Below are 57,671 nucleotides of genomic sequence, written 5' to 3' on the forward strand. Positions count from 1 at the left end.
ATCTCCTGAGTTAAGGTCAGGTGATATTTTCAATGACTAAAAACCGTTCTGCTAGGTGAGGTTGGCCGGACGTTTACTGTTAAAGAGTGTATTTTGCTATTTTTATTAAATCGTTTTTAGTTTTTCCTGATAATTTGAATTTAGGCATTAGTGGTTATCTTTGTCCAACTCTAAGATCAAAGAATCATAGGAATAATCGGAAACACCACTGTTTTCACCTTCAATAAGCATATTACCTAAATTAAGTATTTTTACTTCCTGATCTTCCAATGCTCTTAAACCAGCACGAATGACTTCACTTGCAGTGCCAGAACGATCTGAGTTAAGTTGCTGATGTATAAATTTATCAACATGCTCGCCTAATGTTACGCTCGTATTCTTAGCCATAATGTAAACCTCAAGTACCAATATATATTGGGTAATAGTTTGAAAAATATATCAAGGTAATCAAACGGACAAAAACAGTTGGCTTTTTGCCGTGCCGCTACGCGTCTATTAAATATCATCAATGAATAAGGAAGGGCAGTTCTAGCTCTCCATTTTGTGTTCCCTCCTTGAACTGTAGTGTCTTCGAGTAGGATAGTTTGCCGTAACTATAGAAATAAAGATTCCATTAAAGATTTCTTAATCAATTAAAAACATGCAGGTATGCCTTAAATCAAATTTAGTCACTTTTATGAATCTTTACGAATGACGAGGGATCTGAGCTGAAAGTTATAGCCTATAAAATAAACTTGCTCTGCCTTACTGTATTTTATTATTCATTAATATATACTCGTTAATTGTCAACAATAAACAATAGATGCGAATCCATGAAAAAATTATTAACTCTTTGGTTTGTTATGCTCACCATTTTGCTTTCGTTTAGTAGTTATTCAGAAGATAAACGACCTAACATTATCGTTATTCTTTCAGATGACTCTGGTTATACCGATTTGGGAAGTTTTGGTGGTGAAATTGAAACCCCTAATATTGATCAACTAGCTAATGATGGGGTCCGTTTTAGTAACTTTTATAGTAATGCCAGATGCAGTCCAACACGTGCAACTTTATTAACTGGGGTAGATGCTGCACACGTTGGTTTTGGTGGCGGCGTTGTTGGTGATTGGGTGCGTGAATTACCTTTTGAAGCTCACCGTGGACGATTGTCTTATGAGCAACCGTTAATTTCCGAATTACTTGGAAGTAATGGTTATCAAACAATGATGGTTGGTAAATGGCATTTAGGTGGAAGCTATATTAAAGAGAACCCGAAAGAAATGTCACCAGAATGGATAGCGTCGCATTCAGGTATGGAACTGACCCAATATGAAATGGACCAAGATTACCTTAGTTTGCCCCCTCAGCGAGGTTTTCAGAAAAGCTTAGTTTTCATTGGAGCACAAGGAAATCTTTTTGCGACTCCGGAAGATGAACATCAATATTATGATGGGAATGATAGGGCAACGTTAAAATACGATTATAATTATAATATGCACTGCTATGCTGACACACCTTTTCTCAAAAAGCATTATGGTGCTTGTCATGGAAAATCGGGGAAAGCCTTTTACTCAACCGACGGCATTACAGACCGAGCCGTTGATTTGATAGAAGAAGCTACAGATCAAACAGATCCATTTTTTATGTATGTTGCTTACCGAGCGCCACATAAACCACTGCAGGCTCCAGAAGAACTCGTTCAAAAATATCTAAAACGATATACAGATCTACAAAAAGTAGCTGATGATCGCCATAAGGGATTGGTTTCTGCAGGCTTGTTTCCGCAAAATGGTGATATCGCTAATAATAACTTTTTATGGACAAAGCAAGATAAAGAAAAAATTGACAAATTCCGTCTACAAGCTGCTGTACACGCCGCTATGGTAGAAAAGTTAGATGAAAATGTAGGTAAGCTGATACAAAGCCTAAAAGATAATGGCGAGTATGAAAATACGCTTATTTTGTACTTTTCAGATAATGGTGCGGCATCTCATATTGGTGATCTAATGAATTCACCTTATAAAGGGGTTAAAGCCTTGCTTTGGGAAGGTGGTGCACGAACGCATGCTATTGCGAGCTGGCCTGACGTAATAAAGCCGGGAACGATTTCAGATGATTTAGTGTGGGTTGGGGACATAACTCCTACCTTACTAGAGATCACTAACACCGAATTTCCTGAAAAGTTTCATGGATCAGTACCAAGAAAACCAGACGGGCGGAGTGTTTTAGCGAGTCTTAAAGGCAATAAAATGTTACCGCCTGAAGCTATTTTTTTCAACGATAAAGGCCAGCAAAGCGTCATTTATCAAGGTCGATGGAAGCTTTTAATTGAGGCTGGTTGGTATCTACAAACACTTGCGAAACCAGGGATCACATACGAACTTTATGATTTAAATAACGATCCGGGTGAAACTAATAACTTGGCAAAATTAAAACCAGACCTGGTAAAAAAACTAACAGCTATGTGTGACAAATGGAAAAAAGAGAACAAAATAGTTGATTATGAAAAGATAATTAAAATAAAACCGCAAGACCCTTATTAACTATTGCACGACTATATCGACGGCCTCGGACAGGGCGACTGCTTAGGGATAGAGCTTAGGGGCAAATCTTTAGCAGTGGTTTCTTTGTGCACCTAGCAGAGCTACTTAAGGGCAATGGGTTAATAGACCTGTTGCCTTTGCCGGCTTACTGGTTCGGGGCGTACGGGCTTATGCTCTGGTTGTATTTATTATTGGTATCTTGCCTTTGTATGGGCAAGAACCGGGCTTGGAAAATAGCTCAATAACAACACGCTTGTACACTTCTAGTATCTTGTTTGTTTTAAGGTTTCACGCTACGCTGGTTGAAAATAAACAACGAGGCTAACGTATTTTTGCGCGACGATAGTTAGCTGCTTTAAGGTTTTTATGTTTAGAAATATATTAATAACTAGTATGTGTCTTTTGTTTGTTGGGTGTAAATCAACATCGGTATATGTACCTAAATCTCTTGTAAATGCAGCCGACACTGATCTTGTCACGCTAAAGGCCGATTCAGAGCATGACCATGGTATTTTTGTCGCATTCGATGAAAGACTCTACATTTCCTCAATAAACGGTGAAAGTACATACGACTTTATGTCTATGGACGGTTATCCAGAAACAGCAAAAATCCCTATCGGTAATAATAAGATTGAGTTGAAATATATTCAGGGTCAAGTATCGGGAGATAGTTGCGTTGTCTTTAAAGCAGAAAAAGGCAAAGTTTACTTGGCAACTAAAAAACGAGACGGCATGCGCGTTTTATACTGGATTATTGAAGAAGGCACAAACAATAAAGTGAGCAAACCTTGTATCGAATAATATCTCCGAGTAGCCAGTAAACCTTAGGCTGATAAAGGTTCTAGTATCTCCTATATCACGAAATTTAGCCGTAACGTTCGTCCTTTATTGGAGAGCCTAGATGAGTTAGATTCATTTTGAGGTAATCGATCAAGGCCGATTGTTGAGCCACAAATTAACATACAATTGTGTGGCTCAAGTTCAAAAATGTTAGTCAATTAAGGCCAAACGCTTAATGTAGTTGTCATCTAAAGCTTGGCTAAATATCATTATTTCCGCAATGCTGCCATTTAAGTTTCTTAATGGCTTTTGAAGCCGTTTTGGGTCCCAGTTACCTATGGAAGCCGGGCCAATCAACCAATAATCTGAAGGTTTCATTAATTTAGTTTGTTTGACTTTTTCGCCATTGACAAATAATGAGACGGTTTTAAGTTCACTGTCAACTCGCGTTGCCAGATGATACCAAGTGCCAGAATCTGAAACAGAAAAAAATGGTTCATAAGTATAGTTTTTGGGGCCAAGTTCGCGTGAAAATAAACCTAAAACTATAGTGCCAATCCCTGCATTTATACCTTGGGCACGATAGTTAGAAATCTGCCAATGTATATCACCGGGTTTATATCCATCGGTTAATAACAGAGAATTGTATCTTCTATCTAAACTGTCTATTTTAACCCATGTTGCCATGGTAAAACTGGTTAACTTCTCCTCAATATCAACACGAACGCGGTCACTTGCTCGTTTAAATTTTAACGCGTGTTTGCCTTGCCATGGACCTTGGCTCCAACGAGCACCAACGATAGCGCCGTGATGTTTATCGCCATGGCTGGATAAATTAGTGAGAATTCTAGGCTTTTTAGCACTTGGTTCAAAGTCGTAATACGTCACCAAATTGGAGTCAGCGAGAACCTCAGCTTTAACTGAAAGCCATTTTTGATGCTGTTGGCTTATTGCTGTGCCAGTGAGATCGTCGATAGTATTAAACTCGGCAAATTTGGCTTTTGAGGCGATATCATCGCGCCATTCAGAACGGGTCTCCCCAGAAAAATTTATTGCTTGTCCTTTTTCAATTAATTGTTGATAGCCTAAGTCATTTCTAACTTCAACTAAGCCTTCAAAAACATGGACTTGAGATAAGCCATCCTTTGTTACTTCAACCCCGATTTCGGTCCCTAAGTCTATGATTTCGCTATTAGGTGTATCGATAGTAAAACCGATGGCCACTTTGGGAACATCGGTCATTACTTTGCCACTTATTAATTCTACTCGTTCTTCATTAATAATATTGATGGCGGCCGGGCCGGAAATTTTTAGCTGTGCGCCGCGGTAAAATTCGAGCTCAAGAAAGCCCTCTGATAAATGTAATTGACCGGGTTTTACAGAGTCGCCAATTTTAAATATGGCGTTTTCGTGCAAGCCAATGGCATTGGCGATAACCGCAACGCCCAGATCTTGATATTCGTATTGAGGTTTGGCTTTATGCTCTGTTGGCTCTGATAATTGTGTGGTTAACTGAGTGGCCTCAGCGTGGTTGGATTTGTCGTGATTAGGCTCGGCCGTTAAAAAATGAAATGACAACAACGCACATGCCGCTGTGCTTAAGGCGGTTAGTAACCAAGGAAAATAGCCTCGAACAATATTGTCATCGGCTGGCCTTTTATCAAATTGATTGTTGGTAATCGCTGAAATAATGTCTGACTCAAAACGTTTATTGGTCTTATTTTCAAAAGCAGTAGTAACCGTTTGGTTCACAAAATTATCGAGTTGGTCGGTCGCTTCAAATCGTTGTCGAATTAAATTATCAATAGTGAGTTGTTCACTGAGTTGATTTTTTAATTCGGGATTATGTTCGGCCAATGCGATAAGCGCGTCAAACTCGTGATCAGCTAGCTTGTTATCTAAAAGTAGTGCAAGCAATGCTTCAAACTGTTTTTTATGCTCCATGTTATTGTTCATAACTCAACCTAAAATCTAGACATTGTTTCAATTTAGTTCGGATCCTCATCAGCGATAATCGAATGGCGGTTGGGGTCATTGCCATTTGCTCGGCAATGACCTGAGTGTCGTCTTCCATATGATATTTACGACCAATAAGTTCTTTACTTTTTAATGGTAGCGCATTGATACATTCTTTTAATGCATTAACCTCTTGATGCTCACCAAAAGTAACTTCATAACTTTGTTCAAACGAGTCAATTAGTAACAGGGTTAGTTTGTCGTTCATTATTCGGTTATGCCGAGCATGTTTACGAGTTTCATTCCTAACCAAATTTCGAGCAATACCTTTTAACCAATGACCAAAATCTAAACTTTGATCAAACTTTTCCAACTCTTTGTATGCAACGATAAAGGTTTCTTGGGCAATATCATCTACAGCGTGTGAAAATACTCCAAGTCCACGAATATAGCTCCTGAGAGTCGCTTGATATTGCCGAATAAACGATGTAAATAATTGATGTTCTTTAGTCATGTCCACATCAGCTATTGACGTTGTTGATGCCAGTCGGATTAGTCATTAACAAAACCTTCGGCTTGCTCTTGTTTACGGGCAAATAAACTAAAGACTAAAACGACCGCAAAACAGAATAACGGTAGCAAATAGCTAAGATTTACATTGGCGGTTTGATCAATGATACGACCTTGAATAGGTACAATTATCGCGCCACCTAAAATGGCCATAATAATAAATGAGCCACCAAGTTTTCGGTCCTCGCCAACGCCAGTTAACCCTAAACCGTAAATAGTTGGGAACATTAATGACATACAAGAAAAACAAGCTAACAAGGCATAAGTACCAATATTACCGCCGACAAAAACGGCAATAGAAATTAACACGATCGCTAAACTTGCCATTATTGTTAGAAGACGAGCTGGGTGAATATAACTCATTAAAAAAGTACAGATAAAACGAAAACAAGTATAAACACACAGGCCATAAAAGACATAGTCTCCTGCTTCAGCTTCGTTTGTGATGCCCGATAGGTTGTCCATGATATACCGTATGGCATACGTCCATATTCCAACTTGGCAACCCACATAGAAAAACTGCGCAATAACCGCAAACTTCCACTTACTATTTTTCTTTAATCTGCCAAACGAAGCTTTTAAATTTCCAAATTTGTCGTCTGACTTACCAGACGGAAAGCGAGTGAAAAAGATAAATGCGGCCAATGTTAATGCGACAAGAGCGACGATTACGTAAGCCGAGACAACATTACCTAATTCTTGAGCTTGCATAGTATTGAGTTGCTCTGGCGACAAGGCTGCTCGTTCAGTTTCATTTGCACTATTTAAGCCTTTTAATATTACTTCCTTACCTAAAAATACGCCCATTAACACACCAATTGGATTGAACGATTGCGCAAGGTTAATCCGTTGAGTTGCGGTTTTTTCTGGCCCCATAGACATAATGTATGGCGCAGCAACTGTTTCTAAGATGGCGCAACCAGAGGCAAATACATAAAAGGCAAATAGGAAAAATTCAAAACTCATGGCCTGGCTCGCTGGATAACATAAAAAAGCACCAATGGCGTAAATTGTTAATCCAGTTAATACACCATTTTTGTAGCTGTACTTTTGGATCAAATAAGCCGCGGGTAATGCCATACAAAAATAAGCACCATAAAAGGCAGATTGGATAAATGAAGATTGAAACAAGGTCATACTAAGTACTTTCTGAAATGCTGGTACGAGCAAGTCGGTCATGTTGTTTGCCGCGCCCCATAGGGCAAAACAGGCAGTAATCAGTATAAAGGGCAATAATAAGCCTTTTGAAATAATCTTATTAGCATCTTTTGACGCGTCTGTATGGGCTGTTGGCCTGATTGGTGCCGCCTCGATTGTTTGATTAACTTCCATTATGTTCTCATCTTTTCGTTATTATAATTAATATGAGTAGTTTGAATTACCCTGTAAATAGCGGACTAAACCCCGCCAAATGTTCATTACTATCTCCAAATTGACTTGTAGGTACACCACCGGCTTGAAGCATTTTTAGAAATAAATTAGACATTGGGATGTCTTCGGAGAACTTGTGATAGCGACCATGTTTAAGTCCCATGTTTTTACCGCCAGCTAAAATAAGTGGGCAATTTCGAGCGTTATGGGTGTTACTGCATGCACTGCCATAAAGTATTTGCGTGTTGTCTAATAGCGATCCGAATTGGTCGGTCGTATTTTTCATTCGGTCAATAAAATAACTAAAATGGCTTGCAAGCCATTGGTCATATTTACCCCAATCTTGCCAATGTCCGGTTGTTTTATCATGGGTAATTGCATGGTGGCCTTTTTTGAGGCCTAGTTGAATTTTAGGGTATGCATCTCCAAGTCCCATGCCGTCTTCCCGGGCAATCATGTATGAAGCCACTTCCGTTAGGTCGAGTTGAAATGCCAAGACAATAAGGTCGTACATAGTGCGGATATAGGCTTGTGGGTCTATTTTAGCATCTACTGCAAGGTCAATATGATCCGCATTAAAGGCCCCTAACGGGATGTCTAACCATGCTTCATTGCGCTTAATCTGTTCTTCTAGATCATTTAACGACGCTAAGTGCTCAGAAATTTTATTTCTATCTGCAACGCCCAAACGTTTTTGCAATCGTTTAGCGTCTTCGAGTAACAAGTCGACTACCTTTTTGTCTCGATGCAAACTTTTCTTGCGTTCGACAGATGTGTTTTGGCCGTCTGGGGCAAAATAACGCTCAAAAATTTGTCTATGGCTATGCTCAGATGGCAAGGCTTTTCCCTGATGATTAAACGATAAGGTTGAAGCTCGTGACTTAAACCCAACACCGCCGTCGGCGGAAAGGATCAATGACGGGTATCGGGTATTGTGTTTTTTAATTGCAGCAGCGTATTGGTCTACAGAAATACTATTTTTGTAATCGCCACGGAGATCCCCAGCTGTTAAGAAACTATCACCGGCGATATGTCCAAGTAATTCTCTCGATTTTGGGTGGCTTAAACCACCTATAATTGAAAGGTCTTGTCTGTGCGGGTTGAGTGAAGACAATACGTTGGTGAATTCATAATTGTCGCCTTCGCCAGAAGGAAACCAGTTCCATTGTTTATATTCGGAGTCCAAGCCAGGCAAACTAACACCATTAGGAACATACAGATAACACATGCGTTTAGGGGCGGTGAGTCGACTACCAAGTTGTTTAGTTTCCGCCATACATTCTAAGTATGGCAAGCTTGCCGCCACGCCAATACCTTTGATGAAACTGCGGCGATCTAATTTAAACCCTTTAATGTAATTCATATCTTCTCCTTTAACTTGGGCGCTGGTTTATCTGTTTGTGCAGAAGGTGCTCTAACAAATGCCGGGCTTCTTATTATTGATGTAATTATGCTTTGCATTTGGTACTGGTTGTTTTTAACTTCGGTTAATATGGCATTTAACGCGTCTTCATCATGAAAACTGACTTCTTTGGCAAGGGCATAGGCGTATAGATGTTTGATGAGCGATAAGACCACTTTGTCTTTCTGCTCGGTCACAAGGTACTGCTTAATTTCTGCTGTACCTTTGATTTTTGTGCCGTCTGGTAAAACGACAGAATCATCAATTTCGCCACCTTTATAAGATGCACGAAGGCGACCAACCGCATCGTATTTTTCAAATACAACACCAAAGGGATCGATTTTAGCGTGGCAGTCTCGGCAGGAGTCTTTGTCTCTATGCAACTCTAATTGTTGTTTTAATGTTAAGTTTTCGAAACCAGGGGTGTCGGGATCAAGCTCTGGAACATTAGGAGGTGGCGGAGGAGGAGAATCCCCTAAGATCTTTTCTTTTAACCATACCGCTCGTTTAACAGGGTGGCTATGTACGCCGTCGGCATGGCCTGTTAGGAAAGTCCCTTGGGATAATAAACCGCCTCGAGCATTATCTTCACCTAAAAGTACTTTGACAAACTCACTGCCTCTGACTTCTTCAATGCCATAAAACTCCGCTAAATTTTGATTTAACATCGTAAAATCGGCTTTAACCAAATTTAATGCTGGTAGGTTTTCCTGCAGTAAAATTCGTATGAAGTGTTGGGTTTCTAGCGCCATATCTTGTTTAATAAAACGGGTGTAGTCGGGGTAGGTTGCAATATCAACAGATTGATTTTTTTGTCTGTCTAATCTTAGCCATTGACTCGTAAATACATCGATAAAACGCATAACTTTGTCGTCGTTTATCATTCGTTTCATCTGTGTCTCTAGTTGACTTTCCAACTGGCCATTTTTGGCAAGCATCAACAATTCATTATCAGGTGGTGAATTCCAAAGGAAATAGGATAAACGGCTTGCTAATGCGTATTGGTGCATTTGTCGCGTTGTCTCATCACTTACTTTGCTCGTCGTTATAACTGGTGCTGCTTGTGTTACAGAGTCAGTGAGCTCAGCCTTCATTTGTTCATCATCAGCTTGATAAATAAATAAGAAGTTTGTTGAACATAGAACCGCAACTAAGGTCTCTTTTATGCTTTCTTCAAACGACGAGTAATCATCTTTTATGTTTTGCCAATAATTAAAATAAAACATCACTTCTTCTGCGGTAGCGGGTCGCCGATATGCATTTGATACAAACTGTGTGATGACTTCATTGGCGTAGACTTCAGGATTGTTTTTGTTCGCCGATTCTATGAAGATCTTTTGATGTGCCTGCGTAGGCCACTGTTTAAAATAGGGGGCTTCAAATTCGATGTAATCTATATGCAAAGGACTGCCAAATTCATCTGAACTTTTTACTAAATTATTATTCCAAAGTCCGACTTTTAAGCTGCTACTGGTAATGTGATCTCCCTGTGTACCATGGAAAGGGATTGGCAGGTTTTCTAGGCGGCCATAAAAACTAAAGACTTTTTGGTTGTCTTCAATATTTTCTACGCGGACACTTTTAGTAAATGTTTTATAATCCATACCATCGTCGGTCCGGGTTCCGATATAAGGCATGATCTCTGGTACAGCGTCTTCAAACTGACTGTTGTCGAGATATTTCGCAGGTAGGTTTTTAACATGTTTATGGTTAGCCTTTAACTTTGTAAATACAAGGTGGCTGAAACCGGGAAAGTGTTGGTCACTGCTAAATGCCACTTTTAATTTGTCACCTCGAACTAAGTAAGCAACCCCTATGCTGGAAACAACCAAATTGTTTGCCGTTGATTTATCAGTGGAGACAAGAGGTGTGTTAAAACCAATATCTTTAGTAAATTGCAAATTAATATGACTGTTAACGCCTTTTGGCAATGCTGGGTGTACTAAATCTATTTGAAAATAGTCACCGCCACGCGCTGGTGCCTGAACCACAATTTCGCCAGACACGTTTTTACTATTTGGACTAGGTAATAATATTTGTGTCTCTTTAGTTGGTTTTTCAAAACCAATTGTCTTTTTTGCATTTTTAGCTAAAACAACAAATCGATTTACACCTTTAGCTGGCTTTTTAAGCGAGGTATTGTTTTTATCTAGTTCAGCTAAAGGTTTGGCTTTGGTTAATGACTTCGCATTTAGCGCTAGTACGTCAAAAGCATATCCTTTGCTCGCCTTCACCCGTATTGCAAAATCGCCATTGCGTGGGTATTGATCTTTAATTTGCATCGATAAGTTAGGTGAAGGACCGTTCCAGGCGCCATATCTGCCAGCTTGAGTTGTTTCCTTGTGCGGCAACGCGGAATAAAGAGTGATGCCATCTTCCATCATTTTGAATCGTCTAGGATTTGAACCTCGTAAACTCGCACTGAAATAAGGTTTTATTTGTTCTACTTGTTGGCCGTTTTTCGCCTGTCCATTTTCATCCAAAACTTCTACATAAAAATCATTTTTAGCAACGGCAACTTCCATATAACCTTTTGTCAAAGTATTAGGTTCGCCCTTACCGATACCTTTGCCAAAATGCATTCGGTAATGACTTACTGCTGGTTTGTCGCCCAAGTTAATTGCTTTATCTAATGCGCTTCTGGCAATTTTTTGGAAGGTTTCGAGATGCAAGTTTGATGTCGACAAAAGTTCGGCATTATTACTAAAACCAATTTCGGATAATGGGTCGTCAGGCAATTCACTCTCAAAATTTACCGATACACCTAATAAGTCTTGTAAGGTATTTGAGTATTGCTGTTTAGTTAAGCGTTGCATTACCTGTTTGCTTGAGCCTTTTTTCATCTCTTTGGCGGTAGCAATACCATTTGTAAGCCAATCTACTACGGCACGTCTTTCTTCTGTACTGAGTTGGTGTTCCTTCGGCGGTGGCATTTCTCCAGAGTTAATCATATCTAATATTGCATGCCACTGCGGGGCATCGTAACCGTTAACAAAGTCTGGATTTAGCGCTGAAATTTGTACTCCGCCTTTTTGTTTTTCATCACCATGGCAGCTGTAGCAATATTTATCAAACAAGGGTTGGATGGTTTGCACAAACACTTCGTCGTTACTTTCCGATAAATCAAATGCCGTAGCGTCTTCAGGTAACCATGATTTAATGGCGTCAGGTGCAAACCGCGTTAAGTAGGTTTCGCCATGTACCAAATTGCCGCCAGCATGGGCAGCAAAAAACAAAATAATGAGTAACGCGATAGATGAGGTTGTATAGATAGAGGTTAACAATATTTGGTTTTTGGGGTTTTCACCAGTTTCACTGGTTTTACTAATCAACGTGTGCTTTAACGCTGTACAAATAAAGGTTATTAGAGCAACGCATATACCTGCGGTTAAATGGGTTTGAATTTGCTCAAAACCAAACCCTTCATTGGAGGCTAGAGTCATACCTAACATAACAGTGACAAAAACCGAGAACGAAGCAAACCACCATATAAACAGAATAATTTCGCTAATTTGAGGTGGTGACTTCTTGCGTACAAAGAACTCTAGGATTGGAATTAGCACGATAAGTGTAATGGGGAAGTGTAATACCAATACATGAAAACGTCCGAAGAATCGGGCGATACCTTGACCATCTATTTCATTAAATGGAATTGTAAGCGCGGAGGCGATTATTATTAATGCTAAACCAATTAAAATTGGAATTGGTTTAATCAATCTACGTAAATACATCTTTTTCCCTAGTTGTCGCTGTTAATCCGAAAACAAACAGCATTGAACATTATTATTATTTTGGTTGTTTTATATAATTGTCATGACTAAGCAAAGTGTTTCATTATTTATAATAAAATACTTATAACAGGTTTGGGAGCCAAAAACCGTTTATTAACTTGGATAACAGATTCGATTTAGCAGAGTAAGAACGTAATCTTTTTTTGACACTTCTTATTTTTAGCGATGTGGGGAGCGATAAATGACAGGGTTACGCTATTTAAGCTTTTATTCTGCGGTTACTTTCTTTGTCCATTTTATTGCTCTGCACCGCTAATATATTTGATGTTTACATAGGCTAAAGCTAAAGGGGGGGAGGCCTTTCTGGACAACACTTTATCGAAGCCTGCTACAATAAAATTAATGATAGGTATTGCAAAATACGCAGAGTTGCTAGAGCGTTAATATTTGGTGTTAAGACTTGGCTTATTCATTTACTATTTGCGCTAGGTCTAATTTTTTATACTAAAATGAATAACGGAAAAGCGCGCCTCGAATATGAGGTGTTCCTCCCCCCATAAAAGGTCAATGTTATGTCTAAATTATTTATATTAATTGTGTTGTTAATGCTTAGCTTTACATCGTTTGCATCTAAAACCCCTCATAAGCAACCTGACGATGCGATATTACTGACTGTTTTTCTCAAACATGATCAAAGCCATAGTTTTGAGGAGTTTCAAAAAATCCTTGAAGAACAAGGTTTTTTTGACAACTTTCCACCAAAAGGGGTAACGGTTGTTAGCTGGTACGTGATGATGGGCATAGGGCAGGTGGTTACTTTGGAGGTGCCGGCCCATAAACTAAGAGAGGTTAATCTTGCTGTTGAAAAAAGTGCATGGAAGGCGTTTTCTACGGAATTTTACCCTACGTATAATCTGTACCCTGTATTCAAGGATAAACTTAAAAACAAAGCTAAAGTGGCATATTAGTTGTATTGCTATGTATAAATAAATTCGTGTTCGGCAATATGTTATTTGTAAGAATGCCATTTATTATGACGTGAAAAATAAGTTTAAACTCTGACAAAGCCCCTAAAAGTAAAAGGGGCTTTTTTTGTGTCTTTAGCTCTGGTAAATTATAGCTCTGGTAAATTATAGCGCTAATGTTGTTTTAATATCGGAAATGGCTTTAGTGGATTTACCCGAAATAAATGGAATTTAAAGGAATAGTTATTAAATGGATGTTGTAAAAAGTCGGTGGGCCGTCATTTTTTACCTAGCCGTATGTTTATTCTCAAACACGGCTAACGCGCTATCCCCTATAGAATGTAATAACAAAGATGCCTTTTTACAGGAAGTGTACTCTTCAATTGAATTACTCAATGTAACGGATCTCAAAAATAAAACTCGCATACTATCAGCACTTTGTTTTGATCAATCCCACTTCACATTTACTAAACTTGCCATCGCAGATGCAGAAGACGACGGACGAAGCATTGTTGAACTTAGAGATAAGATCGCTAATCAGCATTTGCTAAATAAAAATAATCCTTACTTTCATTGGCAGCTGTTTACGGTATTACAAAGTCACTATTGGGATGTCGATTATCAAGTAGCCATTGAAACCCTTTCGAAACTGAACGTTTACCTTAACCCGATTGCTAACACTGAGATTGAAGTAAGACTGTTTGTATTAATCGGAAATTTATACTGGAATGCAGAGACCGAGCTGCAATTGGAACACCAAGCTTACTACAAAGAGGCGTTGCGTTTTGCTCAGCAACAAGGAAATAAAGAGTTACTGGCTTATGTTTTGTATCATATTGGTGACTCCATTCCTTTAAGGAATGTTGATTCTGATCGCGAATTTTTGGCAAAAAAAAGGCAATGGCTACAGTTAATTAACAATATGCCAAGTAGTGTTACAAAAGCGGATGTGCAATTGTTGTTAGGCACAGCCAATGTTGGAAATACAGCACAATCAAATATTCGTTTTGTTGAAAACAGCATAGAATTATTCGATATGTTTGGTGTGCGACGTTCTTCGATCAGCGCTAGGGTCAGTTTGGCTGAGTTATTATTTGAATATGGTTTGTATGACAATACAGTAGCGGTTATCAACGACTTACTCACAGAAAAAATACTTACTGGTTTGGATAAATCCAGGTTATATAAATTCCTATTTTTAATCTCTAAGAATCAAAATAACTTTGAACAGGCAATTGTGTGGCAGGAATACTATTACGAATCAATTTTAGAACAGTCGTTACCTGAAGAAAGCTTAGACATGTTGTTAGCAAATTATAAAGTGGCCGAACAAAAAAATAAGGCAATGTTACTGGAACAAACACTTAAAGTATCTGAGCTTAAAATTGAAAATAACAAACAACATATGGTTAATTTATTTTTACTTGTTGGTCTACTCATCGTTGGGCTTTCGTTTGTATTATTTATGTATCAGAAAAATCATAAATCAAAACTAAAATATGAAAAATTAGCAACCACAGACACATTGACTGGTGAAAAAAATAGATATTCAATCTTACAATGTGGTGAAAGGGAAGTAGACGTTTCAAAACGTACTGGTATTCCGATGACCGTTGCGCTTGCAGATATTGATGACTTTAAAAAGATTAATGACCAGTATGGACATGACATAGGTGACGAGGCGTTAAAACTGTTTGCGGATGCTTCGAAGTCTGCAGTTAGAAGTATTGATTATTTTGGTCGGTATGGTGGTGAAGAGTGGTTATTTATTCTGCCAAATACCACAGAGGCAGAAGCGAACGCCTTGTTTAAGCGGATCTCAGTTAAACTCAGTAATAGCAGACAAGAACATGGTTTAAACCATATGACATTTAGTATGGGCGCTGTGGATTTGCATGGTGGTCACAACACCTTAGAGCAACTGATCAAAATAGCTGATGAACGTCTATATACTGCAAAAAACAACGGTAAGAACCAAGTTTGTGTCAACCCAACGGATCAAGTGCTTAATGTAACATTATCTAATGCATAAAAAACACCTGCGATAAGCTAGGGGATTTTAGCGCTTTAGTCCCATTTAATTAGACCGCTTCTGTTGATACTAGACGCTTATATATCTACATTTCATTTTAATAACCTCTGACATTGGATGTCATTTAACACTTAATTGCCACCGTCCTAAATCAATTTTAACTTCCATTTTTATATGATGCTAAATTTTGGCTAATATGACCACATATTGGTTTTGGAGTTTATTTTGTTTTTGATTTTTTGTATCGAATTTTATTTAAGCTATTGTTAATTATATAAATTAAATGTTGGCACCCTCGTTGCAAAATAGAAAATAACTAAACATGAGGATTAAAATTATGAACAAATTAACTAAAACACTTTCAACAATCGTATTAACTCTTTCAACAATTGGTATGGCAAATGCAGCAAATTCAGTTGTCGCTGCTGATGATTATGTCACCACTAACCTATGTGTTGTTGCAGCACAAGGAGATCGAATTAAACTGCACAAAGCAATTAAAGACTCCCGTTTAAGTAAAAACTTCATTGCAGAAAAAGTTACGTGTAATGACCAGAACATCTTAGCTTTTGTGGAAGCGCACGCTGAAAATCCAGCCAAAATTAATAATCTATTGATGAATGGTCAGTATGATACTCAAGTTAAAATTACTGACTTAGCCGCTGTACAATACTAGGCAACGTCGTTTGGACTGATGTAAGCGGTCAGACTCAAAATCTGAATGTAAACATACAGGGTTCGATAATGATTTAACTCAAAAGTGAGCTTATTGCTCACTTTTTTGTGGGTGGTGAAAACCTGTGATTTTTCTATTAATTTTCCTATATAGTGGCGCTACACTATTCAGTATTTTTACTTAAAAAGGAATTTACGGCCTCAATGCATAACTTTCTAAAAAAAGGTTTATCTGCGGTTCGCTCTGTGGCTGATAAGGCTTCAGAAGAGTTAACGTCGGGTTATACCCTTGTTAAAGAAAAGGTAAACGGGCTGCCGATATTTATGTCGGCAGAACAATCGGGTAACTACGACGATACCGAATACGATGAGAAACACTACTTTGTTATCCCCTACGAGCTATCTGACTATAAATTTGCGTTACATACAATGCGGTGTTTACCAAACGGCGTACCAGAAATTAATAATCTTCCGAAAAAACGTATTTTCCATTTCCCGAACGAACATTCGGAAGAAATGCTTAAAGGTTTTATGCGTCAATCTGCTGAGACGTTGGTTAGGACTCGAAACGATGGAAAACTAAATAGTCTTGAATCGTTAGCCAACCAAATTGATTTACTTGATAAAAAGCTCACCTATGGCATGTTGTTAGTGGGTGGTCTGGCGGCGATTGTAAATCCTCTATTAGGGGCTGGAATAGCAGCTAAAGCACTCATACCGAGCGTTGGTGGCTTACTTAATAGATACGGACTGCGTCCCACGGGTGAAAAGCTTTCTCAGTATCAATTAGATAAATCGATAAAAGAAGCAGAAGCACATATTGCTAAGGAATTTGAAGGCGCGGATACCTTGCAAGTTATTAATCCGATCTTACAAGAATTAGAGTTTGCGCTAAGGACGACTCAATCACAACATGACCCGCTAACTGACCCAAGCCTTGCTGATGGCAGCATTAAAGAGTTGGACGATGATAGGTGGCGTGAGCTAACTGAAAAAGCGATTTGTCATGTTTATAAGGAGGTTTATGAAGACAGTAGGCTGCATAAACAAGCCTCACTTGGACCGGAAGATCTAAGATGGTTACAAACACTCTTTTATGTTCACGATAGAAACAACTAGTATCGAGCCTCTGGAACATATAATAAAACTATTAATTTCTTAGTAAATACCTAAAATGGCGGCCATTAAATTATTCTAAGTACCTGTTCTTAGTTCTTGAAATTAAATCCTAAAGTTTATACATGAAATTATTGAAGTCAGCTGTTCACCCTGAAATACGAGATCTTTCTGCCCCAACGTTTACCCGTAAAGCGGCACGCGCCATCGTGCTTAAGGGTGAAGATATATTGCTTCTTTACACCCAAAGATACCATGACTACACATTACCAGGGGGTGGCATAGATGACGGTGAAACCCATGTAGAAGGATTAATAAGAGAATTGCGAGAAGAAACCGGTGCTCATTCAGTAACTAATATTAAAGAGTTTGGTTTATATGAAGAATTTCGGCCATGGCACAAAAGTGACTTTGATATTGTCCACATGGAATCTTATTGCTTTGTGTGTGATATCGATAGTGAATTGTTGACCACAAAATTAGAACCGCACGAAATTCAAAATGGCATGACACCGGTTTGGATCAATATTTTTGATGCCATAAAGCATAATGAAGAAACCTTAGCGAGCAACCCTAAAAAAGGATTGTCTATTGTCAGAGAAACCTTTTTATTAAAACTTATTGTTAAGCAATTATTGGGATTACAAAACTAGTAAGGAAAACCACTGATTTACATCTTGCTTGAAATATAGTTAGTTGATTTCAATTGACTCTCCACGTTGGTCAACTTGATGCGACAGATTTGTGGTAGAAGGTGAAACGCCACTTTGGAGATAACTTGGGATATTTTCCACCTCTAACGGGCGAGAATGAAAATAACCCTGAAGATATTGCACTCCAAGTTTTTTAAGGGCATTGGTTTGTTTTTCTGTTTCGACACCTTCCGCGATGACCAAAAAGTTAAAAGAGTCTGCAATATTGATAACGGCAGTCACAATGGCTGCACCATTTGAATCCATTTTAGCGACAAATGAACGATCTATTTTGACCATATTTACCGCTAAATCTTGCAATACAGATAGCGATGAATACCCTGTTCCAAAGTCATCGATAGAGACTTTAATTCCCATTCTTTGAAGTTGTTTTATCAGGTTAGATGTCGAGTCGAAATCGGTAGCAAAAACTGACTCGGTTATTTCAAGATGTAATAATTCTGCCGGCAGCCCACTGTTTAAAAGAGCATTTTTAACAACATTGATAAAATTTTCATTTTGAAATTGGATTACTGAAACATTCACACAAACAGCTACGTTACTTCCTATGCCCCATTGGCTCGCGTGCTGACAAGCATGATTGAGTACCCAGGCGCCGATTTCGTGAATGAGGCCATATTGTTCAGCAATGGGAATAAACTCATCAGGTGGTATGTTTTCATCTTCATTTCGCCATCGAAGTAGGGCTTCAAATGCCGCTATTGTGTTATCTTCTGAGCGGATTATAGGTTGGTACACTATCCTGAGTTGGTGTTGTTCGATTGCTTTGGTCAAACCGTTTTTTAAACGTAACTCTTTGGAATAAAGTTTTTCCATCTGTTCTGAAAACACTCCAACGGTAGAGCGCATTTGCTTCTTTTGAAAATACATTGCCATGTCGGCTAATTGAATTAGGCGATCTTCAGTCGTCGCATGTTCTGGGTACAAAGCGATACCAATAGTTGCACCTACCGATAAAACACTGTTTTCAATTTTGTGGTGTTCAGACAGCTTTTCTATTAATTGTTTTGATTTTTCTATGGCACTTGATTGGCGGGTATTGGTAAACACGATAATAAATTCGTCACCGCCCCAACGACATAACAATTGTGACTCTAACGTATAGGCTTTAAGGCGATTGGCTGTTTTCTTTAGAATTTGGTCTCCAGCCTTATGCCCAATTGAATCATTTATTTTTTTAAAACCATCGAGGTCAATAAACAGCAATGAGAAGGGCTCTATTGGTTTAGATACCATCATTTTTAGCGCGTCTAAAAATGCCGTGCGGTTGTATAGCCCGGTAAGGGGATCCAAATTGGATAATTCATAGATTTTTTGAGTACGTTGTTTTACTTTTTCTTCCATCCGGTGCACTAAAACCGCGTTTTCATTTTTTAAAAATAATGCATTTCGCGTGAAATCAGCCGATTTTTTTGATGTTGCCAACATAACAAAGCCAAATGCTAAACCGAGGACACCGAGGAGTTGTAATGCCTCTATATCGGAAAAAAGTAAACCAATGGCGCCGGGGACGAGCAAAATAACCGGATAAAACATCGAAGTGTATTTGTGAGCCGCAAGTATCGTTGCCGCACCACCAGCCATTGAAGCGACAGTAATAACGGTGGTGGTCAATTCTATACCGCTACTATGTGTTGTGGCATAAACTAGATAAGTGGTCCATACAATAGCGGTTGAATTAACCCCGATAATAAACCGTGTGATTGCTTTTTTTCCGTCAAAGTCGGTGTTTTTTTCTTTAAAATTCCACCACATAGCATCAATAAATCGAAGAGAAAGGACGGCTGCCATTATCGGCCACCATACTGTTTTGAAATCGGCGGTTTGCGGGTTGTCAAAAGCAAAAACTAAAAAGCTGGAGGTGAGTAAAGTGATTAAAATGCCAGAAATGGCGTTACCATATAACAGCACAGCCGCGTCTTGTTCGACGTGCTTATTTAATTCCAAATTATTTTTGTTCAAAAAAACAATCTTACTTCTATTTAGACTATGACCTTAACCATAGCCTAAATTTAATAAAAAGCGCGTTTTGCATAATTAAAATGGCGGTTTTGTAAAAATATGCTATTCCATTGTATTTAGCACTATCTAAGTAGCCAGCTAAGTTGCAACTTTTGCCAAATTCCTTGCGGTGCAATAAGGGCTTTAATTGCGGTTTTACATTTGCGATGAAAGCCATCACATACGGTCATCCCCGCGACCACTTTATACCTATTTCTAAGTTCGTTAAGTTTGGGCTTTATTGCTAAAATGCTGTTGTGTTTTTCGCTTTTCGCTAAGTCAGACATAAGATTTAGCGCATCAAATATGTATTGTTCGGTGGCGATAAGCTCTCTTTGGTCAATTAAATTGAGCTCTTCGGGGACAATTTGATTTGTTTGGATCCAGTTATCGGCATGACTCCAAACTAACAAGTTATGCAAAGTGTGATCGGCATCTACTTGCAGTCCTTGATGAATAATTGGGCTGGCATCTTGGCCTCTGTCGAGCATTAATAAACAAACTGCGTAATTGTAAAACCCTGCCATTGGTAATTTAGATAGGTCGTCAATTCCATCAAATAAATGGACCACATTATAATAGTGACCTGCTTGAATATAGACATCCATTAGCCTCATGACTAACTGGTCATCTTGATGCAAACGAGACTTGTTATCTGCAATCATTTTATCGTCTGGTATTTCACTTTTTTCATGTAGATAGTCGAGAATGCTTGAAAATGCGCCGGCCCAACTGGGTTGCGATTGAATGGCCTCGATTTGTACGAGTAACTTATTAACCGGTTTGCGTTTATTATGCAGAAGAAACTTATCTGCCCATAAACTCGATTGCATGCGGCCACAATTTTCAAGTTGCAGACTCAACAGTTCGATGAGTTTTTCAGATGGAACATGAATGTTTAAACTTTTATATGCATGGTGCAAGGTGCCGTATATATCGCAGTGGTTGCTTATTAGCAACGTAAAGGCGTCAAGAGCTTCATCAATTTTATGAAGTTGGGTCAATACATTTACTTTCCTTGCGAGGGCAAAGTTTACCAAGCTAACTTTTTCATATTCAACTAAGCATGTCAGGGCAGCGTCAAACTGTGCCAAGTCGACTAATCGGTCGACGTAAGTCAGCATGATATATTCATCGCTCGGTGAAAGTTCATAAGCTCGTTTTAGACAATCCGTAGCTTCTTGTTTATCGCCGTAGGCTAAAATTTGTTCTCCTGCAACGCACAAAACGTCTGGGTCGTGTGGGTTTAGTGTAATGTGCCGTTGTGCAGCTTCAACCGCTCGTAATTTAGATTTATCGTCGTGTTCAATCAGTCGATCGAAAATGCCATAGAGTTTTTGCCAAGCTTGAATTAACCCACTTTTATTAAACAATAATTGATAGAGTACTGTCGCGGCCTCATCTTCTCTACCTGTTTGAGATAATAGTTCAGCTTTCGCGGTGGCTAATTCCACGGGCAATTGTTCTCCCCAGGGAGTTGAATTGAGTAGGTCTATCGCAGCGGTAAATTCACCTTGTCGTGTATATAATTGCGACAGTTGGGCGTAGCTGGACTCATCCATTGGATCGCATTGAATCGCCTGTTCAATGCAGCGCTTTTTAGTTTGTCTGTCATCGGCTAAAAAGGCTTTGAAACGCCATGTTGGTGCTAAATGTGGCTGATGAGTCGTGAGTTCATTTGCTAACTCGAATGCTTGCTCAGGCACCCCTAATTCGGCCGTTATTTCTTGAAGTTGCTCCCAGCCCCACGGGTAATCAATATTAAAACGAATGGCTTGTTTCAGATGGGTTAAGGCTTCTTGTTTTTTATTTAATTTTAATGCGTAATCAGCGTAAAAGCCATGCAGTATACCGTCAAGACTATTATGACTTAAGCAATCCGCTATGGTTTGCAATGCTTGATTTAAGTTGCCTTGTTTTTCGTATAGCTCCGATTGTTTTTTGGCAACTGTGTCCCAAGATGGATTTATCTTTAGTGCCTTTTTAGTGCTCTCTATCGCTGCTGAAATATCCCCAATGGCGAGCTCTATATCGGCTTGTTCACTGTACATTCTTGGAATTAGCGGAAACTTTTCCTGGCCGGTGTTAAGGATCTCAATGGCTTTATCCATCTTATGAAACTGACTGTAAAACTGCGCTGCGATGCAGTATGTAAACCACTCGTTGTGATAGCGAACTAACAACATGTCGACAAAATCTTGCAATTCACTTTCCGGCAGTAAGTGTTGTCCTTCATGCCAGTAATGCCAAATTCCACTGTCTATTGAATGTTGCTTTAAGAGCAATTGTTTAACAAAGGCGAGGGAGTTTTGCTTTTCTTCGCGACTCGAAGTGGTTGCCGTGATCAGCCAAAGAGCGGTGCTATTATCAACATCGATGTTTAACGCTTGTTTTGCTAGCTGTGTTGCTTGTTCGAAGTCGTTACAATAGTAATAACACTTAGCTAAAAACGCCGTTTGGAATGGTCCACAATTATGTCGTTGGTATGCTTCTTGTGCTTGTTTTAACGCTTCTGGATATTGATTTAATTGCAAATATGCATTGATTAACGTTTGATGCAAAAACCAATTGTCTGGTCGCAACGCTAACCCAGTGACTAGGTTATCAACAAGAAATTGAGGATCGTTATGCCAGTTGGCCGCATAGACATAAACAGATGAAATTTTAGGGTGTTGTTTAATGAGTGACTGTAACTCTAGATTGAGTTTTTCAGTTGCCCCAAATTTACTTAAACTCTGGAAATATAGGTTGGCAATGTCAGTGATAAAAGGGGCGTCAGAATATAACTGGTAATAACAGTTACAGGCTTGTTCCATCAATCCCTGTAATTCATTTAACCGGGCAGTTAATTTTACCCTTAGACGTTCGGATAGGACGTCTTTTTTACTTTCAATTAGTGCTTGTAAGGCTTCAATTTCTCCTACGTCGGCTAAGGCAAAGGCGAGTGTTGAAACCAAGTCACTGTCTTTTGGATGCATGGTTAACGCATTTTGCAGTACTTCAATTCCCTTGGCTTTTTGATTGATAATGCAATAGGCGTGGTAAAGTGAAATTGCGGGTGAGGCCGAACGTTCTTGATACTTTTCTACGCGTCTTTGTAACCAAGAAAGGGCACTTTCACTTTCACCTAAAATGTTGGCCATTTTAAAGTAGTTTTCTACATAAACCGCGTTAGTTTCGCTCATGCAGTGACTAATAAAGTAATATTCTTTGGCCTTTAAAAACTCTTGAATTGCCCAATAATAATTGCCGATAGAGTAGTAAACCGAAGCGCTTCTGCATCCAATAGTTTTTAATCTTAATAAAAGTTTCTCTACTAATTTGGGGTTTTCTGAAGTGTCACATATTTCATTAAATAGGGTTTCTGTAAGGTCGAGATTGTGATTTTTGTCTAAATAATCACTAAGCCACTTTAACGCGCCTTTACGGTCACCTAAGTCACGGATACAGAAATATTGTGAATTAAGTAATACGGTTTCATTTGGGGCTATGGCAAGTAATTTGTCGTTGGCGGATTGGATCAGTTTGGTATCGTTGAAAAAACACGCCAAATCGCGTTCCATAATTTGGGTCAAACGATGATCAGGCGCAATAGTTTTCATTTGCTCAAACACACTTGTCATTTTGTCAGCGTCTTGTACTTGCCTTGCGAGTTGATATTGATCTTGAATTGGGAATATGTGACGACAAGTTGTATCGATAAAATCTAATGTGTGACTGTTTTCTTTTGGCACAAAAGCCATGCAACGAGCGCCAAGAAACGATTCTTTTTCTATGGTTTCGTCTATCAACATTTCCTGCATCGCAGGCGAACTCGGATCCATGATATACATGCTGCCGTGGGGCAAATTATAGCCGATTACGGCTTGCATATGAGAGCTAAAGCCCGATGTGGTGACTAAAGCAAAAGGAATGTTTTGATCAATTAAGTTAATCAAAAGTGGCTTTGTTAATTCAAACTCTGCAAATGAAAAATCATGGTCTCTGAGCCATTGTCGTTCTTTGGTGTCTGGCGTGCCATCAAAACAAATATCTTCAGCGATAAGCTCAGAGTCATATTGCTTGCCAAAAAAACTCGCAATCGCTGCCATTGTAGTGGGTGCGCAAGTCAGGTGTTTTTGTCGGTAAAAGGGCACATCGAGAATTTTTTTACCAGCACTGACGTGTTCATTGATGTTTTCGTTTTGGTCAGTGTTTTGGTTAGTTTTGGCTCCTAATGCCGTTTGTTTAAACGTGTCTATGTTGCGACAAACCGCTTGCCAGTAGTACTGTTTACTTTGCTTTAACACCTGTTGGCCTTGTTCAGTGTCACCTTTTGCGAGTAAACACTGGCCATGTAATATTAAATAGTTGCGTTTGCTTTGACGGTCTTCTGCTATTTTTAGCGCATCATATTTTTGTAATGCGAGTTCACATTGTGGCCAATTTAAAAGTTCGGCGTAACTTGTTGCACAGTCTAACCACATTGACGCTGATTGAAATTTTGGCAGTTCACGCCAATAAATGTCGATCGCAAATTCTAGGCCTTTAGCGTGCTGAGCTGAATTAAAATAGGCACGTAAAGTTGATACTTTAGGCTCGGATTCATATAGGGATTTAGCGACATTATAAGCTTGTTCAAATTGATCCTGAGCAATGAGGTTTGAAATATGCAATATTTCAAACCAAGCCTTGTTATCGGTGACTTGCCGGCCTTTTTCTATTAGTTGTTCAGACTGTTCGTAGTTATGAAAAAGTCGTTGTAAAATGGCTTCAAATCCAATGATGTCATCTTCATCTTTGGGCTCGGTTATTTGGGATTTTGTCCGGTCAAAAAACTCTTTGGCTAATATGCAACCGTCTTTATTAAGTAAGTAGTACCAATGATCTTTAAGTTGTTCCGCTTTATCTGGAAATTGTCTATAGAGTTTTAGCGAGATGGCCTCAGCGTTTCTGTCCCCCCCTAAATGCGCATAAATGGCACTGGCAATTTTACGTTGCGCAATGAGTTGCCAACTGTCTATTGGCCCCCAGAGGTTTGTGCTAAACGTTAAGGCATCAGTGTAAAGACCTTGTTTCAATAACGCCTTAGTTTTTGTTACAGCAGTTTTTAATTGCTCATCTTCTTTTTCTACTGCAACTGTCGTCATTTACATTCCCTTAATCTTGACTTTAAACGCATAAAATAATTTTTGTTTGAGTGTATAGGTATTGCGAATAAATTAAAACATCAACTGATAAGTTAACCAGAACAATGCTTTAGCACTATAAAATATATGTTTTTGTTTGTTATAACGTCGTTTATGTAGAGTGTTTTTAAGGTGGGAAATGCATCTAGATTGAGTCGATATCGCCCATAGTTGACTCGTTGTATACCGGTAGGTACAATTTAAGCTCTTTGAATAAATAAGTTTGGGAACATTGTGGCGAGCGGCAGAAAAAAAGCATTTGATGAAAACACCGCCTTAAATGCTGCGATGGATGTTTTTTGGCAAAAGGGTTATGTAGGTGCGTCGTTAACTGACTTAACTCAACGTATGGGCATTAACAAGCCAAGCATGTACAGCTCGTTTGGCAATAAAGAAGCTTTATTTGTAAAAGCCACTCAGTGTTATCTCGATACTAAAATGAAACCCCATTTAGACTTGTTGTTTGCAGAGGGAGTTGGCCTTAAACAACGTTTAAAAAATCATATGATGTCGGTTGTATCGATGCAATGCAGCGATGACGGAGCCAAAGGCTGTTATCTCGTTTTATGCCAATCTGAACTCGAAAGCGGCGAAATTCCTGCAGAAGCTGAAACTTTGTTAAAACAAGCGGATGCAATACCAAAGCAAATTTTCACTGAATTATTTAAAACGGATCCGGAGTCAATAGAGCTTGGCCTGAACACTAAGGCGGCAGAGAATGCCTTGTGTTTGTACACGACGCTAAAAGGTACCGCAGCTATGGCCCGTTCAGGTGTCGATAAAGCTCAACTTGAATATAGTGTCGACGCTGTGCTTGCGGGCATAAGCACTCAGCTCCACTAGAATATTCATCTATTCTGTTGTTCGTTAACCCTGTTTTTATTATTTATGACCGCACCTAAGATTCAGTTGTGTTGAAATAGCGCCTCTAAGCTATTGACTATACAATCTGCCTCAATGCCCCAGGGATCAAATACAGCATTATCACTTCGTTTTACCCAAGCCGCCTGTAAACCAAAGGACTTAGCGCCGATAACATCAAACGGATTGCTCGATATCAACCAAGTTGATCCCGCTTTAGAGTTTGTTCGAGTTAATAAATGTTGATAGATATCTGGGTTTGGTTTGAATGTACTGATCTCATCTGCCGATACGATGTCGTTAAATAATGAATCTATTTGGGCATAGTTTAGTAAGCTTTCGACCGAACTACGCTCGCCATTAGAAAATGCGATTAACGTAAAGCGTTCACTGAGTCTCAACAGTGATTTTTTAACATCATCAAAAGCAGGCAAGGTTTTGTAACTTTGCAGTAACGAGTCTTGCTGCGCTTGGGTTAAATGAAGGTTTAAATGTTCACATGTGAAGGCTAAGGCGTCTTTGGTACAAATCGAGAAATGAACATATTGCTTCATTAGGCCTCGGCGAAAAGAATACTCGAGTTGTTTAGCTCGCCAAGTCTCTGAAAACACCATTGCATGCTCACCCATATAAGTTTCTAAAAGCGCTACAACGCCATGGGTATTAATTAACGTACCGTATACGTCAAAAGCAAGTGTTGGTTTCATCTTCTACCTCTTTTTAAAAGCGATTTACGCATAGTAATAGATTTAAATAGCGCTTTGTACTAATTCATCATTGACTTTATCGTACCGGTCGGTACAATTCGGGAAAATTATAATGTACCGGTCGGTATGAAAATGTTTTTGACGCTTATTATTAGGTCGAAGCTTCAGTCCGAGCCGTTCTATTCAAATCGCTAAAAATTAGGAATTATAATGACATCATTAACGATACATACAATTGAATCTTCACCTGCTGAAAGCAAGCCTGTATTAGAGCAGTCCGTAAAAACCAATGGCATGTTGCCAAATCTACACGGTGTTTTGGCATCTGCACCAAGTACATTAAAAGCCTATCAATCATTACATCAGTTGTTTATGGATTCGTCGTTTAACGCTGAAGAACTTACAGTTGTATGGCAGGGCATTAATGTGGAACACGGCTGCACATACTGTGTCCCTGCGCATACGGCGATTGCACATTCAATGAAAGTTGATCCAGCGATAACTGAAGCATTACGTAACCAAACGGCATTACCTACGGCAAAGTTACAGGCACTATTAGACATGACATTAATAATTGTCCGTCATAGAGGTCATGTCACTCCTGAAGAACTTGCTGCGTTTTATGCGGCAGGATACGGTGAGCAACAAGTGCTAGAAATCATTCTAGGCTTGTCTCAAAAAGTGATCAGTAACTATACAAATCACATTGCAAACACGCCACTAGATGCACCTTTTCAACCATTTGGTTGGGAAAAATCGTAAGCAACTTCCTTAAATGCGCTTTAAGTTGGTTTTATAAGGAAAGTGTTAATGGTGGATAAAGTGAAAATAGACATCATATCTGATGTTGTATGTCCTTGGTGCATTATCGGTTACAAAAATTTGCAACAAGCAATTGCCGAGTTGGATGTTGCAGATAGGGTCGAGATACAGTGGCAGCCATTTGAACTCAATCCTGATATGCCACCTGAAGGGGAAGAGTTACGGGCCCACTCAGCAAGAAAATACGGCTCAACGCCACAAAGCAGTGCTCAGTTTAGAATTGATATGACAAACCGTGGCAAGGAAGTTGGTTTCAGTTTTGACTATTTCGATAATATGAAGATAGTTAATACTCGCGAAAATCACATTTTGTTAGAGTACGCCAAAGAGTATGGCTTACAAACCGAGCTGAAATTACGTTTGTTCTCTGCATTTTTTTCCGAGCACAAAGACGTGTCAGACCGTGATGTGCTTAGAAGAGAAGCTGCTGCCGTTGGTTTAAATGCTGACGAGGCGATGGCAACATTAGACAGTGACGACGCGATTCAAGCGGTTATAGAGCATGAAAAATTTTGGCAAGGTATTGGTGTGACGTCCGTACCTACGTTTGTCTTTAATCAATCGAGTGGCATTGCAGGTGCCCACCCTGTAGAAACATTCAAAAGTTTTCTCGCAAAAGAACTTAATATTAGCAATTAACATTGCTGTGTTAGTGACTTATGATAGCTGACATAAGTAAAAGGCCGCTTACAGAGCGGCCTTTTTAATGCTAGTTTTAGTTAACTCTACTTTTTAAACACGACGTCATTCGTGTTTAAAGCCTCAAAACCTCAAAACCTCAAAACCTCAAAACCTCAAAATGCCGCTTGAATTATACATACACGCCGAACAATAAGACATTGACACTCTGTATGAAAAACATACAATCGAAGTGGCAACCAGTAAGGAAACTAATATGAAAAACAGATGGAGTTTAGTCGTACACGAAGTCACAGAACAAACCGTAAATATTTGGTTGGGCACCTTGTTCCATGATTGCCGGAAACCTATCAAAGTAAACGTTAAGATCACCGATACAAACTCTCAACTCGTTGCTACCCAATCTGTTTTAAAAGCCGAATGGGAAAGACCATTTAGCGACATAAAATCCCAACGTTTCTGCAAGTTAGTCACCTTCGATGGGCTTTTACCTGGCCATGATTATGAAGTTGTCGTCAGTGAGGTGTTTGCTGATCCTAAAATACAAGCTGAAACCATGCTTTCAGCGGGCACCTTCACGACATTGCCTATGTCGATTGCAGATATGGTTAACGGATTTACTGTTGGGCTTGGCAGTTGTTTTTATGAAGAGTTTGATGGCGGACACGTTGGACTTGCCTACGAAACCTTAGTTAAATTTGATGAGTCTACGTACAGACCTCATATTAAATTTCTGACCGGCGACCAAGTTTATTTAGATATTGGTTGGGATTCCCTCAGTGTGATTCCAAAAGAAATACGAGATCGTATTGCAAACGATTATGCGCTGCATTGGCAGGCGTTAAGAGGCGCATTTAGGAATGGGGCAACGTGGTTCTTGTCGGACGATCATGAGTTTTGGAATAACTACCCGCTGGTGAAAGGGTTGTCACCGTTTATCCAGGCTTTGAAGATCCCATCGGTAAAAGACGCGTGGCGAAAAACCGCTAAAGATGGGGTTAAAAATGTGCAGCGAAGTCAACCTGTTCGAGTGTTTACCATCGCTAATGAATTGTCATTTTGTCTGGCTGATCTTCGAGCTTATCGTACGACAAGAAACATAATGCCGGAAACCTATTTTAAAGACATTCTAAATTGGGTGAAGGGGTTAACCTGTCCGGGCGTATTGGTTTTGTCTCAGCCACTTATGGTAAAACAGTCGGGAAATGACGATAGAAATTTTGTGTATTATGAAAAGCAATACAAAAAACTCATAAAAGCGTTACATGACGCAGAACATGACGTTGTGGTGCTTAGCGGGGATGTACATCATGGCCGAATTTCAACAGTGGAATTTTCTAATCGCGATAATAAATTAATCGAAGTTGTCTCTTCTCCTATGTCGAACTTGTCCGGTATGAGCAGTATTGCAACCAGCGACATTACACGAAGCTCCAGACTCAAAAACTTCCCCCCGATAACGGTGCAAGGTGTTGAAAACTGTAAAATTAGTTATGAAACTCCCTGGAAAGTCACATCTGAATATAATTTGTTTGATATACGTTATTTAAATCGTCGAACCAAAGAGCACTTTTGTACACTAAATTTTGTTAAAAGCAGCGCTGGTGAGTTAACGGTTACTGTGCGTGCGTGGTTAGTTCGCGAAAAAGATCGTAAAACAGGTTTACCAAAACAAGATTGGTTGAAAAAGCCGATGGTATTTACATTGACCTAACCTAAACCATAACTAATAAATTAGTGGCTACGCCTTTGTTTATAATAACAGGGGCTTCACAAAGTATGCTTTTAAGTAATCGATTAACAACCTTAGCTTTTTTGAGTCAGCGCCGCCGGGTGGAAATACGCCGTAGACATTAATATCGTTCATCGCATAATCGTCTAATACGGAAATAAGCGAGCCTTGTTGAATTTTGGGCTTAGCATCATATATTGGAATTCGAGCGATCCCGTGTCCACCTTCCACAAAGGCTGTTCTTGCAGCGGCATTATTTGTGTTTATTGAGCCTTTCATTTCAATGCTAAACGACCGTGTGCCCTTGGTTAACTCCAAAGTGCCAGAGGTCAGTTTATAGATAACCCATTGGTGTTTATCAAGATCTGTCGGGTGTGTAGGAATACCAAACTTTTCAAAATAGGACGGTGCACCACAAAGGCAAGTACGAAGCGTAGATAGTTTTGTGGCTTGTAACCCTGAGTCAGCAAGCGGAGCGCCACGAATTGCCAAGTCTATGCCTTCTTTCATGATGTTCACAACTTCATCAGTTAACATGACATCGAGTTCGATTTTAGGGTAAAGGGTTTTAAACTCATTTAATGCCGGCACTATGGTTTGAAGTCCAACATTAACTGGACAGGTTATTTTAAGAAGACCCACAGGTTCATGTTTTAAGTTTTCGATTTGTTGATTGGCAGCGGAGGCTTGTTCGGCAATAACCCGGCAATGTTTATAGTAGTCGCTGCCGGCCTCGGTTAACGAGATGGTACGTGTTGACCGATTGAGCAATTTTATGCCCAAATGTGCCTCTAACTTTTTGATATGATAACTCACCACGGCACGAGATAGGCCCAGCCTTTTTGCCGCACCGCTTAGGGTGCCTTGCTCGATAACTTGGGCAAATACCACCATACTTTTTAGTTGATCAAACGAAATATCCAATGGGTTAGCTCACTTCATATATGCCATAGACAATTGAATTTAGATTGTATCATTTATTGATACAAAGATGTTTGTTTTGTCTGCATTGTCAGCTTTGTTTGTGTTCTGTAAGCTCTACCCAAGTTAATAGAACTAACAAGAACAACGATACAAAATAGTTTGTTATTCGTTTTCAAAAAGTGAACACATAGAGGCTCAACATGACTGCAAAAAAAATATTAATGGTACTTACTTCGCATGCGGATTTAGGCAATACAGGCGAAAAAACAGGTTTTTGGGTTGAAGAATTTGCTGCACCATATTACGCATTTATTGATGCGGGTATTGAAGTGACATTAGCGTCGCCATTAGGCGGGCAACCACCGATTGATCCAAAAAGCGAATTAGATGACTTCCAAACCCCTGCAACAATCAAATATTATGCAGACAAGGCAACACAGGACGTTGTTGCGAGCACGCACGTATTAGCTGATGTTAATGCAGAAGATTACGACGCGGTGTTCTACCCTGGCGGTCACGGTCCATTATGGGATCTAACAGATAATAACGATTCCATTAAATTGATTGAAAACTTTCTTGCTGCAAATAAACCGGTTGCGGCGGTTTGCCACGCAACGGCAGCACTTTTAAACGTTAAAGATGCTACTGGTGCATATGCGATTAAAGGAAAAGCGGTGTCAGGCTTTACAAATACTGAAGAAGACGCTGTGCAACTTACCGATATTGTTCCATTTTTGTTAGAAGATGAATTAATTAAACGTGGTGGCGACTACCAAAAGGTGGCTGACTGGAATGCGTTTTCTGTTCAAGATGGTTTATTTATCACAGGTCAAAATCCAGCAAGTTCGGTACTAGTGGCACAGAAGCTGTTAAGTACAATTGTTTAATTACCGTTTGGACATAACCACGTTATTTCTAAAATAGTTAAATAAAAGTGATCATTTTTTCGCTTAGCTAACTACCTATGTTGTATATAGTTAAGCGCTTTATTTTTCCATGCAGCTGACTCAACTTAATTGCGTTGCATTACCCTAAAAGAAAAGGAATTAGCCTTGTTAAATTTTAGTTTCCAAAACCCAACAAAAATTCATTTTGGCGAAGGTCAAATCGCTAAGATCACTAAAGAAATTCCAGCAGATGCTAAGGTTTTATTAGTATACGGCGGTGGTTCGATAAAAAGTAATGGTGTTTACGACCAAGTTGTCACGGCATTAGCTAATCACACATGGTTTGAGTTTTCCGGTATCGAACCAAACCCAAGCTACGACACATTAATGAAAGCACAAAATATCATCAAACAAGAAAGTATTGATTATTTACTGGCTGTTGGTGGTGGATCTGTTGTCGACGGTGCTAAGTTTATTTCAGCTGCCGCTTTATTTGAAGGCGACGATCCCTGGGACATTCTTGTTAAACAATCACCTGTAAATAACGTTTTACCCATTGGCGCAGTGTTAACTTTACCGGCAACGGGTTCTGAAAGTAATGGTAATTCTGTTGTGACACGTGATGGGAATAAAATACCATTCTCAAGCCCGTTATTACGCCCGCAGTTTGCTGTACTAGACCCTACGGTGACATTGTCGTTGTCTGACCGTCAGATCAGTAACGGTGTAGTAGACGCATTTGTGCATGTAATGGAGCAATATTTAACATACAGCGTAAATGGCAAGGTTCAAGATCGTTTCGCAGAAGGTTTATTATTGACTCTAATCGAAGAAGGGCCAAAAGCATTACAAGCAGATACGAAAGAAGACTTAGAAATTCGCGCTAATATTATGTGGTCCGCGACGATGGCGCTAAATGGCCTCATTGCGGCTGGTGTGCCACAAGACTGGTCTACTCATATGATAGGTCACGAGTTAACTGGTGGTTTTGGTATTGACCACGCAAGAACCTTGTCAATTATTCTTCCTGCCGTTATGAAAGTTAAGCGAAATGAAAAACGTGAAAAACTCATTCAATATGCTGAGCGAGTATGGTCGTTGTCGGGTAATGACGATGCTGCAAAAATTGATAAAGCTATCGAGTTAACCGAAGACTTCTTTAAACGTATGGGTGTACCAACTCGCCTATCGGATGTCGACATTAACGAAACACACGTTGATGGCATTATAGATAAGTTAAAACAACATGGCATGGTTCAACTTGGCGAACACGGTGATATTACATTGGATGTCAGTCGTGAAATTGTCGAGTTAGCGCTTTAGTTTAAAACATACGAATTATTACATTATTGCGGCCGAGCCAATCTTAGAATTGGCCTCAAATAAATAGGTTACTGATTGTCTGTCATAAAGCAAAACCGTCACTTAGTAACCTAACGACTCATTAGATAGAGAGATTAATATGAACGAATTAAATTCAGTACTTTATACCGCGGAAGTTACCACAACAGGTGGCCGTGACGGCGCTTCTAAATCAACTGACGGCCACTTAGATATTTCTTTGTCGACGCCAAAAGGCCTCGGCGGACTTGGCGGCGAAGGCACGAACCCTGAACAATTGTTTGCTGCGGGTTATTCTGCATGTTTCATCGGCGCACTTAAAGTTGTTATGGGCCAGGCAAAAATTAAGTTTCCTGAAGATGGCTATGTAAATGCAAAAGTATCTATTGGTCCAATTACTCAAGGTTTTGGTATTGAAGCAGAACTCAACATTTCTTTAGGTAATATTGATAAAGAAACAGCGACGGCATTGGTCGAAAAAGCGCATGTTGTTTGTCCTTATTCGAATGCAACACGTGGCAATATTAAAGTTACGTTAAACGTTTTATAAATAACTGGCTATGAGGGATTTTTTTGATGACGTTAGATAACCAATCAGCAACGGCCAATCGTCAGATTGTATTGGCATCACGCCCGTTTGGCGCACCAACAACTGACAATTTTAAAACGGTATTAACTGACCGACCTACGCCTAAAAGCGGAGAGGTTTTGTTACGTACCGTTTATTTGTCACTTGACCCGTATATGCGTGGCCGAATGAATGATGCAAAATCCTACGCCGACCCTGTTGCAATAAATGGTGTGATGGTCGGCGGCAGTGTGTGTCGTGTTGAAGAGTCTCATCATGCTGACTTTAATCAAGGTGATTGGGTTGTTGCATATGGTGGCTGGCAAGATTACAGCATCTCCGATGGTGACAACTTGCTTAAACTTGATGATACGATCACTAACCCTTCATATGCGTTGGGCGTATTGGGTATGCCTGGTTTAACTGCCTATATGGGATTGTTAGATATAGGTCAACCAAAGGCCGGTGAAACCGTAGTCGTCGCAGCCGCGTCTGGTGCCGTTGGCAGTTTAGTAGGGCAGATAGCTAAGATCAAAGGTTGTCGAGTCGTTGGTATTGCTGGTGGCGCAAAGAAGTGCCAATACGTAGTCGATACGCTTGGATTTGATGCCTGTTTAGATCATTACTCAGATGAATTACCACAACAACTCGCAAATGCATGCGGTGACGGTATCGATGTGTATTTCGAAAATGTTGGCGGTAAGGTCTTTGACGCAGTATTGCCTTTACTTAACTCAAGTGCACGTATTCCGCTGTGTGGTCTTATTTCACAATACAATGCCACGGAATTACCAAGTGGACCTGACCGTACCTCGGCATTGATGGGCGCATTACTTGTTAAGCGCATTAAGATGCAAGGGTTTATCGTATTTGATGACTATGGTCATAGATACAATGAATTTAGCGAGGCGATGGCCAGCTGGTTATCTGCGGGTAAAATTCAGTACAAAGAACATTTGGTGGAAGGATTCGAAAATACGGTATCGTCATTTATCGGTTTGCTTGAAGGTAAAAACTTTGGCAAGTTGGTGGTTCGTATTGGCCCTGACAACCTAAGTTAACTTAAATTTTAAATGGATGCCTTTACTTTAACAGTAAGGGCATTTTGTTTGTATGAATCAAAATATAGACCAGTTAACGGCTATATAAGCTAAGGGAAAGTTATGATAACGGTACATCATTTAAATGCGTCACGTTCAAAACGTGTTCTGTGGTTACTCGAAGAGTTGCAGTTACCTTACGACGTGGTAAAGCATCAGCGGGACCCGGTAACACAATTGGCTCCTGATAGTTTAAAACAAGTTCATCCTCTTGCAAAAGCGCCGGTCATTGTCGATGGTGAGCTAACACTTTGTGAATCAGGTGCGGTTATGGAATACCTATTAGACCAAGACCCACAAAACCGATTACGTCCGGTTGCCCGTTCGCAGGAATATTATCATTATTTAGAATGGTTACACTTTGCTGAAGGCTCATTAAGCCTCCCCGTGATTACGTCTTTATTTATGACGATGGAAGGGCGCGACGGCACTAAACCAATGGATGGTTATATCGCTAAAGAAATTGCCCTCGATTTTTCTTATATTGAATCGACGTTAACCCAACGTCCTTATTTTGCCGGCGATAACTTTACCGCGGCAGACATCATGATGACAATTATGTTAGAAATTGCCGGTAAGCGAGGCATGTTAGAGGGACGTACTAATACATTGGCCTATTTAACAACGATGCAAAGCAGGGCCGCCTATCAAGCGGCGTTTAGCCAAGGCTAAAATTAAAGGCTAACTTGCATTGAAGTGCCTAATCAATCATTAGGCACGTTATCTCGGTTTACTGCTGTAATTTCGGTAAAAAGTGTCTGTGTTGGGCAGTATTATCACCCTTGTTATTCTCAGACCTAATATTATGCACCGGTTCAAAAAATAGCCAATTTTGAATTGTGAATACCGTATAATTCACATCCTCATTTTTTATCTTTTGTACCTTCTTATAGAAGTAACAATTTTAGTTTTTTTCATTTTAATTTAATGGTTAACAACAAGCTAGATTACATTTTCAGGTATTACACTTACGATGTATATTGAATATTTAGATTGTTGTTTTGTTAGTCGGTTTGTTTTCTTCCTTGATTGTGCGATTAACGTCAATTGGGCTGAAAAAAAGCCGTAAATATCATTTAAAAAACTAAAAGGGGCTTTGTATTAAAATAAAAACCAACTAATTTGTGAGATACCTTGCTGGCATTAGAAGTGGTTGTTACAAACCTATTGTTAGATGATGCAGACGAGAATGCAAAGATATTTCCTTCCGACATTAATCTACTTTATTGATTTATATACTCTTAGCAACAAAGTAGAACCACAACGAACGGTTTCCTTAGTCATATTTTATTATCCTATTACGTAAATTAGTTGTAATGAAATAGACCAATAATCAAAATTGTTTTTAATATTAGTCGTTTATATTTAACTAAAAATAGTTATTGAAATGAGGTTAATTTTAGTTTAGCTTTATCGATGGAATAAATAAACCGGTTCATTCTTTTGATTTTAGGATTGAATCGGATTTTTTTGCATAACTAAATGAACCGGTTCATTTGTGTGGTGTGAAAAAATTGTATCTACGGGGAGATTACCAACCTCATTATTGTTAGGTTGGTAAATATAAAAATAAAAAGAGGAATAACAATGAGTGTGTTATTAAAAAATAAATCTGTGGGGGCATTGATAGTAGCAGTGTCGCTGTCAGGACTTCTTAGCGGTTGTGGGATCGAAGAAGCAAAATTAAATACTGATACTGTTGAATATACACCAGAAGAGAGACCACTTGGTGTAATCGCTGGTGAAGGCGCTGAATACGAACCTGGAAGTAAAGTGTTGCTTTCTGGTCGTCTTGTTGGAACAGTAACGGACCAAACAGTTTTATGGACGCAAACCGCAGGTACACCTATCACAGGTATTACCGATTGGTCGTCAACTGAGCTCTCTTTTATTGCACCAAATATCCTTGGTATAGAATCATTTACGTTTGAAATTTCTGCTCGTGAAAGTGACGGCACTGCAGCTGTTGATGCTGACGGAAATCCTTTAGTTGATATTATAGAAATTGTGGTCTTTGACCCTGCAACAAAAGTTTTTTACGAAGTTGAAGATGACAGTATCGCGACGTTAGCTGGTGTTGAACTTGTATCTGCAGGTGAAGATGGATATTTAAATGGCGCGTCGGGATCTCATACCCTCGATATCATTCCCGGGGCATCAGTTACCTATAACATTACTATGGAACAAGATACGTTTGTTACCTTGTATGCCGCATTTGGTATTCCAGCATCGGGTTATGGCAGTAAAAATGCGGTAATTACGGTAAACGGGGTAGGTAATGAATTTACCGTAGATGCGACTGGTAATTTTTCTGAATACCGCATTGGGGTTGTTAAGTTAAATGCTGGTAATAATGTTATTGAGGTCAGCGATGGTTGGAATTATTACCGTTTTGACTACTTGATGACAGTCCCAGCAGCACAGCCTGCCGGTCCATTAGCCGTACCTGCTGATTTGGTTAACCCCAATGCAACAGCAGCAACGGTTAGTTTAATGGAGTATTTAACCTCTAACTACGGAACGGCTACGTTATCTGGTCAAACAGAATACCCTACGCTTGTGGATGGGCATTTCCCGTTAACTGAATTTGATAAAATTGTAACTGCGACAAATGATGATGCGCCTGCAATTGTTGCGTTCGATTATCTTGATTTTTCTGCTACACGAGCATCACATACATCACCTCAAGGTCTTACTGAAGACATGATAGCCGCACACAATGATAAAAATGTCATATTGTCGGCGTTATTCCACTGGAATGCGCCAACTGATATTGATGAAGAAAATTGGTGGCAGGGTTTTTATACTCAATCTGAAGGTTATCCAAATGGTACAACATTTGATTTAGCTGCGGCGCTTGCTGATAAAACGGGTGCGAATTACGCTGCGCTAATTGCTGATATCGACACGGTTTCGTTAGAGCTTAAAAAGTTTACGACGGATATGGATATTCCAATTTTATGGCGTCCATTACACGAAGCAGAAGGTGGTTGGTTTTGGTGGGGGGCTGCTGGTCCAGATGCATTAAAAGAATTATGGATCATCATGTATGACCGTATGACTAATCATCACGGCCTTAACAATTTGATATGGGTTTATACCCACGCCAGGGATCTCGATACTGAGTGGTATCCAGGTGACATGTATGTCGACATTGTAGGTTATGACGGTTATGCCGAACCAACTAATAATGCCAGCGACAGTTTTCAAAGCCAATATTCCAAACTTAAAGATCGTCACAATGGCAAAAAACTTGTTGCACTAACAGAGACTGGCACAATTCCAGACATTGCAGTCATGCACGAGCAAAACGCCTGGTGGTCATTCTTTATTACGTGGAATTCTAATATTTGGGAAGAAGGCGATGACATCGGTCCTGATGGCGCGGAGGCGACAATTATTGACGCAAACTATGCCTATGAAGGTGTTATTAACTTAGCGGATATCCCAGGTGGAAGAAGCAAAACAGAAGCAGGATTGTTCGAGGGTTTTGAAGTAAGCACGGCTAATTTTGAAGCACAAATCAATTGGTCCCCAACAACAGGTATTGCAACTAGTGATAAGTGGGCAGCAAGTGGTACTCGCGCATTAACCTTAGTTAAAGACTTAAGTGCAGAGGCTGAATTACCAACGGGTGTGATGTTCCAAATGTATCCAGCTGGTGGTTTAGATGTTACTGATGTCACTGCGATTAAAGTGAGCGGAAACGCCATAAATTCAGGTGCTGGTACAACGATTAAGTTCTTTATTAAGCATGGAGATGACTGGGTTTGGGTTGACAGTGGTGCGGTTTCAGTTGTTGACGGTGGTGTTGAAATAGAAATCGACGTGACTGAATTTGACTGGTTAGCGGGCTTCGGCTTCCAAATTGAAGGGTTTGAAGCGACATCAACTGCTGCTGAATTCTACTTAGATAATGTACGCCTAGACGACACAGTTATTTACGATTTTGAACCTGATACATCAGGCTTTGAAAGCCAAATAAACTGGAGTGGTGTACCTGGTCTAACTGTAACGTCTGATTGGTCTGCAAGTGGCAACAAAGCATTAACGATGATCAAAGATCTTAGTGTGCTTACAGAGCCTACCGGCGCAATGTTCCAAGCATACCCAGAAGGTGGTATCGACGTTAGTGATGTGACGACAGTAAAAGTTAGTGGTCATGCTATTGGTGCCGGTGTGGGCGTGACGGTAAAACTGTTTGTTAAACATGGTGATGACTGGGAATGGGCAGATAGTGGCGCAGTAACAATTATTGACGGTGGTGTAGAGCTTACTGTTGATGTTACTGAATTTGATTGGTTAGCCGGACTTGGATTCCAATATGAAGGCATAGACGCTTCAGCTACAGACGCACGCTTTTATCTTGATAACGTCCGTTTAGACGACAAAGTTATATACGACTTTGAAGGGACAAATAATTGGGAGTTCCAAGTTAACTGGACACCAACAGCAGGTTTGCTGTTAGCAACTGATTGGGCAGCACAAGGAGAAAATTCTCTTGTTGGAACAGCACAGTTAGTTGATGGCGACGATGACGTGATTTTACAAACTTACCCAGCAGGTGGTTTGTTATTAGGTGACGTAACCATGTTAAAGGTCACGGCGCTGGCCGCTAATGCAGGTGATGCCGTTCAAGTACAGCTATTTGCAAAAGACAAAGAGGGTGTCTGGCGCGACAGCGGTGCAGTTGACTTAGCATCAACTGGAACTGAACTGATGTTAGATATTAGTGATATGGGCGAGATTAGTGGATTTGGTGTTCGATTTATGGGAGCGGTGAACAACGCAACTGAGTCGAAATACTATGTCGACAACATTACGTTTGAGTAATCCCTAACACCGTTAAAAATAATAAATATAAGTAGTGGTAATGCCGGGGAAATATCGTGGATATTCCCCCCAACCACTACACAGTTAACCTGATGTCAATAGGAATGAATATGTCTTCCAATATGAAAGAGTTTAAAAAGAATTTACTGTCTGCAAGTATCGTTGCAGGAATTTTTATGACTGCGGTACCAGTATACGCAGCGGAAGAAGTGACAAATGAAAAAGACAGTGCTGATAAAATAGAAGTAATTGAGGTCACAGGTATTCGAGGGTCGTTAATTGATGCGATGAACACCAAACGTTTTTCAGGAAGTGTTGTTGACTCAATATCTGCTGTTGATATTGGTAAGTTACCCGATGCAACAATTGCAGATTCACTGCAACGTATTACGGGCATCCAAATCACACGTTCAGGCGGTGAAGGAGCCTTAGTTAACATTCGTGGTAATGGTAACGTAATGACCACGCTGAATGGCGAGCAAATGTTATCTGCAGGTAATGTTACAACCGTGACACCTGATTTTGCTGACATTCCATCTACAATGGTTTCTGGCTTAGATGTTTATAAGTCATCACAAGCCAATAACCTAATTAGTGGTTTGGCCGGAACTATCGATTTACGTACAAACCGTCCGTTTTTACTTGAAGATGGTTGGACTGCTTTAGGTAAAGCAGAAGTAAGCCAAGGTTCATTAGGTAAAGAAACTGACCCATCAATCTCAGCATTTGTTGGTTATAACCTCGATAGCGAATTTGGTTTCACACTAAACGTGTCTAAATCAGACAGCTATTTGGCTGACTATACTACTGGGTCTCAAGGTGGTGAACCTGGTCAATATGGTGGTTGGGCGTTTATGGCGTCAGAGGCGTCTAATTTTGTCCAAGACAATGTAGATGTAAATGGCGATGGCGACTTAAATGACGTGTATTACGGTTTCCAAGGGCATCAAGCCGCTAACCGGTTTATTGACCGTGAACGCACAGGCGTAAACGCTTCGGTTCAATTTCAAATAACGGACGAGTGGAGCATAACGAGTGACGTTTTCTATACAAAACTTAACGAGTATCAATACTTTGCAGGTGTTGTTGCGAGCCAGGCTTGGCAGGGGGTTACAGGGTGGTATACGCCAGAGTCTGTAACTGAATACCCAAATATTACTCAGGTTGATGGTGAGCCGGTGACTAATGAAGGTAGTTTTTACACAATTCAGTCTGCTGATTACCAAGCTAGAGCAGTAAAAACCCATTCTCAAACTTGGGCGACAGAAAAAGAAGCGCTAAATACTAATTTAGAGTTCGCGTATGACAACGGTGAGGCACTTACACTCAGCTTACGTTGGGTGCACGGTGAAGCAAATAACGATATGAGTCGCAGTATTATCGATTCATTTGTAACTTCTGGTTCTCAGATTGGCGATACCTTCCACGGTCCAGGTACTGACTTTATTAGCGATGCTAATCCTTGGGGTTACGATGGCGTAAATGCACGATTGCCAGATGGTACTGAAGTGGATTCATATACCCAAATTCCAGTGAATATTTCGTATTTTGGTGGCACTCAAAATTGGGCCTTCGATGACGTGGTACTAGAAGATGGTTCGACAGAAAAGTTTGGTAGTAACTTAAATCGTTATAGCAATAAGTCGAGTAACCTTTACGGTGAGTTTTCAAATGCAAATCTTGACGTAGTTCGTTTAGACGGCGCTTACGATTTAGAATTGGATGTCGTTGAAATGGTGACATCTGTTGATTTTGGTGTACGTTTAGGGCAACGAGAAGTCACTAAACAAGGCTGGTATGGCGGTGTTGCACGGACAAATGAATACGGTGATGCGTTTTTAGCTCGTTGGAAAGATACAGCTACTCAGGCACCAATTACGTTAGAGTCTTATATTGACCCCATGTCGTTTACCGAGCTTAACGAAAAAGGCATGATTAAAGGCATTAGCGATTTTCATGGAGCAGAAGGGTTAGGCGAGTTGTATTTTATTGACCCAGAAGCGATGAAAGATCCTATCGCTTGGCATAATGACATCTATGGTACAAACGTACTTGTACCAGACGCAGCTAATATCTATAACGTTAAAGAAACGACTTCGTCAGCGTATGTTCAATTTAACCTTGAAGGTGAACTAGCGGGCTTCCCTTACTCAGGTAATGTTGGATTTCGCTATATCGAAACCGAGTTTGATATTACCCAAAGTGAAGGTTTACAGGGCAATTCAGCCGTTTTTAATGGACAATCTTATTTAATTGGCCCAGGGATTTTACAACCTGATGGCAATAAAATTAATACGATTAATAAATATCAGGACTTTTTGCCGGCTCTCAACATCGCGTTTGATTTAACTGAAGAGCAAATTCTTAGGTTTAGTTATACCGAAACAGTTTCTACTCATAACACGGATAGTTTAGCTGGTGGTTTAACCGTTAATCGCGTTAAAAACTGTGCGATAGACAATGCCCAGGGCGAAGAGGTTTTCTGTGCCACTGGCGGCGGCCAAGATGGTAACCCTAATTTACAACCAAATCGTAATGACAACGCCGAAGTGTCTTACGAGTGGTATTTTAGCGAAACCGGTATGTTTAATATTGGTGCCTTTATGGTTAAAGGGAATACTGATTTTAGGACATCACTTATTCAACGTGACGACATTGTAGATAGTGATGGTGTTGTCCGTGGTTACAACTTAACGTCTGGTGAGTTTACCGGTACGGTGCCAATTCAAACGACTGAAACATTCGACATTGAAGGCGACTGGAGTGACCCAGGAGTTGAAGTGGGTTATCAACAAGGATTCGACTTTTTAGACGGATTTTGGAGTGGCTTTGGCGTAACTGCTAACTTTACTTATTCACCAAGTGACAGTAACGATTTGGACTTTTACGGTGGTTCGTTACCCGGCATTGGTAATTCAGAAACCCAAACAAACTTAGCGTTATGGTATGAAAACTACGGCTTACAGGCGCGTATCGCTCATAACTACCGTAGCAAAATGTTTAATGGTGTTAAATATGAAGGTAACTATGCATTTGCTTATTACACCAATGCAACAAACTATATTGATGCCTCAATAAGTTATGACGTTACTCCATTGGTTACTGTGTCTTTTCAAGGCACAAACTTAACTGAAGAGTATCAAGAAAATTACCACCAATGGGAATCAAACATTGATAGCCGTGTTTATGCGGAACGTCGTTTAACGTTTGGTATACAAGTTAAAATGTAATTAATTTAACGATAGAAAAGCCCATATAAATGGGCTTTTTTTTTGCTTTTATTAAAAAACAGTATCGATGTCTAACACAAGAGTTAGTTGGTTTTTCCTTTAAGACGTTGATGTAAATAATAAATGAAATGGAAATAAAGTGTTTATGAAAACAAAAAAAATTGCAGCTATAGGTATCCTTCTATTGTCAGTGCAAGCTAGCGCTAATAAGTTTGAAGGAATTGCTGAAACGCCGCCTATGGGATGGAATAGTTGGAATACATTTGCCTGCGATATTAACGAAGAACTAATTAAAGACATGGCCAACGTAATGGTTTCGTCTGGCATGAAAGCTGTTGGTTACGAATACATTAATATTGATGATTGCTGGCACGGTGAACGCGACAATAATGGGTTTATTCAAGTTGACGCAACGCGTTTTCCATCGGGAATGAAAGCAGTTGCCGACTACGTACATAGCAAAGGATTAAAACTGGGTATTTATTCAGACGCAGGGGATAAAACCTGTGGCGGTAAACCTGGCAGTAATGGTTATGAATATCAAGATGCCTTGCAGTACGCACGTTGGGGAGTAGATTATTTAAAATACGACTGGTGTAATACTGAAAATCTAAAAGCTGAAGGCGCTTATCGCACTATGCGTGATGCCTTATTTTCGGCCAAACGACCTGTGGTATTAAGTATCTGCGAATGGGGCGACAACAAACCTTGGTTATGGGGAGAGGAAATGGGACACCTGTGGCGAACTACAGGTGATATTATCGACTGTTGGGATTGTGAAGTTGACCATGGAACTTGGTCATCGTGGGGCATCATGCGGATCTTAGATATGCAGGATGGTCTGCGTCAATACGCTGGACCGGGGCATTGGAACGACCCTGACATGATGGAAGTTGGTAACTCTATGTCGGTAAATGAAGACCGAGCTCACTTCTCAATATGGGCTATGTTAGCCGCGCCACTTATTGCAGGAAATGACCTAAGAACGATGTCAGTAGAGGCTAAAAACACATTAACAAATAGTGACATTATTGCGATAAATCAAGACAAGCTTGGTGTACAGGCGTTTAAATATAAAGTGGAACACGAGATGGAATATTGGTTTAAACCACTTGCTGACAAGTCATGGGCGATGATGATATTAAATCGTGGTGAGAAGTCACAAAAAGTCCATTTTGACTGGAAAAAAGAAGATGTCGTTGACCCGTTTTTTCCAGTAGAAGGCAATAAATATAAAACCAACTTTATTAATTCACGATTTCAAATAACTGATTTGTGGAATAAAAGATCGCTAGGCACAACCAATAAAGCGCTAACCGTCGAAGTGGCAAGTCATAGTGTGGTTGTTTATCGTCTTGATAAGATCAGCAACAAAGATAAACATTAACTAAAAACTAAAACAGTGCCTTATTGCGTTTAGTTGTGTAAGACAATTTGATAGGTAATATGTTAAATGGGGCTTGGCTGGTGTTGAAACTTCACCTGACTTTATGTGTTTTTCATTCGGCCAAACTCCGCTTATCCATAGGTACAATGCATGTAGCTAAATTTAGTGTTTTGAGCTTCTATTTTTCGATAACCTAATAGCGAAAAACATACTTATTCTACTTATTGCTTGGTGTTAGCTAATTTATGGCCTGAGTTATTTCAATAAGGAATTAATTACGTTATAAATAATATTGTGTCTGGGTGTTGATTTACAACCCCAACAGGTAGGTAATGCCAATTCGATTGGTTGAATTACAGAGGCCAAAGCGTCAAAAATCATATAAGGGAATATAGATGAATTTCACAGGAAATATTATTTCAATATTTTTGTTCCTGCCATTATTTGTTAATGCAAGTAAAGGGACAGAATTAACGGATGAATAAAAGTACACAGTATGGGCCAAACAGATGTTGGCCTCATTAGACCTACAGACTGGTAATATTAAATTACCTAATGCAGTTGCCACCCTAAACGTCCCTGAAGATTTTTACTACTTAAGTCCTGAAGATGCGGAAAAGGTATTGGTAGAAATTTGGGGCAACCCTCCAGGACAAAACACATTAGGCATGTTATTCCCAGCGGACATGACGCCATTTGATCAAACATCTTGGGCAGTCACTATTGAATATGAGGAAGATGGTTATGTATCTGACGAAGACGCAGATGACATTGACTATTCTGAGCTGTTAGTGCAAATGAAGTCAGACACTGATTCGGTCAATGAAGAACGTATTAAACTTGGTTATGGTGCTGTTGCTTTAATCGGCTGGGCTGCTCCACCTTATTACGACGCAGAGAGCCATAAGTTGCACTGGGCAAAAGAAATAAAGTTTGGTGAGCAAGAGATAAATACTCTGAATTACAACATTCGCGTATTAGGTCGAAAAGGAGTTTTAGTACTTAATTTCATCGCGAGTATAGAACAACAAGCGTTAATTGAATCGAGATTAGGTTCGGTGTTGGCGATAGCAGAGTTCGACCAAGGGTCCACCTATCGAGATTTTGACCCAGAAATTGATAACGTTGCCGCTTATGGCCTAGGCGCATTAGTGGCAGGTAAAGTTATTGCTAAAACAGGATTTATTGCCGCTGCAATTATTTTTCTGAAAAAATTTGGGGTCATCTTTATTGTTGCAATAGGGGCATTTTTTAAACGCAAGTTTAAGCGCAAAGAAGCATAGATAAGCTTAAATAATCAAATTAGCAGCTGTACCTATTTTATTTAACATTGGAGGCCCAATGGCCTCCAACTTCTATTTTAAAGCGCATTACTTACTCGTTGTTAACAGCCAAACTCAAGCCGTCTTTACCAATGCATCAACTGTTTTAACGGTTGATAAAAGTCATTTGCAATAACTTTATGGATGTCTTTATTTGGATGATAATCGCAACTATCACCTGGATTATGTTCGGCCAACAACAAAGATACTTCGTCGCTTTTATAATGTTCGACTATTTCCGTTAAGTACATTCTGAGCGTTCGTTTTGCTTCGCCACTTAACATTGGTCCATCGCTAATCGCTATCTTAACGCCTGGGTGGTCGTTGCGTATTTTATATATTAGTCGTCGATAACTTTTAACAAAGTGTTCTTGTTCAGGAAATGCTCCGGCAGCACTTGAGAAGTCATTAGTGCCTAACACGACAACCGCAAGATCCGGGTGATAGTTTTGTTGAGGCCAAAGGCGTTTTTCTATTTGATTGTCATTGTTGTATATGTCACTTTTATGCTGGTCACTGGCCTTTTTGTTAACGTCTAGGTTTGTTTGGTTTCGAAAAGACGTAGCCAATAATCTTGATTTATCTTTGTTGTCTGGTGCGGACAAGAGATAAAAGTCTTCAGCGTTAAGTTCGTTAGTTTTGCCTTGCCATGTTCTTACTACCCCTTTGCCACCAAAACAAACAAGGTGAGCCTGAGCGTCAAATTTTTCACTGAGTAACATGCCAAAGGTTTGTTTGGCATTCCACCAAGCATTAGTTTTTTTGCACTGTTCTTTAGCCAATGGAATAGGGCGGTCAATCGCATCACCACAGGTTATGGAGTCGCCAATAAATAGTATCTTTTTATTTGGTAAGGTCGGGGCGTCTAGTAACTGCCCATCATTAAGCGTTAGGTTATGTAATGTGGTAGTGCCATGCCAGCTTTCTGAACGATGCTGAATAACGACATTATGTTGCTCAATGTTTTGTGACATAAATAATGTTATGTTTTGGCGTTGTTGGGAAATTTTAAAAGATTTAGGTTCTCCACCATCAATACTTATATCGATATAGTTTGTACCATTCGTGCTTGATAGATTTGCCGTGAAGCCTTTTGCTTTCACATTCATTACAAAGGTAACGCCTGGATAACTAAACTGCACAGCGCCGTCCAGGGTTGTTATGGTGCGACCCATAACTGTTATTTTATCGTTGTTGGCTTTTACTATACCCGATTTGTTCTCTGTGGTGACACATGACGTTAAAGTTAGGGTTACAAGACAAGCGGTTAACAACCTTTTAAGTGTTGATTTTAACCTTGTAGATTTGATTTTAGCTACCTTAGCGATAACCAATTTACTTTGTATCGTCATGTTATTTTCCTAATAATACTTTTATGGCGGGTGCCACATGTTTTGCAACGATATGTAAACCTTGGGCTGTTGGGTGAATGAAATCTGCCATTAATGCCTGCGGTATGTCGCCATTTTTATCTAAAAATTTGCTACTAAAATCTAAGAAAGTCACAGACATATCATCAGCAAAATTGTTTATTAATTTATTTGTCTGTGCGACGTACAAACGACTGTTGTTATCTGCGTTTTGAAATAGCGGTAATATACCAAGAGTAAGTACTTTGATGTCTGGGTACATAATTTGTACCTGGGATATAACGTGTTTTACACCTATGGCGACTTCTTCTGGGCTCTGATGTTGATGCAGAAAGTTGTTGGTACCAATCATTATAACTGCAACTTTAGGGGACAAATTACCTTTTAAACCATGTTGTAAACGCCATAGTAAATTTTGTGTCATATCGCCGCCAATAGCAAAGTTAGCAGCTTTGTATTGACTAAAGTATTGTTGATAAACCTCTTGTCTGCCTTCCCCCCAATTCCAACTTTCGGTAATTGAGTCACCTAAAAACAGTATATCTGGAGAGCTTTCGCGGGCTAATTGTAGATGTTCGGAATGACGTTGATACCATGTCGATAATGTCATCCACGAATGATCAATTAGTCTAGGTACAGCGTTGATTGACCGATACTTGTTAGCTTGTGACGGCGTTTTGCCAATTGACATTGCAACATCATGTGCAAAAAGGTTGAAACAACATACAGCAAAAAATCCTAGCAATGGTAAAAGATAACGGAGGTTTATTTTTGTCATTTTTACATGCTCATTAGTTAATTAATTTAATAAACGCGATAAGTTCATTGGTTTTTTCAGTCAAAAGTGTTCGGTCGCCACGAGTTTCTACATTAACTCGCAACAAGGGTTCTGTATTTGACGATCGCACGTTAAAACGCCATTGGTCAAAGCTAATTCCTATACCGTCAATGGACTCGACTTTACATGCTCCATTGGCGTACTTGTTCGATAGTGCTTTGAGAATTTTGTCACTGTTATTTACTGTTAAGTTTATTTCGCCACTGCATGGGAACTGACTGGTGGCTTGATTCACTAATTGTGATAGGGTTTTCCCAGACATACAAAGTAACTCTGTAATTAACAACCAAGGTATATTGCCGTTGTCACAGAAGTAAAAGTCTCTAAAATAATGGTGTGCGCTCATTTCGCCGCCGTAAATAGCGTTTTCAGTTCGCATTCGTTCTTTAATAAATGCATGACCTGTTTTACTTTTTATGCCGATACCGCCAGCTTGTTTTACCGCAACTTCGGTATTCCAATATAAACGCGGATCAAAGATGATATTTTGATTAGGGTTGGTTTTTAATAACTGACTCGCCAATAGCCCAACCAAATAATAACCTTCGATAAATTCACCATGTTCATCAAAGAAAAAACATCTGTCAAAATCGCCATCCCACGCAATTCCTAAGTCAGCCTTATGGTCAATAATAGCCTGTCGTGTCACTGCTCGGTTTTCAACAAGAAGGGGATTAGGAACGCCATTAGGAAACTGACCATCTGGGGCGAAATTCACTTTAATGAATTCAAAAGGTAAAAAGGGCTCGATGGCATCAATAACAGCGCCAGCACCGCCATTACCAGGATTCACTACAATTTTAAGCGGTTTTATTTGGTCAACATCAATAAACGTTAAAAGCTTTTTAATGTAGAAAGCTCTAGGTTGTTCTTGTTGATAACTTCCTTTAGATTGCGGCGCTTGTAATGAATCAAAACTTTGATTAGCAATACAGGCTTTAATTGCGCTTAAGCCTGAATCGCCACTTATGGGACGCGAACCTTGACCTACGAGTTTCATCCCGTTGTAGTTTGCCGGGTTATGACTGGCGGTTACACAAACACCCCCGTCGGCATTAAAAAATGGAACAGCAAAATAGATTTCTTCGGTGCCACATTGGCCGATATCAATTACATTCACGCCACTGTCAATTAACCCTTTAGCGAGAGCTTGGCATATATCTGGCCCAGATAGACGAATATCATGCCCAATGACCACGGTTTTACAGTCTATTATTGTGGCGTAAGCTCGACCAATTTCATAGGCTAATGTTGGATTTAACTCGTCAGGAACAATGCCGCGAATATCGTACGCTTTGAAACAGTTTAATGAATACATAATTTACTCTTTGTTAATTGGGCAATGCCAGATACTGAGGTAATAATGGAGTGTCTTTTGGGACTAAAATCAGACGTCTAAAACCATAACTATTTTTATGTTGATATAATTCAGCATAATAAGCTTGATCAAAACCGCGGTCATGTGGCATGTACCCTTCGGTTTTACCTAAGTGCCATTTTCCCCATGTTGCTATTTTATAGCCAGATTTTTTCATTATATTAGACAACAGCGTTTCGGATAAATTAAGAAAGTCGCGACCGCCGTGGACACCGGAAACCCCCGTTTTATAAAAATCTCTTCCCGTTAACAATGACGCTCGTGTAGTTGAACATACCGGTGTAACTGAAAAGTCGCTAAACTGTACCGATTGTTTGGCAAGTCTGTCTTGGTTGGGTGTATGGATTGAGTCATGATTGTGCAAGGACAAATCGTCATAACCCAAATCGTCCGCTGTAATTAGCAATATATTCGGTCTTTGTTCTGTTGCAAAAGCAGGTTGTAAACATAAAATAAAACAAGTCACTAATAACTGGACGAATAAGACGCCACAATAAGTTATTTTGCGCTTAACTGTGCTCAAAAAGCCAAACCGGCTAGTATTATCTAACTGCATAAATAAGCTCTTTAGGGCTTGATTGAACATAGTTTGTCGCTTCGTAGCCGGCCATTATCAAATGATACAGGGTACTTGCCGGGGCAGTATCGTTGATCACTTCGTTATTATTATTTAATTGATCAATATAACGTCCTTGGTCTGGGTTACGAATAAAATGTTTTAATAACCCCGCGACGGCTTTATTTGCGTCTGATAAATAGTCGTGATCTGATTTGGTATATTGCGCTTGAGCTAAGCTGGCTTTTAGCCACTCAGTCATTGGCCAACAACGTTTGTTACCAGTGGTTACTTTGCTCTTGTGGTTAATCTCGTCAACTAATAACTCGCCCGATTTATCTAAACCGAGCTTTATTGCATTGTGGTATAGCTCGTGACAATATTTATCTACAGGGGCTTGGGTGTATTTTTGATATTCGCGTAATAACCAAACCCATTCCATCATATGACCAGGTTCGACAATATTCCCTTTCTCACCGGCAACAGGTTGCCAATTGTCGGTAAAAAACTCTAATAAAACTCCATTTTCATGGTCAAAAAACTGCGTTTCAAACAAGCAAAATATTTCGCCTGCTTTTGCTAACCATTTACCATCACGCGTAAATTTATATAAGGTAAGAAACGCTTCAAATAAATGCATGTGGGGGTTCTGGCGTCGATAAGGCGAATCGTAGTCACCTTCTTTCCAACCACCTGGGTGATCTTTGAGTTTTATATCAATATCTCCCAATAATAAGTTGGCGGCATTTAACGCATTAAGATCGTTTAGAACATGATAACGCCAGCCATAGGAAAGTAATAAAAAAGCAACATCGTACAAATCTTGATGACGATTAATAATGTTGTGATCTTTATCCAAAATATGAACAAAATGTTGGCCAGTGGGATCTTTTGCGAATCGTAGTAAGTAGGCATTTAAATTGGCAATAAGTTCGGTACCGTTATCAATCCATCCCAAATTTTGAGCGAGAGCAAAAACAAACATTTGTCGGGTTTGTACACGAACGCGTCGATTACTGGTTAAATCTGGGCTGGCATCGGCGTTAAATTTTTCGTAGCTAGCGCCATGTTCATCTATGCCTTGCTGGCTCCAAAAAGGTATCGCTTGATTTTTTAGCCATGATTCAAACTGGTAAATTTTCTCAAAAAGCGAACTAGACATATAAAACCTCAAATTAACGTCATAAAATTAGGGCGTTGGTTAAGGTTGTTCCTTAATCAACTGAACATACTTTGACATATGAAGTGAACCGGTTCAATTGTTATTTTGTTTTAACGGAAATAAAAGTATAAGCCTACTATTTTTAAACATAATTTTAACAGAAGAACGCAACGACTAATTATTGTTTTGGTTAACTGGCTAAAACTCTCGTTAACCCTATGCGTGTTAGGTGGAAAAAACATTCTACCTATTTTAAAGTGTTTGTTATCAGCTTCTTATATTGAAAATGTTATTCGCGTGAACATGCCACCTTTAACAAGTTTATATTAAAATATTTTGGCGGAAATAAGATCCACTATAGGTATAGAAGGCCGGTTGTTACGATTAGGTATGGCGCGCAAATGTTACTGATTCGAGATAACAATTTAAGTTGACAGGCTAAATTATTATTGATTATATACAGTCATCTTGTGAACCGGTTCAAGGGTAGGTGCAAAATAATAATAGAAAATGAGCATAATTTAACAAACCAGATACAAAAATTAATTGTCAGTAACATGACTGTAGAGACTAAAATATGATTTTGAATGATGACCGTCCAAGTTTAAAAGAAAAGGTAGGCTATGGCCTTGGTGACTTTGCGTCATCGATGTTTTGGAAGTTATTTGCTGTTTATTTAATGATTTTTTATACCGATGTTTTTGGTATGTCTGCCGCAGCGGTAGGTACAATGTTTTTGTTGGTACGTGTTTGGGACGCTGCAAATGATCCAATTATGGGGATTATTGCTGATAGAACTAACACCCGTTGGGGAAAATTTAGACCCTTCATATTATTCGGCGCGATCCCATTTGCACTTGTTGGCGTATTAACATTCACCACGCCGGATTGGGCGATGGAATACAAAATTGTTTACGCTTATGTTACGTACAGTTTAATGATGATGGTGTATACGCTAGTAAATGTCCCCTATGGTTCATTGTTAGGTGTTATGTCTTCATACAGCGAAGACAGAACAAGTCTTGCGTCTTTTCGGATGGTATTTGCCTTTGCAGGCGGCATTGCCTCATTAGCTATGGTTGAGCCGTTACTTGCATACTTTAGTACTTTCGGCAGCTCGGAACCCGACATGAAAGCTGGCTGGATGTATACGGTTATGGTGTTTGGCTTGATATGTTCAATTATGTTTTATTTTACGTTTGCCTGGACAAAAGAACGAGTGCAACCGCCGGCAGAACAGCAAAATTCGCTAAAGTCAGATTTTAGAAATCTAGCTAAAAACAAACATTGGTTTATTTTATTAGGTGCGGCCTTATCGACGCTTATTTTTAACAGCATAAGAGATGGCTCTGCCGTTTACTATTTAAAGTACTTTTTTGCGATAAAAGAAATCGATATTTTTGGTATTTCATTTAGTTTGATTGCGACATACCTTGTCATTGGTCAAGCTGCCAATATTGTTGGGGTTATTTTAGCAAAACCGATTTCGACATATATAGGTAAAAAGAATACGTTTATGTACGCCATGTTTATCGCTGCATTTTTAAGTATATCGGTGTTTTACTTGGGTAATGACCAAGTGTGGATGATTTTACTATCCCAAGTTGTGATTAGTATGTGTGCGGGTATTATTTTTCCTTTGTTGTGGTCTATGTATGCAGACACGGCCGATTACTCTGAATTTACGACAGGACGCCGTTCTACGGGGCTTATCTTTTCATCCGCATCGTTTGCCCAAAAAATGGGTTGGACAATTGGCGGGGCTATTACCGGCTGGACATTAGCGTTTTACGGTTATGAAGCAAATGTAGATCAAAGTGAGTCAGCGAAAGAAGGCTTACGAATGATGGTGAGTTATTTACCAGGACTTGGCGCACTGTTGTCTGGGATCTTCATTTATTTTTATAGCCTAACGGATGACGTGGTAGAAGATATTAATATTAAATTACGCAGTGGTGTCACAGCGGTGTCTAATCCTGAATAGAGCGTAAATTAACGTTAACTATGAGACGGGTAAAACAGTCTATAAGATTTTTCAAATAATAATAAAGGCCTAAGCGAGTTAATTCGATTAGGCTTTTTAATGTTTTATTTAATTGCTGAAGTGCTTTCTCGAATAATAAAGTCATACGGCAGTACATATTCGGTTTGATTTGGGTTTTTCCCCTCTAGTAATTGCAGCAATAATTCAGCGGACTTTTCACCAATCTTTTGGGCAGGTTGAGAAATAGTCGTAAGGGCAGGGTTTACGTAACGAGACACCTGTAGATCATCGAATCCTGTGATGGAAATATCTTCTGGTATTTTAAGTCCGTTGTTTAACATGCCTTTCATTGCTGAAATTGCCATGTCGTCATTCATACAAAAAAGCGCTGTAGGCATTTTATCTTTTAGTCGGTAGAAATATTCTGATGCACTTAATCCAGACCAAAAGTTAAAGTCGCCGCCATATATTAATTCTGGTTCAAATTTGATCCCTGCTTTTTCGATTGAATTCCGATAACCTTTTAAACGGTCAATACTGTGTGGGTTATCTTCTAGTCCCGAAATCACCCCAATACGACGATGGCCAAGTGAAATTAAGTAGTCGACTACTTTTTCACTGGCGCCAACGTTGTCGATTCTAACCGAAGGGTACGGTGTGTTTTCACAGCCTCCAGCACTTACTGCGACCACATTCTCTAACGGTAATATTGAACCTTGGTCCATATGCGGACACAAGTTAACTAGACCGTCAGCCAATCGAGTTTCAACCATCTTTATGTATTCTTGTTCCCGTTGTTTTTCACCATTGGTATCACCTAGCAATACACTAAATCCATGTTTGTGCACCACATGTTCTATGCCACTAATGACCTGTGCAAAAAATAAATTGGCAATATCCGGGACTAAAATAACGATGGTTTTTGATTGTTTGTTTCGAAATTTCTGGGAAAGCATGTTTGGTTTGTAATTAAGTTTAGTGATAGCCGCTTGAACTTTAGACAAACTTTTAGGTGACACCGATTTTGGGTCACTCAAGGCTTTTGAAATCGTCCCGGTGGATAACCCCGATTCTTTTGCGACATCTCTAATTGTACTCATACAGATCCTTTCCAAAATATTTGACGGTATTTCGATGAAATTAAAACAATTATTCCGATATTTTAACCTGAATATTCAATCAAGGTGAAATAATTCTAGTAAATAATGACTAAACAATATAAATTACGTAAATGAACCGGTTCATGTTGTGGTTGTTTAGTATTTAGAAGCGTCTGGTAACAGTTGCTTTTTCATTTAGTTGCTGCGGTTCATTTAATACTAATTATTAATGGATTGAGTTTTAAATTTAGTGGCAAGTGCAATCAGCGTTTATCAAGATTTGAAACTGTCCACTCAAGATGAACCGGTTAATTTTAGTGAAGTGACTTAGGCGTAACTCTGTTGCTAAACAGACTATTCAGAGTCAGTTGATAGCTAAATGAAATGTGACTTAAAACAAATACCAGAGAAGTAATTTATGACTAATTTAACATCGCTTACATTTGATAAAAAACTAATGACCTTATTAGCGGATAATGAAGATTTACTTTCATTAACAAACCAACCAGCTAACAAATACAATGGTATTTTTCAGCGGTGGGTAAACCCCATCATTACTCGCGACCATATCCCGTTAAATTGGCGTTATGACTTTAATGAAAAAAGTAACCCGATGTTATTAGAGCGCATTGGCGTAAATGCAACACTCAATTCTGGTGCAATGTTATTTAATGGCAAATATATTGTGGTCGTCCGAGTTGAAGGCAACGACAGAAAATCGTTTTTTGCTGTTGCAGAAAGTGACAACGGTATCGACAATTTTCGATTTTGGTCAAATCCAATCACGATGCCGGAAACCGAGGAGCCGGATACCAATGTTTATGATATGCGATTAACAGCCCATGAAGATGGTTTTATCTATGGATTGTTTTGCACTGAGCGAAAAGATAAAACATTAATGGAGAATACCAGTGCTGCTGAAGCACAATGTGGCATTGCTCGCACCAAAGACTTAGTTACATGGGAACGCCTACCAGATTTAATCACCTATTCAGGACAGCAGCGAAACGTTGTATTACATTCTGAATTTGTTGATGGAAAATATGCTTTATTTACAAGGCCACAGGACGGCTTTATTAGTGTGGGCGGTGGCGGTGGCATAGGGTGGGGTTTGACTGAATCTATGGAAAATGCCGAAATCAAAGACGAAGTTATTGTCGATTCAAAAACCTACCACACAATAAACGAAGTTAAAAACGGGCAAGGTCCTGCACCGCTTAAAACAACGGAAGGTTGGTTGCACTTAGCTCACGGCGTGCGTAACACCGCAGCGGGTTTGCGATATGTGTTATACGCCTTTATGACAGACTTAAAACAACCGTGGAAAATTATTCACAAACCAGCAGGGCATTTAATCGCCCCAGAGGGGTGTGAGCGAGTGGGCGATGTATCCAACGTGGTATTTAGCAACGGTTGGATTGTTAATGACAATGGTGATGTTCATATTTATTACGCTTCGTCAGACACACGTATGCATGTAGCAACCACGTCTATCTTACAGCTCATCGACTATTGTAAAAATACACCCGAAGATGGTTATCGTTCCGCATTATCGGTTAATGCCATTAATCAACTGATTTCCCAAAATGAACATCACCAACAATAAGGAAATACGGATGGACAACGTATTGTTTTCAAAAAAATCTGCGGTCACTGAGCTCTCTGCGATTAGTGAATGGTGGTTAAAAAACACTTTAGATCACCAACACGGCGGGTTTGTTGGACAAGTCGACTTTTGGGGAAATATCGTTGAAGGTGAAAGAAAAGGAATAGTACAAAACAGCCGTATCTTGTGGTTTTACAGTGAAAGCGCCATGTTTAGTGGCAAGGACGATGACAAAAATGCTGCGGACAGAGCGTTCGAATATCTAATAAGCTATTTTGATGATATTGAAAATGGCGGTGCATTTTGGGAAGTGTCATCAACCGGTGAATTGGTCAATGGTAAAAAACAGACCTACGGGCAGAGTTTTTGTATTTATGCTTTTTGTGCTTATTACCGATTAACAGGAAACAAACTAGCTGTAGAAAAGTCGATGGAATATTTTGAGCTAATTGAAAAATATGCTCGAGATAAAAAGTGTGGTGGTTATGTAGAAGCTTATACACAAACGTGGCAACCCATCGACGATTTTCGACTTAGTGATAAAGATTTAAATGCACCTAAGTCAATGAATACGCATTTACATGTGTTAGAGGCTTATAGTGCGTTATATGCAGTTAAGCCAGAAGCAAAGATAAAAGAAGCGTTGGCACATGTAATTGACGTTTTTAATGATTTTATAATCGATAAGTCGACTAACCATTTAAAGTTGTTTTTTGATATGCAATGGCAAGATATTTCAAAAACGGTGTCTTATGGTCATGATATCGAGGCCAGCTGGTTACTTTGGGAAGCCGTTGAAATATTAGGCGACAGCAATAAATTAGCCTACTTCAAACCGATTATTATCTCATTAGCTGAAACGTGTTTAAATGAAGCCATAGGTGAACATGGCCAAGTTTGTGATGAATATGAAATAGCATCACAAAAACGTCACGAAGAAAGTTACTGGTGGGTTCAAGCTGAAGCATTAGTTGGCTTTTTAAATGTCTACTATTTAACTGGTGAAGCTAGATATATCAAAGCTTGCAATGACATATGGGTATTCATTAATAATCATCATATAGACGCAAAAGCAGGTGAATGGCATTGGCTTTCAAATATGGATAATAACCAAGGATCTTGTATTTATAAGGCGGGATTTTGGAAAGCACCGTATCATAACGGTCGCGCTATGATGGAAGTAGCAAAATTATTCGATTTAATCAAAGGGGAATAATAATGTTTAAATTAGTCAGTTTATTAATTATGTTGTTATTTTCTTTAACAAGCTTTGCGGGGTTTGAACATTTTATTTCCCGAGATGGGCATCAACTAAGAGATGGCAACAAGATCTTTCGTTTTGCCGGACTAAATGCCCCTGAATTACATCGTATTGAGGATGATGTTAAGGGCGTTTGTAAAGCAGATCGCCGAGGTTGGGGGCAATTTTTTAAATGGCCAACATCTGACGAGCAACAAAATTGGATAAAAGCGCTCGTTAAGTCGGGACATAAAGCGACTCGAATTTATGTACTTTCCGTTGAACACCCAGACGATATTGCATGTACTCGCGAGTCTCACATCCTCAAACCTGTGGATACGAAAAAGGGTAATAACCAAATTGCAATGCCGGTGCTAAATGAAACCGCAATGGTGGTGTACGACCAAATGATCGCTCACGCCAGTGAGCAAAAGCTAAGATTGATTTTGCCTTTTATTGACCATTGGCAGTGGTGGGGTGGACGTCAAGAACTAGCGGCATTTTACGATGAAACCCAAGACGACTTTTATAACGTAAACAGCAAAACATTTAGCGCTTATTTAGATATTATTAAGCAAGTTATCACTCGAAAAAATACCATCACCGGTCGTTATTATTATCAAGAAAAAGCAATAATGGCTTGGGAAACGGGTAACGAACTAAAAGACAGTACGGCTGAATTTGTGGCTTTGACGGCGGCACATATAAAGTCTTTAGCGCCCAACCAACTTGTGGTTGATGGCAACTATTTGTCAATTTTAGAACATTCACTGAATGACCCAAATATTGACATTATTAATAATCATTTTTATACAGTTAACGACAATAACAAGCCGCAAACTATTAAAGATGATCTAGCAAAAATAGCCGGTAAAAAAGTCTATTTAGTTGGTGAGTATGGTTTGAAACCAATCAAAGGTATAGCTGAGATTATGCACACCGCCACTCATTTTGAACTTAATGGCGCACAAGCGGCAGGGGCCTTTATTTGGGGATTTCGAGGTCATCGTAATGACGGTGGTTTTTATTTTCATCGGGAAGGTAACAGCCCTTATTACAGTTACCATTTACCGGGCTTTGAC

At 39.5% G+C, this 57,671-nt stretch carries 40 protein-coding genes (1 of these 40 running past the window's edge); 24 read left to right on the plus strand and 16 right to left on the minus strand.

The annotated features are described in order from the left end of the window. Positions 1-147: 147 nt before the first annotated feature. The gene (locus tag Q4575_RS00005; RefSeq protein WP_272179485.1) at positions 148-387 is read right to left on the minus strand and encodes a type II toxin-antitoxin system ParD family antitoxin; all 240 of its coding nucleotides are present in this window, start codon (positions 385-387) and stop codon (positions 148-150) included. A gap of 425 nt (positions 388-812) precedes the next feature. Here Q4575_RS00005 and Q4575_RS00010 point away from each other — a divergent pair, with 425 nt between their 5' ends. Further along, a complete protein-coding gene (locus Q4575_RS00010; protein WP_303520884.1) occupies positions 813-2,522 on the plus strand; it encodes a sulfatase-like hydrolase/transferase in 1,710 nt (569 codons plus the stop codon). Positions 2,523-2,888: 366 nt separating this feature from the next. Further along, positions 2,889-3,323, plus strand: coding sequence for a hypothetical protein (locus Q4575_RS00015; RefSeq protein WP_303520887.1), 435 nt, complete (start codon positions 2,889-2,891; stop codon positions 3,321-3,323). Between the two features lie 189 nt (positions 3,324-3,512). Here the strand turns inward: Q4575_RS00015 and Q4575_RS00020 are convergent, their stop codons facing one another. Genes Q4575_RS00020 through Q4575_RS00040 form a run of 5 tightly spaced genes read right to left on the minus strand, consistent with a single transcriptional unit; the run spans position 3,513 to position 12,332 of the window. Further along, positions 3,513-5,258, minus strand: coding sequence for a LamG-like jellyroll fold domain-containing protein (locus Q4575_RS00020; protein ID WP_215963070.1), 1,746 nt, complete (start codon positions 5,256-5,258; stop codon positions 3,513-3,515). Continuing rightward, on the minus strand, positions 5,248-5,772 hold the full coding sequence (locus Q4575_RS00025) for a sigma-70 family RNA polymerase sigma factor (RefSeq protein WP_303520891.1): 525 nt from the start codon (positions 5,770-5,772) through the stop codon (positions 5,248-5,250). Before Q4575_RS00025 ends, Q4575_RS00020 begins: the two co-directional genes overlap by 11 nt. 38 nt (positions 5,773-5,810) lie before the next feature. Beyond that, the gene (fucP, locus tag Q4575_RS00030; RefSeq protein WP_303520892.1) at positions 5,811-7,160 is read right to left on the minus strand and encodes an L-fucose:H+ symporter permease; all 1,350 of its coding nucleotides are present in this window, start codon (positions 7,158-7,160) and stop codon (positions 5,811-5,813) included. Positions 7,161-7,206: 46 nt separating this feature from the next. Then, positions 7,207-8,562 (minus strand): DUF1552 domain-containing protein, encoded by a 1,356-nt coding sequence (locus Q4575_RS00035; RefSeq protein ID WP_215963073.1) that lies wholly within the window; start codon positions 8,560-8,562, stop codon positions 7,207-7,209. After that, positions 8,559-12,332: a DUF1592 domain-containing protein gene (locus Q4575_RS00040; protein WP_303520894.1), complete on the minus strand. Its 3,774-nt coding sequence runs from the start codon at positions 12,330-12,332 to the stop codon at positions 8,559-8,561. Before Q4575_RS00040 ends, Q4575_RS00035 begins: the two co-directional genes overlap by 4 nt. A 572-nt stretch (positions 12,333-12,904) precedes the next feature. Here Q4575_RS00040 and Q4575_RS00045 point away from each other — a divergent pair. The 5 genes from Q4575_RS00045 (at position 12,905) to Q4575_RS00065 (ending at position 17,773) form a co-directional block, all read left to right on the plus strand. Next, positions 12,905-13,300 carry a hypothetical protein gene (locus tag Q4575_RS00045; RefSeq protein WP_215963075.1) on the plus strand — a complete coding sequence of 132 codons (396 nt, stop codon included), beginning with the start codon at positions 12,905-12,907 and terminating at the stop codon, positions 13,298-13,300. Positions 13,301-13,547: 247 nt separating this feature from the next. Further along, positions 13,548-15,329, plus strand: coding sequence for a GGDEF domain-containing protein (locus Q4575_RS00050; RefSeq protein WP_303520898.1), 1,782 nt, complete (start codon positions 13,548-13,550; stop codon positions 15,327-15,329). A 337-nt stretch (positions 15,330-15,666) separates the two neighbouring features. Further along, positions 15,667-16,005: a DUF3718 domain-containing protein gene (locus Q4575_RS00055; RefSeq protein ID WP_215963077.1), complete on the plus strand. Its 339-nt coding sequence runs from the start codon at positions 15,667-15,669 to the stop codon at positions 16,003-16,005. Between the two features lie 203 nt (positions 16,006-16,208). Beyond that, the gene (locus Q4575_RS00060) at positions 16,209-17,123 is read left to right on the plus strand and encodes a hypothetical protein (protein WP_252736536.1); all 915 of its coding nucleotides are present in this window, start codon (positions 16,209-16,211) and stop codon (positions 17,121-17,123) included. A gap of 122 nt (positions 17,124-17,245) precedes the next feature. Then, on the plus strand, positions 17,246-17,773 hold the full coding sequence (locus tag Q4575_RS00065) for an NUDIX hydrolase (RefSeq protein WP_303520902.1): 528 nt from the start codon (positions 17,246-17,248) through the stop codon (positions 17,771-17,773). 39 nt (positions 17,774-17,812) lie between these two features. On the opposite strand, the gene Q4575_RS00070 is transcribed toward Q4575_RS00065, so the two are convergent. Then, positions 17,813-19,795, minus strand: coding sequence for a bifunctional diguanylate cyclase/phosphodiesterase (locus Q4575_RS00070; protein ID WP_303520904.1), 1,983 nt, complete (start codon positions 19,793-19,795; stop codon positions 17,813-17,815). Positions 19,796-19,917: 122 nt separating this feature from the next. Beyond that, positions 19,918-24,963 carry a C39 family peptidase gene (locus Q4575_RS00075; RefSeq protein ID WP_303520906.1) on the minus strand — a complete coding sequence of 1,682 codons (5,046 nt, stop codon included), beginning with the start codon at positions 24,961-24,963 and terminating at the stop codon, positions 19,918-19,920. 273 nt (positions 24,964-25,236) lie between these two features. Here Q4575_RS00075 and Q4575_RS00080 point away from each other — a divergent pair, with 273 nt between their 5' ends. After that, complete coding sequence (locus tag Q4575_RS00080; RefSeq protein ID WP_303520908.1) at positions 25,237-25,845, plus strand: TetR/AcrR family transcriptional regulator; 609 nt, start codon at positions 25,237-25,239, stop codon at positions 25,843-25,845. A gap of 62 nt (positions 25,846-25,907) precedes the next feature. Here the strand turns inward: Q4575_RS00080 and Q4575_RS00085 are convergent, their stop codons facing one another. Then, positions 25,908-26,570: a haloacid dehalogenase type II gene (locus Q4575_RS00085; RefSeq protein ID WP_215963080.1), complete on the minus strand. Its 663-nt coding sequence runs from the start codon at positions 26,568-26,570 to the stop codon at positions 25,908-25,910. 210 nt (positions 26,571-26,780) lie between these two features. On the opposite strand from Q4575_RS00085, the gene Q4575_RS00090 reads away from it, so the two are divergent. From Q4575_RS00090 to Q4575_RS00100, 3 genes are all read left to right on the plus strand, one after another. Beyond that, complete coding sequence (locus Q4575_RS00090; RefSeq protein WP_215963081.1) at positions 26,781-27,332, plus strand: carboxymuconolactone decarboxylase family protein; 552 nt, start codon at positions 26,781-26,783, stop codon at positions 27,330-27,332. Positions 27,333-27,380: 48 nt separating this feature from the next. Further along, positions 27,381-28,031 (plus strand): DsbA family oxidoreductase, encoded by a 651-nt coding sequence (locus tag Q4575_RS00095; protein ID WP_303520911.1) that lies wholly within the window; start codon positions 27,381-27,383, stop codon positions 28,029-28,031. 256 nt (positions 28,032-28,287) lie between these two features. Further along, complete coding sequence (locus tag Q4575_RS00100) at positions 28,288-29,745, plus strand: hypothetical protein (protein ID WP_303520912.1); 1,458 nt, start codon at positions 28,288-28,290, stop codon at positions 29,743-29,745. Between the two features lie 39 nt (positions 29,746-29,784). Here the strand turns inward: Q4575_RS00100 and Q4575_RS00105 are convergent, their stop codons facing one another. Then, on the minus strand, positions 29,785-30,687 hold the full coding sequence (locus Q4575_RS00105) for a LysR family transcriptional regulator (RefSeq protein WP_303520913.1): 903 nt from the start codon (positions 30,685-30,687) through the stop codon (positions 29,785-29,787). 200 nt (positions 30,688-30,887) lie between these two features. Here Q4575_RS00105 and Q4575_RS00110 point away from each other — a divergent pair, with 200 nt between their 5' ends. The 9 genes from Q4575_RS00110 to Q4575_RS00150 all read left to right on the plus strand — a co-directional run bounded on the left by Q4575_RS00110 (position 30,888) and on the right by Q4575_RS00150 (position 45,316). Continuing rightward, entirely contained in the window at positions 30,888-31,574 is a 687-nt protein-coding gene (locus tag Q4575_RS00110) for a type 1 glutamine amidotransferase domain-containing protein (RefSeq protein WP_303520915.1), read from the plus strand. A gap of 165 nt (positions 31,575-31,739) precedes the next feature. Continuing rightward, positions 31,740-32,897 carry an iron-containing alcohol dehydrogenase gene (locus Q4575_RS00115; protein ID WP_303520917.1) on the plus strand — a complete coding sequence of 386 codons (1,158 nt, stop codon included), beginning with the start codon at positions 31,740-31,742 and terminating at the stop codon, positions 32,895-32,897. A gap of 139 nt (positions 32,898-33,036) precedes the next feature. Next, positions 33,037-33,465 carry an organic hydroperoxide resistance protein gene (locus tag Q4575_RS00120; protein WP_215963087.1) on the plus strand — a complete coding sequence of 143 codons (429 nt, stop codon included), beginning with the start codon at positions 33,037-33,039 and terminating at the stop codon, positions 33,463-33,465. Positions 33,466-33,491: 26 nt separating this feature from the next. Next, positions 33,492-34,544, plus strand: coding sequence for an NADP-dependent oxidoreductase (locus tag Q4575_RS00125; RefSeq protein WP_215963088.1), 1,053 nt, complete (start codon positions 33,492-33,494; stop codon positions 34,542-34,544). Between the two features lie 102 nt (positions 34,545-34,646). Beyond that, positions 34,647-35,255, plus strand: coding sequence for a glutathione S-transferase family protein (locus tag Q4575_RS00130; protein ID WP_272179516.1), 609 nt, complete (start codon positions 34,647-34,649; stop codon positions 35,253-35,255). A gap of 915 nt (positions 35,256-36,170) precedes the next feature. After that, the gene (locus tag Q4575_RS00135) at positions 36,171-39,416 is read left to right on the plus strand and encodes a glycosyl hydrolase (protein ID WP_215963090.1); all 3,246 of its coding nucleotides are present in this window, start codon (positions 36,171-36,173) and stop codon (positions 39,414-39,416) included. Positions 39,417-39,526: 110 nt separating this feature from the next. Continuing rightward, entirely contained in the window at positions 39,527-42,646 is a 3,120-nt protein-coding gene (locus Q4575_RS00140) for a TonB-dependent receptor (protein ID WP_303520922.1), read from the plus strand. 145 nt (positions 42,647-42,791) lie between these two features. Continuing rightward, positions 42,792-44,033 carry a glycoside hydrolase family 27 protein gene (locus Q4575_RS00145; protein ID WP_303520924.1) on the plus strand — a complete coding sequence of 414 codons (1,242 nt, stop codon included), beginning with the start codon at positions 42,792-42,794 and terminating at the stop codon, positions 44,031-44,033. Between the two features lie 509 nt (positions 44,034-44,542). After that, a complete protein-coding gene (locus tag Q4575_RS00150; RefSeq protein WP_252736534.1) occupies positions 44,543-45,316 on the plus strand; it encodes a DUF2167 domain-containing protein in 774 nt (257 codons plus the stop codon). A 125-nt stretch (positions 45,317-45,441) separates the two neighbouring features. On the opposite strand, the gene Q4575_RS00155 is transcribed toward Q4575_RS00150, so the two are convergent. Genes Q4575_RS00155 through Q4575_RS00175 form a run of 5 tightly spaced genes read right to left on the minus strand, consistent with a single transcriptional unit; the run spans position 45,442 to position 50,659 of the window. After that, positions 45,442-46,707 carry a GDSL-type esterase/lipase family protein gene (locus Q4575_RS00155; RefSeq protein ID WP_215963093.1) on the minus strand — a complete coding sequence of 422 codons (1,266 nt, stop codon included), beginning with the start codon at positions 46,705-46,707 and terminating at the stop codon, positions 45,442-45,444. 1 nt (position 46,708) lies between these two features. Continuing rightward, on the minus strand, positions 46,709-47,503 hold the full coding sequence (locus Q4575_RS00160) for a GDSL-type esterase/lipase family protein (protein ID WP_303520927.1): 795 nt from the start codon (positions 47,501-47,503) through the stop codon (positions 46,709-46,711). 13 nt (positions 47,504-47,516) lie between these two features. Further along, the gene (locus Q4575_RS00165) at positions 47,517-48,881 is read right to left on the minus strand and encodes a phosphomannomutase (protein WP_215963095.1); all 1,365 of its coding nucleotides are present in this window, start codon (positions 48,879-48,881) and stop codon (positions 47,517-47,519) included. A 13-nt stretch (positions 48,882-48,894) separates the two neighbouring features. Continuing rightward, a complete protein-coding gene (locus Q4575_RS00170) occupies positions 48,895-49,497 on the minus strand; it encodes a sulfatase-like hydrolase/transferase (RefSeq protein ID WP_215963096.1) in 603 nt (200 codons plus the stop codon). Beyond that, positions 49,484-50,659 (minus strand): AGE family epimerase/isomerase, encoded by a 1,176-nt coding sequence (locus Q4575_RS00175; protein ID WP_215963097.1) that lies wholly within the window; start codon positions 50,657-50,659, stop codon positions 49,484-49,486. The genes Q4575_RS00170 and Q4575_RS00175 overlap by 14 nt, the downstream gene beginning before the upstream one ends. Positions 50,660-51,236: 577 nt before the next feature. On the opposite strand from Q4575_RS00175, the gene Q4575_RS00180 reads away from it, so the two are divergent. Next, positions 51,237-52,643: an MFS transporter gene (locus Q4575_RS00180; protein ID WP_252736533.1), complete on the plus strand. Its 1,407-nt coding sequence runs from the start codon at positions 51,237-51,239 to the stop codon at positions 52,641-52,643. 104 nt (positions 52,644-52,747) lie between these two features. Here Q4575_RS00180 and Q4575_RS00185 read toward each other — a convergent pair whose 3' ends face one another. After that, entirely contained in the window at positions 52,748-53,743 is a 996-nt protein-coding gene (locus tag Q4575_RS00185) for a LacI family DNA-binding transcriptional regulator (protein ID WP_215963098.1), read from the minus strand. A gap of 418 nt (positions 53,744-54,161) precedes the next feature. Here Q4575_RS00185 and Q4575_RS00190 point away from each other — a divergent pair, with 418 nt between their 5' ends. The 3 genes in view from Q4575_RS00190 to Q4575_RS00200 are tightly spaced (at most 10 nt apart) and all read left to right on the plus strand, a layout consistent with a single transcriptional unit that may run on beyond the window. Further along, positions 54,162-55,349, plus strand: coding sequence for a glycosidase (locus Q4575_RS00190; RefSeq protein WP_215963099.1), 1,188 nt, complete (start codon positions 54,162-54,164; stop codon positions 55,347-55,349). Between the two features lie 10 nt (positions 55,350-55,359). Beyond that, positions 55,360-56,565, plus strand: coding sequence for an AGE family epimerase/isomerase (locus Q4575_RS00195; protein ID WP_303520932.1), 1,206 nt, complete (start codon positions 55,360-55,362; stop codon positions 56,563-56,565). A gap of 2 nt (positions 56,566-56,567) precedes the next feature. Further along, positions 56,568-57,671 carry the start of a hypothetical protein gene (locus Q4575_RS00200; protein WP_215963101.1) on the plus strand. The gene runs 1,629 nt beyond the window's last position, so only the first 1,104 of its 2,733 coding nucleotides appear in the window; the start codon lies at positions 56,568-56,570; the stop codon falls past the right edge of the window.

The organism is Psychrosphaera sp. 1_MG-2023, assembly GCF_030548245.1.
Lineage (GTDB): Bacteria > Pseudomonadota > Gammaproteobacteria > Enterobacterales > Alteromonadaceae > Psychrosphaera > Psychrosphaera algicola.

Coding starts and splice junctions, on each gene's coding strand:
- Q4575_RS00005 (WP_272179485.1), bottom strand. CDS start 387: ATGGCTAAGAATACGAGCGTAACATTAGGCGAGCATGTTGATAAATTT.
- Q4575_RS00010 (WP_303520884.1), top strand. CDS start 813: ATGAAAAAATTATTAACTCTTTGGTTTGTTATGCTCACCATTTTGCTT.
- Q4575_RS00015 (WP_303520887.1), top strand. CDS start 2,889: ATGTTTAGAAATATATTAATAACTAGTATGTGTCTTTTGTTTGTTGGG.
- Q4575_RS00020 (WP_215963070.1), bottom strand. CDS start 5,258: ATGAACAATAACATGGAGCATAAAAAACAGTTTGAAGCATTGCTTGCA.
- Q4575_RS00025 (WP_303520891.1), bottom strand. CDS start 5,772: ATGACTAAAGAACATCAATTATTTACATCGTTTATTCGGCAATATCAA.
- fucP (WP_303520892.1), bottom strand. CDS start 7,160: ATGGAAGTTAATCAAACAATCGAGGCGGCACCAATCAGGCCAACAGCC.
- Q4575_RS00035 (WP_215963073.1), bottom strand. CDS start 8,562: ATGAATTACATTAAAGGGTTTAAATTAGATCGCCGCAGTTTCATCAAA.
- Q4575_RS00040 (WP_303520894.1), bottom strand. CDS start 12,332: ATGTATTTACGTAGATTGATTAAACCAATTCCAATTTTAATTGGTTTA.
- Q4575_RS00045 (WP_215963075.1), top strand. CDS start 12,905: ATGTCTAAATTATTTATATTAATTGTGTTGTTAATGCTTAGCTTTACA.
- Q4575_RS00050 (WP_303520898.1), top strand. CDS start 13,548: ATGGATGTTGTAAAAAGTCGGTGGGCCGTCATTTTTTACCTAGCCGTA.
- Q4575_RS00055 (WP_215963077.1), top strand. CDS start 15,667: ATGAACAAATTAACTAAAACACTTTCAACAATCGTATTAACTCTTTCA.
- Q4575_RS00060 (WP_252736536.1), top strand. CDS start 16,209: ATGCATAACTTTCTAAAAAAAGGTTTATCTGCGGTTCGCTCTGTGGCT.
- Q4575_RS00065 (WP_303520902.1), top strand. CDS start 17,246: ATGAAATTATTGAAGTCAGCTGTTCACCCTGAAATACGAGATCTTTCT.
- Q4575_RS00075 (WP_303520906.1), bottom strand. CDS start 24,963: ATGACGACAGTTGCAGTAGAAAAAGAAGATGAGCAATTAAAAACTGCT.
- Q4575_RS00085 (WP_215963080.1), bottom strand. CDS start 26,570: ATGAAACCAACACTTGCTTTTGACGTATACGGTACGTTAATTAATACC.
- Q4575_RS00090 (WP_215963081.1), top strand. CDS start 26,781: ATGACATCATTAACGATACATACAATTGAATCTTCACCTGCTGAAAGC.
- Q4575_RS00095 (WP_303520911.1), top strand. CDS start 27,381: ATGGTGGATAAAGTGAAAATAGACATCATATCTGATGTTGTATGTCCT.
- Q4575_RS00100 (WP_303520912.1), top strand. CDS start 28,288: ATGAAAAACAGATGGAGTTTAGTCGTACACGAAGTCACAGAACAAACC.
- Q4575_RS00110 (WP_303520915.1), top strand. CDS start 30,888: ATGACTGCAAAAAAAATATTAATGGTACTTACTTCGCATGCGGATTTA.
- Q4575_RS00120 (WP_215963087.1), top strand. CDS start 33,037: ATGAACGAATTAAATTCAGTACTTTATACCGCGGAAGTTACCACAACA.
- Q4575_RS00125 (WP_215963088.1), top strand. CDS start 33,492: ATGACGTTAGATAACCAATCAGCAACGGCCAATCGTCAGATTGTATTG.
- Q4575_RS00130 (WP_272179516.1), top strand. CDS start 34,647: ATGATAACGGTACATCATTTAAATGCGTCACGTTCAAAACGTGTTCTG.
- Q4575_RS00135 (WP_215963090.1), top strand. CDS start 36,171: ATGAGTGTGTTATTAAAAAATAAATCTGTGGGGGCATTGATAGTAGCA.
- Q4575_RS00140 (WP_303520922.1), top strand. CDS start 39,527: ATGTCTTCCAATATGAAAGAGTTTAAAAAGAATTTACTGTCTGCAAGT.
- Q4575_RS00145 (WP_303520924.1), top strand. CDS start 42,792: ATGAAAACAAAAAAAATTGCAGCTATAGGTATCCTTCTATTGTCAGTG.
- Q4575_RS00150 (WP_252736534.1), top strand. CDS start 44,543: ATGTTGGCCTCATTAGACCTACAGACTGGTAATATTAAATTACCTAAT.
- Q4575_RS00155 (WP_215963093.1), bottom strand. CDS start 46,707: ATGACGATACAAAGTAAATTGGTTATCGCTAAGGTAGCTAAAATCAAA.
- Q4575_RS00160 (WP_303520927.1), bottom strand. CDS start 47,503: ATGACAAAAATAAACCTCCGTTATCTTTTACCATTGCTAGGATTTTTT.
- Q4575_RS00165 (WP_215963095.1), bottom strand. CDS start 48,881: ATGTATTCATTAAACTGTTTCAAAGCGTACGATATTCGCGGCATTGTT.
- Q4575_RS00170 (WP_215963096.1), bottom strand. CDS start 49,497: ATGCAGTTAGATAATACTAGCCGGTTTGGCTTTTTGAGCACAGTTAAG.
- Q4575_RS00175 (WP_215963097.1), bottom strand. CDS start 50,659: ATGTCTAGTTCGCTTTTTGAGAAAATTTACCAGTTTGAATCATGGCTA.
- Q4575_RS00180 (WP_252736533.1), top strand. CDS start 51,237: ATGATTTTGAATGATGACCGTCCAAGTTTAAAAGAAAAGGTAGGCTAT.
- Q4575_RS00185 (WP_215963098.1), bottom strand. CDS start 53,743: ATGAGTACAATTAGAGATGTCGCAAAAGAATCGGGGTTATCCACCGGG.
- Q4575_RS00190 (WP_215963099.1), top strand. CDS start 54,162: ATGACTAATTTAACATCGCTTACATTTGATAAAAAACTAATGACCTTA.
- Q4575_RS00195 (WP_303520932.1), top strand. CDS start 55,360: ATGGACAACGTATTGTTTTCAAAAAAATCTGCGGTCACTGAGCTCTCT.